The sequence below is a fragment of the Sporosarcina pasadenensis genome (genome assembly GCF_047228845.1).
Lineage (GTDB): Bacteria > Bacillota > Bacilli > Bacillales_A > Planococcaceae > Sporosarcina.
In genome coordinates, this window is record NZ_JBFEGM010000001.1 from 519,042 (window position 1) to 576,712 (window position 57,671).

At 44.9% G+C, this 57,671-nt stretch carries 60 protein-coding genes and 1 other annotated feature (2 of these 61 cut by a window edge); of the genes, 2 read left to right on the forward strand and 58 right to left on the reverse strand.

Annotated elements, in window-relative coordinates; translation table 11 throughout:
- From recG to AB1K89_RS02660, 5 genes are all read right to left on the reverse strand, one after another.
- A protein-coding gene (recG, locus tag AB1K89_RS02640) for an ATP-dependent DNA helicase RecG (protein ID WP_413053230.1) crosses the window boundary here: on the reverse strand, positions 1-684 show its 5' end (the start). 1,365 nt of this gene lie to the left of the window's left edge; the window shows 684 of its 2,049 coding nt (coding positions 1-684); it begins with the start codon at positions 682-684; its stop codon lies off the left edge, out of view.
- Positions 665-1,573: an L-serine ammonia-lyase, iron-sulfur-dependent, subunit alpha gene (gene sdaAA / locus AB1K89_RS02645; protein ID WP_413053231.1), complete on the reverse strand. Its 909-nt coding sequence runs from the start codon at positions 1,571-1,573 to the stop codon at positions 665-667. Before sdaAA ends, recG begins: the two co-directional genes overlap by 20 nt.
- A 14-nt stretch (positions 1,574-1,587) precedes the next feature.
- Positions 1,588-2,250, reverse strand: a complete 663-nt coding sequence (sdaAB, locus tag AB1K89_RS02650) for an L-serine ammonia-lyase, iron-sulfur-dependent subunit beta (protein WP_413053232.1) — start codon at positions 2,248-2,250, stop codon at positions 1,588-1,590.
- Positions 2,251-2,379: 129 nt separating this feature from the next.
- Entirely contained in the window at positions 2,380-4,038 is a 1,659-nt protein-coding gene (locus AB1K89_RS02655; protein WP_413053233.1) for a DAK2 domain-containing protein, read from the reverse strand.
- 21 nt (positions 4,039-4,059) lie between these two features.
- A complete protein-coding gene (locus AB1K89_RS02660; protein WP_252503646.1) occupies positions 4,060-4,419 on the reverse strand; it encodes an Asp23/Gls24 family envelope stress response protein in 360 nt (119 codons plus the stop codon).
- A gap of 221 nt (positions 4,420-4,640) precedes the next feature.
- On the opposite strand from AB1K89_RS02660, the gene rpmB reads away from it, so the two are divergent.
- On the forward strand, positions 4,641-4,829 hold the full coding sequence (gene rpmB / locus AB1K89_RS02665; protein WP_060209036.1) for a 50S ribosomal protein L28: 189 nt from the start codon (positions 4,641-4,643) through the stop codon (positions 4,827-4,829).
- A gap of 60 nt (positions 4,830-4,889) precedes the next feature.
- On the opposite strand, the gene AB1K89_RS02670 is transcribed toward rpmB, so the two are convergent.
- The 13 genes from AB1K89_RS02670 to gmk form a co-directional block, all read right to left on the reverse strand.
- Entirely contained in the window at positions 4,890-5,018 is a 129-nt protein-coding gene (locus tag AB1K89_RS02670) for a stage V sporulation protein SpoVM (RefSeq protein ID WP_371922579.1), read from the reverse strand.
- 34 nt (positions 5,019-5,052) lie between these two features.
- Positions 5,053-5,706, reverse strand: a complete 654-nt coding sequence (locus tag AB1K89_RS02675; RefSeq protein ID WP_413053234.1) for a thiamine diphosphokinase — start codon at positions 5,704-5,706, stop codon at positions 5,053-5,055.
- Positions 5,706-6,371: a ribulose-phosphate 3-epimerase gene (gene rpe / locus AB1K89_RS02680; protein WP_413053235.1), complete on the reverse strand. Its 666-nt coding sequence runs from the start codon at positions 6,369-6,371 to the stop codon at positions 5,706-5,708. The genes AB1K89_RS02675 and rpe overlap by 1 nt, the downstream gene beginning before the upstream one ends.
- Before the next feature lie 2 nt (positions 6,372-6,373).
- Positions 6,374-7,258, reverse strand: a complete 885-nt coding sequence (rsgA, locus tag AB1K89_RS02685) for a ribosome small subunit-dependent GTPase A (RefSeq protein ID WP_413053236.1) — start codon at positions 7,256-7,258, stop codon at positions 6,374-6,376.
- Between the two features lie 24 nt (positions 7,259-7,282).
- A complete protein-coding gene (gene pknB / locus AB1K89_RS02690) occupies positions 7,283-9,244 on the reverse strand; it encodes a Stk1 family PASTA domain-containing Ser/Thr kinase (RefSeq protein WP_413053237.1) in 1,962 nt (653 codons plus the stop codon).
- A complete protein-coding gene (locus AB1K89_RS02695) occupies positions 9,241-9,996 on the reverse strand; it encodes a Stp1/IreP family PP2C-type Ser/Thr phosphatase (RefSeq protein ID WP_413053238.1) in 756 nt (251 codons plus the stop codon). The genes pknB and AB1K89_RS02695 overlap by 4 nt, the downstream gene beginning before the upstream one ends.
- Positions 9,997-10,068: 72 nt before the next feature.
- Positions 10,069-11,424, reverse strand: a complete 1,356-nt coding sequence (rsmB, locus tag AB1K89_RS02700; protein WP_413053239.1) for a 16S rRNA (cytosine(967)-C(5))-methyltransferase RsmB — start codon at positions 11,422-11,424, stop codon at positions 10,069-10,071.
- Positions 11,421-12,362 carry a methionyl-tRNA formyltransferase gene (fmt, locus tag AB1K89_RS02705; protein WP_413053240.1) on the reverse strand — a complete coding sequence of 314 codons (942 nt, stop codon included), beginning with the start codon at positions 12,360-12,362 and terminating at the stop codon, positions 11,421-11,423. Before fmt ends, rsmB begins: the two co-directional genes overlap by 4 nt.
- Positions 12,359-12,856 (reverse strand): peptide deformylase, encoded by a 498-nt coding sequence (gene def / locus AB1K89_RS02710; RefSeq protein WP_413053241.1) that lies wholly within the window; start codon positions 12,854-12,856, stop codon positions 12,359-12,361. The genes fmt and def overlap by 4 nt, the downstream gene beginning before the upstream one ends.
- Before the next feature lie 33 nt (positions 12,857-12,889).
- On the reverse strand, positions 12,890-15,301 hold the full coding sequence (gene priA / locus AB1K89_RS02715; protein ID WP_413053445.1) for a primosomal protein N': 2,412 nt from the start codon (positions 15,299-15,301) through the stop codon (positions 12,890-12,892).
- Positions 15,291-16,556 carry a bifunctional phosphopantothenoylcysteine decarboxylase/phosphopantothenate--cysteine ligase CoaBC gene (gene coaBC, locus AB1K89_RS02720; protein ID WP_413053242.1) on the reverse strand — a complete coding sequence of 422 codons (1,266 nt, stop codon included), beginning with the start codon at positions 16,554-16,556 and terminating at the stop codon, positions 15,291-15,293. The genes priA and coaBC overlap by 11 nt, the downstream gene beginning before the upstream one ends.
- Positions 16,557-16,671: 115 nt before the next feature.
- On the reverse strand, positions 16,672-16,896 hold the full coding sequence (gene rpoZ, locus AB1K89_RS02725; protein WP_413053243.1) for a DNA-directed RNA polymerase subunit omega: 225 nt from the start codon (positions 16,894-16,896) through the stop codon (positions 16,672-16,674).
- Between the two features lie 3 nt (positions 16,897-16,899).
- Positions 16,900-17,517, reverse strand: a complete 618-nt coding sequence (gene gmk / locus AB1K89_RS02730) for a guanylate kinase (RefSeq protein WP_413053244.1) — start codon at positions 17,515-17,517, stop codon at positions 16,900-16,902.
- Between the two features lie 131 nt (positions 17,518-17,648).
- Between gmk and AB1K89_RS02735 the strand changes: the two genes are divergently transcribed.
- A complete protein-coding gene (locus tag AB1K89_RS02735) occupies positions 17,649-19,340 on the forward strand; it encodes an Rqc2 family fibronectin-binding protein (protein WP_413053245.1) in 1,692 nt (563 codons plus the stop codon).
- A gap of 57 nt (positions 19,341-19,397) precedes the next feature.
- On the opposite strand, the gene pyrE is transcribed toward AB1K89_RS02735, so the two are convergent.
- From pyrE to AB1K89_RS02935, 40 genes are all read right to left on the reverse strand, one after another.
- Positions 19,398-20,024, reverse strand: coding sequence for an orotate phosphoribosyltransferase (pyrE, locus tag AB1K89_RS02740; RefSeq protein WP_413053246.1), 627 nt, complete (start codon positions 20,022-20,024; stop codon positions 19,398-19,400).
- Between the two features lies 1 nt (position 20,025).
- A complete protein-coding gene (gene pyrF / locus AB1K89_RS02745) occupies positions 20,026-20,736 on the reverse strand; it encodes an orotidine-5'-phosphate decarboxylase (protein WP_413053247.1) in 711 nt (236 codons plus the stop codon).
- A complete protein-coding gene (locus AB1K89_RS02750) occupies positions 20,733-21,647 on the reverse strand; it encodes a dihydroorotate dehydrogenase (RefSeq protein WP_413053248.1) in 915 nt (304 codons plus the stop codon). The genes pyrF and AB1K89_RS02750 overlap by 4 nt, the downstream gene beginning before the upstream one ends.
- Complete coding sequence (locus AB1K89_RS02755) at positions 21,644-22,420, reverse strand: dihydroorotate dehydrogenase electron transfer subunit (RefSeq protein ID WP_413053249.1); 777 nt, start codon at positions 22,418-22,420, stop codon at positions 21,644-21,646. The genes AB1K89_RS02750 and AB1K89_RS02755 overlap by 4 nt, the downstream gene beginning before the upstream one ends.
- Positions 22,417-23,724, reverse strand: a complete 1,308-nt coding sequence (gene pyrC / locus AB1K89_RS02760) for a dihydroorotase (RefSeq protein ID WP_413053250.1) — start codon at positions 23,722-23,724, stop codon at positions 22,417-22,419. The genes AB1K89_RS02755 and pyrC overlap by 4 nt, the downstream gene beginning before the upstream one ends.
- A complete protein-coding gene (locus AB1K89_RS02765) occupies positions 23,691-24,605 on the reverse strand; it encodes an aspartate carbamoyltransferase catalytic subunit (protein ID WP_413053251.1) in 915 nt (304 codons plus the stop codon). Before AB1K89_RS02765 ends, pyrC begins: the two co-directional genes overlap by 34 nt.
- A 161-nt stretch (positions 24,606-24,766) precedes the next feature.
- Positions 24,767-26,053: a uracil-xanthine permease family protein gene (locus tag AB1K89_RS02770; RefSeq protein WP_413053252.1), complete on the reverse strand. Its 1,287-nt coding sequence runs from the start codon at positions 26,051-26,053 to the stop codon at positions 24,767-24,769.
- 31 nt (positions 26,054-26,084) lie between these two features.
- On the reverse strand, positions 26,085-26,627 hold the full coding sequence (gene pyrR / locus AB1K89_RS02775; RefSeq protein ID WP_413053253.1) for a bifunctional pyr operon transcriptional regulator/uracil phosphoribosyltransferase PyrR: 543 nt from the start codon (positions 26,625-26,627) through the stop codon (positions 26,085-26,087).
- A gap of 206 nt (positions 26,628-26,833) precedes the next feature.
- Positions 26,834-27,739 (reverse strand): RluA family pseudouridine synthase, encoded by a 906-nt coding sequence (locus AB1K89_RS02780; protein WP_413053254.1) that lies wholly within the window; start codon positions 27,737-27,739, stop codon positions 26,834-26,836.
- Complete coding sequence (lspA, locus tag AB1K89_RS02785) at positions 27,739-28,215, reverse strand: signal peptidase II (protein ID WP_413053255.1); 477 nt, start codon at positions 28,213-28,215, stop codon at positions 27,739-27,741. The genes AB1K89_RS02780 and lspA overlap by 1 nt, the downstream gene beginning before the upstream one ends.
- A gap of 287 nt (positions 28,216-28,502) precedes the next feature.
- Complete coding sequence (ileS, locus tag AB1K89_RS02790; protein ID WP_413053256.1) at positions 28,503-31,262, reverse strand: isoleucine--tRNA ligase; 2,760 nt, start codon at positions 31,260-31,262, stop codon at positions 28,503-28,505.
- Between the two features lie 40 nt (positions 31,263-31,302).
- Positions 31,303-31,517: a binding site (T-box leader), on the reverse strand.
- A gap of 56 nt (positions 31,518-31,573) precedes the next feature.
- Positions 31,574-32,080 (reverse strand): DivIVA domain-containing protein, encoded by a 507-nt coding sequence (locus AB1K89_RS02795; protein ID WP_413053257.1) that lies wholly within the window; start codon positions 32,078-32,080, stop codon positions 31,574-31,576.
- A gap of 94 nt (positions 32,081-32,174) precedes the next feature.
- Positions 32,175-32,951: a YlmH family RNA-binding protein gene (locus tag AB1K89_RS02800; RefSeq protein ID WP_413053258.1), complete on the reverse strand. Its 777-nt coding sequence runs from the start codon at positions 32,949-32,951 to the stop codon at positions 32,175-32,177.
- A 55-nt stretch (positions 32,952-33,006) separates the two neighbouring features.
- Positions 33,007-33,297, reverse strand: coding sequence for a YggT family protein (locus AB1K89_RS02805; RefSeq protein WP_413053259.1), 291 nt, complete (start codon positions 33,295-33,297; stop codon positions 33,007-33,009).
- Between the two features lie 25 nt (positions 33,298-33,322).
- Positions 33,323-33,775: a cell division protein SepF gene (locus tag AB1K89_RS02810; protein WP_413053260.1), complete on the reverse strand. Its 453-nt coding sequence runs from the start codon at positions 33,773-33,775 to the stop codon at positions 33,323-33,325.
- A complete protein-coding gene (locus tag AB1K89_RS02815) occupies positions 33,772-34,476 on the reverse strand; it encodes a YggS family pyridoxal phosphate-dependent enzyme (protein ID WP_413053261.1) in 705 nt (234 codons plus the stop codon). Before AB1K89_RS02815 ends, AB1K89_RS02810 begins: the two co-directional genes overlap by 4 nt.
- A gap of 62 nt (positions 34,477-34,538) precedes the next feature.
- The gene (locus tag AB1K89_RS02820) at positions 34,539-34,781 is read right to left on the reverse strand and encodes a PRC-barrel domain-containing protein (RefSeq protein WP_413053262.1); all 243 of its coding nucleotides are present in this window, start codon (positions 34,779-34,781) and stop codon (positions 34,539-34,541) included.
- A 75-nt stretch (positions 34,782-34,856) separates the two neighbouring features.
- The gene (gene sigG / locus AB1K89_RS02825) at positions 34,857-35,636 is read right to left on the reverse strand and encodes an RNA polymerase sporulation sigma factor SigG (RefSeq protein ID WP_413053446.1); all 780 of its coding nucleotides are present in this window, start codon (positions 35,634-35,636) and stop codon (positions 34,857-34,859) included.
- 96 nt (positions 35,637-35,732) lie between these two features.
- Positions 35,733-36,446, reverse strand: coding sequence for an RNA polymerase sporulation sigma factor SigE (gene sigE, locus AB1K89_RS02830; protein ID WP_252503673.1), 714 nt, complete (start codon positions 36,444-36,446; stop codon positions 35,733-35,735).
- Entirely contained in the window at positions 36,430-37,290 is an 861-nt protein-coding gene (locus AB1K89_RS02835) for a sigma-E processing peptidase SpoIIGA (protein ID WP_413053263.1), read from the reverse strand. The genes sigE and AB1K89_RS02835 overlap by 17 nt, the downstream gene beginning before the upstream one ends.
- A 158-nt stretch (positions 37,291-37,448) precedes the next feature.
- Positions 37,449-38,618: a cell division protein FtsZ gene (gene ftsZ / locus AB1K89_RS02840; RefSeq protein WP_413053264.1), complete on the reverse strand. Its 1,170-nt coding sequence runs from the start codon at positions 38,616-38,618 to the stop codon at positions 37,449-37,451.
- A 40-nt stretch (positions 38,619-38,658) separates the two neighbouring features.
- Complete coding sequence (gene ftsA, locus AB1K89_RS02845) at positions 38,659-39,942, reverse strand: cell division protein FtsA (RefSeq protein ID WP_413053265.1); 1,284 nt, start codon at positions 39,940-39,942, stop codon at positions 38,659-38,661.
- A 94-nt stretch (positions 39,943-40,036) separates the two neighbouring features.
- Complete coding sequence (locus AB1K89_RS02850) at positions 40,037-40,408, reverse strand: small basic family protein (RefSeq protein ID WP_252503677.1); 372 nt, start codon at positions 40,406-40,408, stop codon at positions 40,037-40,039.
- A 2-nt stretch (positions 40,409-40,410) separates the two neighbouring features.
- Positions 40,411-41,130, reverse strand: a complete 720-nt coding sequence (locus AB1K89_RS02855; RefSeq protein ID WP_413053266.1) for a DUF881 domain-containing protein — start codon at positions 41,128-41,130, stop codon at positions 40,411-40,413.
- Positions 41,131-41,156: 26 nt separating this feature from the next.
- A complete protein-coding gene (locus AB1K89_RS02860) occupies positions 41,157-41,876 on the reverse strand; it encodes a DUF881 domain-containing protein (RefSeq protein WP_413053267.1) in 720 nt (239 codons plus the stop codon).
- Positions 41,857-42,651, reverse strand: coding sequence for a cell division protein FtsQ/DivIB (locus AB1K89_RS02865; protein WP_413053268.1), 795 nt, complete (start codon positions 42,649-42,651; stop codon positions 41,857-41,859). Before AB1K89_RS02865 ends, AB1K89_RS02860 begins: the two co-directional genes overlap by 20 nt.
- Positions 42,652-42,665: 14 nt before the next feature.
- A complete protein-coding gene (ftsW, locus tag AB1K89_RS02870) occupies positions 42,666-43,757 on the reverse strand; it encodes a putative lipid II flippase FtsW (RefSeq protein WP_413053269.1) in 1,092 nt (363 codons plus the stop codon).
- Positions 43,758-43,792: 35 nt separating this feature from the next.
- The gene (murD, locus tag AB1K89_RS02875; RefSeq protein WP_413053270.1) at positions 43,793-45,142 is read right to left on the reverse strand and encodes a UDP-N-acetylmuramoyl-L-alanine--D-glutamate ligase; all 1,350 of its coding nucleotides are present in this window, start codon (positions 45,140-45,142) and stop codon (positions 43,793-43,795) included.
- Positions 45,143-46,117 carry a phospho-N-acetylmuramoyl-pentapeptide-transferase gene (gene mraY, locus AB1K89_RS02880; RefSeq protein WP_413053271.1) on the reverse strand — a complete coding sequence of 325 codons (975 nt, stop codon included), beginning with the start codon at positions 46,115-46,117 and terminating at the stop codon, positions 45,143-45,145.
- 38 nt (positions 46,118-46,155) lie between these two features.
- Positions 46,156-48,000 carry a penicillin-binding transpeptidase domain-containing protein gene (locus AB1K89_RS02885; protein WP_489686559.1) on the reverse strand — a complete coding sequence of 615 codons (1,845 nt, stop codon included), beginning with the start codon at positions 47,998-48,000 and terminating at the stop codon, positions 46,156-46,158.
- A gap of 131 nt (positions 48,001-48,131) precedes the next feature.
- Entirely contained in the window at positions 48,132-50,354 is a 2,223-nt protein-coding gene (locus AB1K89_RS02890) for a penicillin-binding protein (RefSeq protein ID WP_413053273.1), read from the reverse strand.
- 35 nt (positions 50,355-50,389) lie between these two features.
- Entirely contained in the window at positions 50,390-50,770 is a 381-nt protein-coding gene (ftsL, locus tag AB1K89_RS02895) for a cell division protein FtsL (protein ID WP_413053274.1), read from the reverse strand.
- A gap of 15 nt (positions 50,771-50,785) precedes the next feature.
- On the reverse strand, positions 50,786-51,718 hold the full coding sequence (gene rsmH / locus AB1K89_RS02900) for a 16S rRNA (cytosine(1402)-N(4))-methyltransferase RsmH (RefSeq protein ID WP_413053275.1): 933 nt from the start codon (positions 51,716-51,718) through the stop codon (positions 50,786-50,788).
- A gap of 39 nt (positions 51,719-51,757) precedes the next feature.
- The gene (gene mraZ / locus AB1K89_RS02905) at positions 51,758-52,189 is read right to left on the reverse strand and encodes a division/cell wall cluster transcriptional repressor MraZ (protein WP_060209308.1); all 432 of its coding nucleotides are present in this window, start codon (positions 52,187-52,189) and stop codon (positions 51,758-51,760) included.
- A 223-nt stretch (positions 52,190-52,412) separates the two neighbouring features.
- On the reverse strand, positions 52,413-54,020 hold the full coding sequence (gene bshC / locus AB1K89_RS02910; protein WP_413053276.1) for a bacillithiol biosynthesis cysteine-adding enzyme BshC: 1,608 nt from the start codon (positions 54,018-54,020) through the stop codon (positions 52,413-52,415).
- 94 nt (positions 54,021-54,114) lie between these two features.
- Positions 54,115-54,507 (reverse strand): DUF3397 domain-containing protein, encoded by a 393-nt coding sequence (locus AB1K89_RS02915; RefSeq protein ID WP_413053277.1) that lies wholly within the window; start codon positions 54,505-54,507, stop codon positions 54,115-54,117.
- On the reverse strand, positions 54,504-55,403 hold the full coding sequence (locus AB1K89_RS02920) for a 2-dehydropantoate 2-reductase (protein ID WP_413053278.1): 900 nt from the start codon (positions 55,401-55,403) through the stop codon (positions 54,504-54,506). Before AB1K89_RS02920 ends, AB1K89_RS02915 begins: the two co-directional genes overlap by 4 nt.
- A gap of 65 nt (positions 55,404-55,468) precedes the next feature.
- Positions 55,469-57,010 carry an acyl-CoA carboxylase subunit beta gene (locus tag AB1K89_RS02925; protein ID WP_413053447.1) on the reverse strand — a complete coding sequence of 514 codons (1,542 nt, stop codon included), beginning with the start codon at positions 57,008-57,010 and terminating at the stop codon, positions 55,469-55,471.
- A 69-nt stretch (positions 57,011-57,079) separates the two neighbouring features.
- Positions 57,080-57,295, reverse strand: a complete 216-nt coding sequence (locus tag AB1K89_RS02930; RefSeq protein WP_413053279.1) for a biotin/lipoyl-binding carrier protein — start codon at positions 57,293-57,295, stop codon at positions 57,080-57,082.
- Positions 57,292-57,671, reverse strand: partial view of an acetyl-CoA carboxylase biotin carboxylase subunit gene (locus AB1K89_RS02935; RefSeq protein WP_413053280.1) — the 3' end only. The gene runs 982 nt beyond the window's last position; 380 of the gene's 1,362 nt are visible here — the last part of the coding sequence; its start codon lies beyond the right edge, outside the window — the gene reads right to left on this strand; its stop codon occupies positions 57,292-57,294. The genes AB1K89_RS02930 and AB1K89_RS02935 overlap by 4 nt, the downstream gene beginning before the upstream one ends.

Genomic DNA, 57,671 nt, shown 5'->3' on the forward strand with positions numbered 1-57,671 from the left:
TTTCTTCATCCCGATCATCTTCAACTGAAATTTAAGTAATTCCTCATATACAAAACGGCGTCGTGCCTGTTTCACATCATTCGGCGATTTTGGGAAATGGACCATTTCAAGCGCTTCTCCGATTGATGGCAGCATGTAAGCTTCCCGTAATGAAAGCGGGAGGACTTCGGCAATTTCACTGCCGCATAAATCCAGTGCCTGCCTCATATATTTACGGAATGTCTTCTGGTGCATGACGTTTTTCAAACTATAAACAGGTTCAAAATCGGCTTGATCCGTTTTAGGACCTTCGCTAAAATTGCTTACGTTGATCACTTGCCTGCCACGGTCCCATTTTCCGGTCACCGTTACGATCATTCCGATTGAAAGCCGGTCTTTCAAATAATGCTGATTGAAGAAAACCGCTTTAACGAGATGATTACCGGAAAGCAGCCGGATTTGAAGACGTGATTTATTCCTCCCTAAAAAAAGAACGGAAGGCTCACTTTCGATCCTTCCTTCAATCGTAACTCGTTCATTATGCGGCGTTTCAGCTAAATCCTTCAATCGGAAATCTTCATGCCGGTACGGAAATGTATTGATCAATTCTTCAATCGTTTCAATGCTCAGTTTTTGAAGTTGTTCAGCAGATGCCTTGCCCACACCTTTCAATGTTGTGACAGGATCAAGAATTGACGGTGTCACGTGCCGCTTTATCCTTTCCGAATATCTCTGCTTCCAGCGCCTTTCCAGTAGGTGTGGCAGCTAAGCCCCCTTTTGCGGTTTCCCTTAGGGCAGAAGGCATTGATTGTCCAATTCGGTGCATCGCTTCAATCACTTCATCCGTCGGAATCCTGCTGACGACTCCAGCAAGAGCCATATCCGCTCCTACAAGAGCTTTCGCAGCTCCCATCGCATTTCGCTTCACACATGGCACTTCAACTAGACCCGCTACCGGATCGCATACGAGACCGAGCATGTTTTTCATAACGATCGAGAATGCCTCTGCGCTTTGTTGGGGCGTCCCACCCGCCATCTCTACAATAGCTGCGGCAGCCATCGAAGCGGCTGATCCCGTTTCTGCTTGGCATCCTCCTGCAGCGCCTGAAATCGATGCATTGTTCGCAACTACAAATCCGAATGCACCCGAAGTGAATAAGTAATTCACCATCTGTTCCCTCGTCGGGTTTAATTTGTCTTTCACAGCGAAAAGTGTTCCGGGCACGATTCCGGCAGCCCCCGCTGTTGGAGTGGCACAAATCATTCCCATTGCAGCATTTACCTCATTTGTCGCGACCGCCTTACTGACGGCATCCAAAATGAGCTCTCCTGAAAGAGATTTTCCGGACTTGATATAGTTTTGAAGAAGGACAGCATCTCCGCCTGTTAAACCGGAAGTCGATTTCACTCCTTGAAGACCTTGTTCGACTGCGCTTTCCATCACTGTAAGATTATTATCCATTTGAGCGACAATCTCTTCACGGGAACGTTTTGTAATGAGCATTTCTTGTTCAATCATAATTTCAGAGATTGGTTTATTTTGCGCTTCTGCAATCGCTACCAGTTCCTTCACTGTTCCGAATAGCACTTCCATGTCTATTCCCCTCCTTAGTTCGCCAATGTTGACACTTGTGTAACATTCGGCAAAGATTTCAATTCATTTATGAGTGTTTCATCAAACATCTGGTCAACTTCGATGACCATCAGTGCCATTTTCCCTTTTTCTTTCCTGCCGACTTCCATGTGAGCAATATTCATCCCTTGTGAAGCAATGGCGTTGGAGACATTCGCAATAACACCCGCGCGATCGTCATGCACAACGAGGAGCGCCGGGAAATGTCCGGATAGTCGTAGCGGAAAACCGTTCAACTCAGTGACTTCCATTGTACCACCGCCGATTGAAATGCCGACAAGTTCCATTTCTCCTTGACTGTCACCGATAACAATTTTCGCTGTATTCGGATGATCAGCCTCTTCCTCTTCAGGAATGAACTCAAAAGTCATTCCGAGCGCTGCGGCATCTTCAAAAGCTGTTTTGATTCTTTCATCGAACGTGTCATAATCCAATAATCCCCCGATAATCGCAACGTCCGTCCCATGTCCTTTATATGTTTCTGCAAAAGAACCATAGAGATGAATTCTTGCCCACTCCGGCTGACGCCCAAACAAATCCCGGGCTACTCGGCCAATGCGGGCGGCTCCCGCGGTATGTGAAGATGACGGCCCGATCATTACTGGACCGATAATTTCAAAAACCGATCTGTACTTCATATAAACAACCCCCTTATTAAAAGCCCTTCTAAAAAGACAAACTCTAACTATCATTTTACAGTAGATTACGCATAAAGACAAAATAGAAAAACGGTACCCTTTGAGAGAAGGGTACCGTTGTTTTGTAAATCATTCTACAGATAGGATATATGGATAAAGCGGTTGCTTTCCGTTATACAATTCGACTTCAGTATGATCGTATGTGGACTCGATATAGTCAGCTATCTCGGTCGCTTCTTCTTCTGTTACGTCCTCGCCATAGATGATCGTCACAATTTCATCATCTTCATCAATGAGTGTTGCAAGCAATGTTTTCATCACTTCATCAAGAGAAGGCTTGGAGATTACAATTTTGCTGCCCGCAAGTCCCATGAAATCATCTTTTTTAATGTCGATTCCATCGATGGACGTATCTCGGATAGAATGAGTGACTTGACCGGTCTTCACGCCAGCTGCTGCTTTTGACATAACTTTTTCATTTTCCGCCACTGCTGCTTCCGGATTGAATGCGAGAATCGCAGCCAATCCCTCAGGGACGGATTTCGTCTCAACGACAGCCGCTTCAATGCCAATTACTTCCGCCGCTTGTTTTGCTGCCATGATAATATTTTTATTGTTAGGCAAGATGATAACTCGCTCCGCACCGACGTCTTTAATTGCCTTGACGATATCTTCGGTTGACGGGTTCATTGTTTGTCCGCCTTCAATGACTGCAGAGGCGCCGATACTCTTTAACAGTTCCGCAATTCCTGAGCCCATTGCCACTGTTACAATTGCGTAAGGATGTGAAATCGTTTCCGTTTTTTTAGTCGAATGGCTTTCGCCAACGATATCGATATGCTGTTGACGCATGTTTTCGATTTTAATGTTGATGAGCGAACCATATTGTTGTGCGTAATTCAACGCATCTCCCGGCTCCTCGGTGTGGATATGTACTTTCGCAATTTCCTCATCTGAAATAACAAGCAAGGAATCTCCAAATTTACTGAGATCCAGTCGGAAGCTGCCTTCCTCAAAAGGATGCTTCTTCACTTTCTCGTCCTCAAATTTCACCATGAATTCTGTACAATACCCATATACGATATCTTCTGTATTCATGAATCCTTGAACTCCACGATGGTGCTCTGCATTCACTAAGTCTTCCATCAAGTCCATGTTCATTCGTTCAGGCAGCTCTTCACCTTTCAGACATGCCAAAAAGCCTTCATATACATAGACAAGGCCTTGTCCGCCACTATCAACGACACCGACTTCCTTTAATACCGGAAGTAGATCGGGAGTCCGTTTTAAAGATGCTTTCGATTCTTCAACGATGGCTTCCATCACTTTAATGATATCCTCTGTCGATCTCGCCACTTCAACGCCTTTTTTCGCTGCATCTTTGGCGACAGTCAGAATCGTTCCTTCTACCGGCTTCATGACAGCTTTATACGCTGTCTGCACCCCATATTCCAATGCATCGGCAAACTTAGCCGCGTCAAGCTTCGCTTCCTCTTCCACAGCTTTACCGAAACCGCGGAACAATTGCGATAGGATTACGCCCGAGTTCCCACGGGCACCCATCAATAGCCCTTTAGACAATGCTTGAGCAGTCTTGCCCAAATGTGCGGATGCATGCGCTTCGGTCTCTTTCGCACCAGATGTCATGGATAAATTCATATTTGTCCCTGTGTCCCCGTCAGGCACGGGAAACACGTTTAATGAATCGACATAATCAGCATTAAGATGAAGGTGATGTGCACCCATCCTCACCATGTCGGCAAATTTCACACCATCAATAAAATTCATTGAAATGTTTTCCTCCTTCTATCAGTTCGTCACCCGAACTCCTTGAACAAATATATTCACTGAATCCACTGTTAACGATAATGTCTTTTTCAATGTATACATCACTTTGGATTGCACTTGGTATGCGACTTCAGAGATTTTCGTGCCATAGCCGATGATTACATACATATCAATATGCGTCTCATCTCCAATATTTCTTACTATGACCCCTCTAGCATAGTTCTCTTTCCCGAGGATGTCCGTGAGACCATCCCGGATCTGGTGACGCGAAGCCATGCCGACAATTCCATAGCATTCGATTGCCGCCTCTCCCACCACTTGGGCAATGACGTCGTTCGTAATATCTATCGTACCGTAATCGTTTTTCAGCTCGATTGACATGAAAGCTTCCCCTCCTGCATCCTTATTAACTAACCCCATTGTACTATACACTAAAGCAATAGAAAAGCGTTGACAAATAAACAAGAATTACTTGTAAAGGATTTTCACTTGAAAGCATCAGTAAAAAAGGTTGCATGCCGTTATTTCCTGTGATAAAGTATTATGGTATGCGAATTAGATAGTGAATCGCTTAATCATTATTAGCGAGGAGGTCATAAAAAATGGCTAAAGAATGTGTAATTACTGGCCGCAAAGCACGTACGGGGAATGCTCGTTCACACGCAATGAATGCCAACAGACGTACTTGGGGAGCTAACCTTCAAAAAGTCCGTATTCTTGTAAACGGTAAACCGAAACGTGTTTGGGTATCTGCGAGAGCACTCAAATCGGGTAAAGTGCAACGCGTTTAATTTCGATTATCGCGTTCCGACAATACGACAAAAAGAAATAAAACGCCAGGCCGAAGAAGTTCAGCCTGACGTTTTTTCTTTTTTCCGTTTTCTGTTTCGTTGGCTCGCAGTAGCTTGACTTTTCGCCTTCTCTTCTTTTTGGAAGACTACCATGCATTTTCGAACAAAGCTACTTAGAAACTTCGGCATCGTAAATGTATAAACTCGCAATTCCCTTCTCCTTTCAGGAATCTGAACTTCTTACCATTAAGCATATGCCTTGCCGGAATGAGATAGTACAAACTTCTGAAATTGGTTCGTTGCTTGTAAATCTTGTCATGCCCATATCCATCCTAGCGTTGACCGTCTCATATTTAAATCCGGTCAACGTCAGGCCCTCTACTGTACTGCCGAAAGGGAAAAATGATATATAAGGGAGCTGTTCAATCCTTTTCACCCGACGGACGCCCGGATGGAGTAGAGAAAGTTCATTATGGGCATTGCGAATGAGAAATGAAACATCATTATGTTCATTCTGCATGCGGTATGTTAATTGCAATGCCGATTCGAAATGATCTAATCTACCGCCCGTGACTCCGGTCAAAATAACTTCCTTCGGATGGTAGGAAATTGCACGATTCAGAGCAAGTTCCGTATCGGTCTCATCCTTTTCAGACTGGAAAGAATCGACCCGTTCCACAGTTTCTTTGATTCTGTTAAACTCTTCTTCACTTACCGAATCGAAATCTCCAATTGCTTCATCGGGAACAATACCTTTATCCAATAGATGAATCGCACCACGATCGACACCGATGAAAATCGTCCCTTTCGTCTCATAAACCGACAAATCGGGTAACTCTACGGATGGTCCGCCTGCACAAATAACTACCCTTTCCATCAATTGAGCACGCTTTCTCCAGCAGCTTTGATTCGTTGCAATGCTTCTGAGCGATTTTCTGCACTGTAAATGGCCGATCCAGCGACTAAAATCGTTGCGCCTGCCTCTACACAAGGGATGATTGTTTCCTCGTTGATGCCTCCATCAATTTCAATGTCGATAGATAAACCTTTTTCCTTAATCAGATCTGATAACTGTTTCACTTTCGGAAGTACGGAATGAATAAATTTCTGTCCACCGAATCCTGGATTGACCGTCATGAATAACACTAGATCAACGTCCTCCAAAATGTGTAAGATGTGCTCGACAGGCGTATGTGGATTCAGCACGACACCCGGCTTCACTCCGTAAGAGCGGATTAGTTGAATAGTACGATGTAAATGCCTGCACGCCTCCACATGAACTGTTATATAATCAGCCCCAGCTTTCGCGAACTGTTCAATATATGCATCGGGATTCTCAATCATGAGATGAACATCAAGTGGAAGTTCCGTCACTGGACGCAGCGCCTCCACAACAATCGGTCCCATTGTAATATTCGGAACGAAATGCCCATCCATCACATCTATATGAATCAGTTCCGCTCCCGCTTTCTCCACTTCTTTCACTTCATCTGCCAACTTTGAAAAGTCCGCCGCTAAAATGGACGGTGCTATTTTAATCATTGTCAATACCTCGGCTTTCGGTCAGTAATCTCTTGCAAAAATTGTAAATAATGAGTGTGGCGGGACTGCAATATTTCCCCCGTTTCCACTTTCTCTTTCACTGCACATCCAGGCTCTTTCAAATGCAAACATCCTCTGAATTTGCATTCATGTGCCACATTTTCCATTTCAACAAAATAATCTCGTAGTTCCTCTTTCTCGATATGATCGAAATCAAGAGAGCTGAAGCCTGGTGTATCGGCTACGAGTCCGCCCGCCACTTCCAAAAGCTCCACATGACGGGTCGTATGTTTACCCCTGCCAAGCGCTTCCGAAATCTCGCCGGTCTTTAATGACAGCTCTGGTATCAACGTATTGAGCAATGTCGATTTACCGACGCCGGACTGACCGGCAAGAACCGTTGTCTTGCCTGCCAAATGAGGTTGAAGTAAGGGATAAAGATCCGGGTCTCCGATAAAAGTAGCGATCACATCATAACCGATACTACGGTAGTAAGCAGTTGCAGATTCGGCTTGCCGAAGATCCTTGTCCTTTGCGACGTCTTTCTTTGTCAGACAGATGACCGGCTGAATGCCAGCCGATTCAATGACGGCTAAGAAACGATCCAGCAGATGGAGGCTAAAGTCAGGTTCCACGATTGAAAACACAAGCAAAGCCTGGTCAATATTCGCTATTGGCGGTCTAACTAATTCGTTTTTCCTTTTATGGACTTCGGTAATCGTCGCATCATTATCACCATCCTGGACGATCGTGACAAAATCGCCGACAAGGGGAGTTATTCCTCTGTTTCTGAAAACTCCCCTGCCTTTACATTGGATAAGATTTTCGTTCTCACTCTTCACGTAATAAAAACCGCTAATCGCTTTTCTAATTTGTCCCTCTGGCATCGAATTCCTCCTTCCTATTCAACATCAGTCATAGTTGAACGTTTTTTCAGCAATGACTTCCGAATCTCTACGCACTTCGTATTTGCCACTTTGACCTTCTTCCAATGTGACTGTAATCTCTCTTTTTACGTCTTCCGAAATTTTAAATTCGTCAACCGGAGTTGTCATCGTATGTTTGCTGTCTTGGATGTAAATTTGGATTGTTTGCTGTTCACGTTCCGAGTTTTCATCATCGTCATCGGTATTTGATGGTTCGTACGGAATATTGACCGTTTCCACAAAATATTTTACCGGTTTCTTCTCCTTGCCTTTCGACATGACGACTTCAACTTTCGAACCTTTTTCAAGTTCGGAGTTCGCAGAAGGAACTTGTGAAATGACATGTCCTTCCTTCACACTATCAGATTCTTCTCTTCTTACGATATCGATGTTGAAGCCGGACTTGTACGCGTAATCATCCAATTCTTGCTTAGTATAATTGTATAGATTAGCAAGTTTTTTCATCTCTTTCCCCAAACTGACTGTAAATACGATATCGGTTTCTTCCGGAACGACCTTTTCACCGGCTTTAGGAGTCTGCTCAAGGATTTGCCCTTTCGGTGCATCATTGTGAACCCATTCCGGGCGGATATCCCTAAATCCGAAACCATTCAGGAAATCCGCTATCGTTTCATAATCCTTACCAATGTAATCGGTAAGTTCAGTCGTTTCCTTGCCTATGCTTACGTAAAGGACGACGGAAGACCCGATTTCACGTTTTTTATTTGCTTCTGGATTTGTTTTAATAACTTGCCCGGCTGGATACTCGTCCGAGTAATCTTCCACGACTTCTTCAACGACAAATCCATTTTCCTCCATCTTGGAAACCGCCTCCGCTTCTTCCAATCCGACCACTTCTGGAATCAAGGCGTTTTTAGGTCCGAATAAGGAGGGCCAAAATATGAATAGAAGTACGGCGATTGCTACCAGCAGTGCTAATAGACCAACGACAAGCGGCCATTTTTTCCGCTTCTTCTTCTTTTGTTTAGGACCCGGATCAGGAACGACTGGCTCAATGATTTTCGTCTCTTCCCCATGGTCAAAATTCGACGTATCCGTAATCGCCGGAATGACACGTGTGCGGTCGTCGTCGAACGGGATCGTAAATTTCTCTTCATGCTGTCTTTCGGGAGACAGAACTGTGAGCAAATCCTCATACATTTCATCCGCCGATTGATATCTGTATGTAGCATCCTTCGCTGTCGCTTTCAAAATAACATTTTCGACACTTTGCGGTATATTGGGATACGCCAGTCGCACAGAAGGCGTCTCCTCCTGCAAATGTTTCAATGCGATTGCTACGGCAGTCTCAGCTGAGAACGGTAATTCTCCGGTCAATAATTCGTAGAAGACAATTCCTAGCGAATAAATATCAGATTTCTTAGTCGCCATTCCGCCCCTTGCCTGTTCGGGGGACAAATAATGGACAGTGCCGATTACTGAATTCGTTTTCGTATGTGCGGTGGCGCTTAACGCCATCGCTATTCCGAAATCAGTTATTTTCACGTTGCCTTCCGCGTCCATTAAAATATTTTGAGGCTTAATATCGCGGTGGACAATTCCGTTATGATGAGCATTGGCTATCGCGGAAACTAGTTGCCTCATGATTTTGACAGCTTGATGGATTTGTATCGGGCCATTCGATTGAATATATTTCTTGAGTGTCTGCCCTTCGATATATTCCATGACCAAATAATGAAGCTCTTCATCCTCGCCGACGTCAAAAATATTGACGATATGTGAATGTGTCAAGCTCGTGGCAGAGAGCGCTTCCCTTTGGAATCTTTTTTTCAAATCCTGCTCATTTGCAAAATCATAGTTCAGGACTTTAATGGCAACATCGCGGTCCAAAATGATGTCATGTGCCAAATAGACCTTTGACATGCCTCCCTCACCGATTCCTTTAAGCACTTCATAACGGCCACCGATTCGTTTGCCGATCATCATTGGCTCACCTCCGAACCGTAGGGGCTCGCCAAAATGACGGAAATATTATCTTCTCCGCCCATTTCATTGGCTAACTCGACTAATTTAACTGCCTTTTCATGCAAGTCCCCATCCGATGTAACGATTGCTTTGATCCGTTCATTGTCGACTTTATTACTCAAGCCATCCGTACATATGAGCAAATATGTTTGCTCGTCCAGTTGGATTTGGTAGAAGTCAGGACTGATCGACTTTTCAGAACCAACCGCCCTCATGATCCAATTTCTCTGAGGATGTCTTGCAGCTTCCTCTTCCGTAATTTCTCCGGAATCAAGCAATATATTGACGAAAGAATGATCCTTCGTAATTTGCAGGATTTCATTCCGGTTGATCGTGTATACACGGCTATCCCCGATATGTGTGACGAGAGCTTTATTTTCGTAGATGAGCACTGCATCCAATGTAGTTCCCATCCCTTTGTACTCTACATCTTTTTCGGCAATCTCGAATATTGTACGGTTAACTTGCAATACCGTATCCTGTAGCCAGTCTTTCCAGTCTTCTTCCTCCATACTAGCTAAGTTATCAACTTTCATGAACTGTTCGCCAAGTATCCTGACTGCTGTCGAGCTAGCAAAGTCCCCGCCTCGATGGCCTCCCATGCCATCCGCGACAACTGCGAGCGTCGGTCCGTCTTGAATTTCAAATACTGCCGCGCTATCTTCATTAACTGTCCGTTTCTGACCGATGTCCGTCACTACTTCAAATCGCAACACTCGTCCCCCCTTTATTAAAAACGTTTTTCAATTTTCCCTTATCTATTTCTTTATGCCAACAGCCGAGGATTAGTCCTTCCTTTTGCGGAATGCCGCTACGAAAAATCCGTCGCTTCCAAAATGCTGCGGCAATACTTGCAGCATATCGTCTTTGATTGCCAAAGAATCATTGGCGGCAAGTCCATCGAGCGAAGCCATCTCCATATCGGGGTGTTTTTCAAGGAATCTACGGACCATTCCTTCGTTTTCGTCGTACTCGATCGTACATGTGCTATAAACGATAACTCCATCATCTTTTAGTAATCGATAAGCCGTATTGAGCAATTGCTCCTGTATTTCCGTTAAACTGATCAAGTCCCGTTCCGTCTTATTGTATTTAATTTCAGGCTTGCGACGAATGACTCCGAGACCGCTGCAAGGCGCATCGACGAGGATACGGTCAAAGAATTTAGGTCCGTATACGGATTCCAACTCTCGGCTGTCGCCGCTTTTCGTCGTGATTGATTGTATGCCGAGACGGTTTGCATTCGAATCAATTAACTTTAGTTTATGTTCGTGTAAATCATGTGCATACACTTCGCCTTTGTCGTCCATCTTTTCGGCAATGAATGTCGTTTTTCCGCCCGGAGCGGCACACATGTCCAATACTTTCATATCAGGCTTTACATCAAGGGCAAGAACAGGCAACATGGAACTTTCATCTTGGATTGTCAACAAACCGTTGGTGAAAGCTTCTGTATTTGCCAAGCTCCCGCTTGATGCTTGGATGCTTCCGGGAATGACCTCTCCCTTTGTAGCTTCGATTCCTTCCTTTGCAAGCAGCGTCATAACTTCTTCGACTGTCGCTTTCAATGAATTGACCCTTGCCGTCATGCGGGCGGGATGATTGTTTTCATGCGCCATCGCCAAAGCTTCTTCCTTGCCGAATTGCTTCACCCAACGTTCAATGAGCCATGTTGGATGGCTTGTTTCTACAGACATTCTTTCGATATCGTCCTCGATGTCCTCGATCGGACGGACCCCTTTTCGCAATACGGAACGTAAAATGCCGTTTACGGTTGAAGCGATCCCTTTATGGCCTCTTCTTTTTGCAATCTCCACAGCTTCGTGGACGACTGCATGCGGAGGAATCTTTGTCAAATAGACAATTTGGTAAATGGACAATCTCAGTAACTCTCTAACCCAAGCGTCCAATTTCCCTTTCACGAAAGGATCCAAATAATAATCCAATGTCAAACGATGCTGCAACGTGCCATACGTCAATTCGGTCAATAACCCTCTGTCCTTCGGATCGATATCGTATTTTTTTATTGTCCTGTTAAGCAGGAGATTGCTATAGGCCTGGTTTTGGTTGATCTCCATCAGGATCGTCAGTGCCGCATCGCGGACATTGCCGTTCCAAATCCTCTTTTTGGCGTTTGTCATTCGAATTGGTCCCCTTCACTCCATTTGGCTCCTACGCCATTCAGGAATTCTTCTGCTGACAGCCGTTTTTTCCCGGCAGGCTGCAACTCAGTGATGGCTATTGAAGTTTCATCGCCTGATTTAATGATCAGCTTGTCCTTCAATAGTTTAATAATTGTGCCTGGTGAAGCTTTAGATATTTCCTCCGATTTTTCCGCTTTCCAAATTTTCACGTTCTCTCCTTGGAAAACGGAATAGGCTCCCGGCCAAGGATACAGTCCGCGAATTTGATTGAAAATATCTTTGCCGCTGCGCGACCAGTCGATTCTTTCCTGTTCACGGGTTATATTGCCTGCAAATGATACGAGGCTTTCGTCTTGTGGAATACGCTCATTTGTACCATCAATAATGGATGGCAAGGTCTCTTTCAATAGTTCCGTGCCGGCCACGGATAACTTTTCGAAAAGGATGCCGGTATTATCGTCTTTAGTAATAGGCACCTTTGTCTGCGAAATGATATCGCCTGCATCGAGCTTTTCCACCATATACATGATGGTGACTCCGGTTTCTGTTTCTCCATCGATGACCGCTTGATGGATCGGAGCGCCTCCCCGGTATTTCGGCAACAACGACGCATGGACGTTGATACAACCGAGGCGTGGGGCTTCGAGCAAGTCTTTAGGCAAAATCTGCCCATATGCAGCGGTAACAATCAAATCAGGCTGCATATTAATGAGCTCTACAAGCTCCTCGGATGTTCTTAGCTTTTCAGGCTGCAATACTGGCAAACCAAGTCGAATCGCCTCTTCTTTTACAGGTGGAGGTGTCAATACCCGCTTCCTTCCGACAGGCCGATCAGGCTGGGTGACAACTGCAATGATGTCGAATCCTTCTTCGTGCAACATTGTCAAGACGGGAACTGAAAAGTCCGGAGTGCCCATGAATACGATTTTTGTCATTGCTCTTCATCCTCCCCGTCAACCTCTTCAAATTCCTCCGGATCTACAATCCGTGTTATTTTTGAATCGAATAAAATTCCATCTAAATGATCGATTTCATGCAGAATCGCCCGTGCCTCATAATCTTCCGCTTCTAGCTCGTACAAGGAACCATCACGTTCCTGAGCTTCGACGCGTACGAAAAACGGTCGTTCCACTTCACCGTAAAGGCCCGGGAAGCTTAAGCATCCTTCCACTTCCACGACTGAACCTCCGATTGCTGTGACGACAGGATTGACCATTTCGATAACTTCATTTCCTTCTCCCATATCGACGATGGCGACTCGGACGAGCTCTCCTACTTGAGGAGCCGCAAGCCCTACGCCATCCGCATCGATCATCGTGTCGTACATATCATCTAGCAGCTTAGCCAATTTTCCATCGAACTTCTCTACTTCCTTGCAACGCTTTGTCAATAGTGTTGAAGGGCTTTTTACAATTTCAAGTATTGCCAATTCAATTCCTCTTTTCCAACTAGTCCGTATCGGTCAAAAAATGGAAGTCGGTTCTACATCCACAGTCATGAGCAGACCTTCCTTCATCCAGTTTGTCCGATACATTCTGATCAATTGCTGAAGCGTTTCAATGAGCTTCGGCTCTTTTTTGTATTTTATCAAACATTGGTAACGATATCTATTGTTCACACGACTTATCGCAGCCGCTGCCGGACCGATTATAACGGTGCCTGGTGATAGCGAACTTTTCAAATAGCGTGTCCCCTTTTCCGCAAAATCGGCGACTTTCAATAAATCCTCATGCGAAAACTGTACAAGTGTTATATAAAAGAAAGGTGGATAACCGTATTGTTTGCGTGCTGACATCTCCAAATGATAAAACGTCTCGTAATGCTGGGTCTTTGCGAGTTCGATAGCATAATGTTCAGGTGAGTACGTCTGGATGAATACTTCCCCCGCCAAATCGTGCCTGCCTGCCCTTCCGCTTACTTGCGTCATCAACTGGAATGTCTTTTCCGCAGCACGGAAATCCGCCAAATGCAAAGTCGTATCTGCAGCCAACACCCCGACCAATGTAATATTCGGGAAGTCTAGCCCTTTTGCTATCATCTGGGTGCCAAGCAGGATATCTGCCTTCCCTTCGCTGAATTGCCGAAGAATGCGTTCGTGTGCTCCTTTTTGCCGTGTCGTATCCACATCCATCCGCAACACTCGCGCTTCCGGGAATATTTTCGAAATTTCTTCTTCCGCCTTTTGCGTGCCTGTCCCGAAAAACCGAATATGCTCACTTTCACATTCCGGACAAACGAGCGGCACCGGCTCCTCGTGACCACAATAATGACACTTCAAGCTTTCATTCGCACGGTGATAGGTCAATGAAATATCACAGTTCGGGCATTGGACGACCGTTCCGCAATCCCTGCACAATACGAATGAGGAGAATCCTCTTTTATTCAGAAAAAGGACGGTCTGCTCTTTCCTTTCCAAGCGAAGACGGATAGCATCCGCCAATTCCACGGAAAACATCGAACGGTTTCCTTCCTTTAATTCATCCCTCATATCAACGACCGTGACAGCAGGCAAAGGTTGGTTCTTCGCTCTTTTGGATAGCTCCAATAATGTATAAACGCCTTTTGAAGCCCTGGCGTAGGACTCGAGGGAAGGGGTGGCACTGCCGAGGATGACTGGGCAGCCGTAATGTTCCGAACGCCAGATGGCAACATCCCTAGCATGGTACCGCGGCGTATCCTCCTGTTTGTATGTCGATTCATGCTCTTCATCAAGGATGATAATCCCTACATTTTCAAACGGGGCAAAAATGGCTGATCTTGCTCCGACGACAACTTTCACTTCCCGACGGTGAATTTTACGCCATTCGTCATACTTTTCACCTGCCGACAACCCACTATGCATGACAGCAACTAGTTCACCGAACCGTTCTTGGAATCGGGCAGTCATTTGAGGGGTCAAGGAAATTTCAGGAACGAGGACGATCGCTTCTTTCCCCTTATCCAGTACATGTTTGATTGCTTGCAGATAGACTTCCGTTTTCCCGCTTCCTGTTATGCCGTGCAACAGGAATGTTTCGGCAATATTAGAATCCGCAGCCGCGTTTACTTTATCAAGTGCTGCTTGCTGTTCCTCGTTCAGCCGAAGTGGTACCGGTGAATCAAGGAGCTTTGGAGCATCCGGCTCACGATACGTTTCGACATACGATTCCGTTGCACCGCCCTTTTCAATGATAGCTTTTAGAACCGGATTTTGAATGCCCGATTCATTCAGCAATCTTGCGGCCTCCATCGTCTCCCCTGCATGTTCCATCATCCATTTGATTAATTCCGCTTGCTTCTTTGCATTCGGGTGGATAGTGAGCAGCATGTCGGATAACGTTTGAGAATCACCTATATGAATCGCCCTGACTTTTTTCACTTTTGTCTGTTGGCTAATTGCCGTATCTACGGAGACAACACCTTTTTCTGCATAATCTTTTACCAATCTCAAGATGACCGAATCGGTGACCTGTTTCAGTGGGACACGGGTACGTCCATTCAGAAATTGCAGGAATCGGGCATCGTCAATTTGCTCCGGCTTTTCGATACTGACGAATTTTTCATATTTTGCCCGCATCGCTGCCGGAAGCATCACTTGCAATGCATCGATTTCATATGACAGCGTTTCTCTCGCCATTTTTTTAGCTAAGCCCAACAGCTCTGTTGAAAGAACAGGCTCCAAGTCGATCAGTTCGTCAATCTTCTTCAATTTGTGCTCTTCGATATCACTTTCCTGTTTAAGCCCGGTGACATAGCCGATCACTTTTCTCGGTCCGAAAGGGACTTTTACGCGTGACCCGCATTCGATAACCGTTTCCATATGTCCCGGCACAGCGTAATCAAAGGGACGATCGATTGGATACGCTGACACATCGACAATGACTTCAGCTATCATTCGCAACGTCACTCTCCAATTTCAAAATCGTCCTTAAGAGCACTTTGGCCAATTCCTGTTTTTGCATCGCTTCGAAAGGAAATGCCCTTGACCTCTTTCTTGTTAATAAAGTAACGACATTCGTATCGTTACCAAAGCCGCCATCCGGATCGGTTACATCGTTGACGATAATATAGTCCAAGTTTTTATCGGACAGCTTTTTCATCCCATACTCGATTGCGTCATTCGTTTCCGCCGCAAACCCGACTAGGATTTGTCCCTTTTTTCTCTCGCCAAGCGTTTTGAGAATATCGGTTGTACGTTCAAGCGCAATGGATGAATCGCCTTCTTGTTTCTTCATCTTTTGCGAATGTTGCTCTTTCGGCCTGTAATCAGCTACAGCTGCCGATTTGATGACTACGTCGGCATCGTAGAATTGGCTTAGCACAGCATCAAGCATATCCGCTGCGCTCTCCACCGAGATGAGTTGGACGCCATTCGGCACCGGCAACTCCACCGGACCCGACACCAAAATTGTTTCTGCTCCTAACGATGCAGCAGCTTCCGCGATCGCATATCCCATCTTCCCGCTCGAGAAATTGGAAATATAACGAACAGGATCGATTCTTTCCCGAGTTGGTCCGGCTGTCACAACGACCTTTTTACCTGACAGGGGCCGATCTTCGGCTTGAGAGAACCTTTCCTTAATAAGCTGGACAATTTTCTCAGGTTCCTCGAGCCTGCCTTTACCGACATAGCCGCATGCCAAAAAGCCTTCAGCAGGTTCGATGAATCGGTAACCATCCGCATGTAGCTGTTCAATGTTTCGGATGACCGACTTGTTCTCATACATATGTACATTCATTGCGGGCGCAATCCAAACTTCCGCTGTCGTAGCGAGAAGGGTTGTCGTGACCATATTATCCGCAATGCCGTTCGCAAGCTTGCCGATGATATTTGCGGTTGCAGGCGCGACGATGACAAGGTCAGCCCAATCAGCCAAATCGATATGGGCAATGACACGCGAATCCTTTTCGTCGAACGTATCGAAATAGACATCATTCCGTGACATCACTTGGAAAGATAACGGAGTAACGAACTCCATCGCTGAAGCCGTCATCATCACTTTCACTTCCGCCCCTGCTTGCGTTAGTTTGCTAACAAGCGCAACAGCCTTATAAACGGCGATTCCGCCGGTTACACAGATGAGTATTTTTTTATTCAACAACTGTCCCACCCTTTCTCTACTTAAACGACTTATGTAATGCTTGTCCATAAACCGGACGATCGACTTGTGAAAAATGCTATTAAAAATGACAAACTCCCAAAGAAATTCTGTTTCTAAGGGAGTATGCAATCCTATTCAAATACTTTAACTTAAAGAATGTTCATCATACTTCGTCTTCGTACACAATCGAAGCGTCCTGCACTTGTTTTGACAAAGCGCCAGCAGCAACTTCCTCCAAAGCTTTACCTACATTCTTATACGAATTATAGGATTGAAGCAACAACTTCTTGCTCTCCTGCATTTCACGGGCGCGCATAGCGGCAAGTGTGACGAGTGTGTATTTCGAATCGATTTTTCCCTTTAAAGAGTCAACTGATGGATATAACATGATTTATTCCCCTTCCAACATAAGTAAATATCTTTTTTCCACACGTTCTCGGCGACAATGTTCAGCCGTCACGATGGCATTGATGCGATCGCATGCCTTTGAAACTTCGTCATTTTCTACAACGTAGTCATACAAGTTCATCATTTCCAGCTCTTCACGCGCTTTCAATACTCTGCTTGCAATGACATCCGCCTCCTCTGTCCCTCTGCCGATCAAACGATCTTCAAGTTCGGACAGACTTGGCGGTGCAAGGAAAATGAATAATCCATCAGGAACCTTTTCACGGACTTGAGCCGCACCGACAACTTCAATTTCAAGGAAGACGTCCCTTCCGGCATCAAGCGTCTCGTTCACGTAGTCGAGAGGAGTACCATAATAATTGCCTACATACTCAGCATACTCCAATAATTTTCCTTCTTTTATCAACTGCTCAAACTCATTACGCGATTTAAAGAAATAGTCGACACCGTCTTGCTCGCCTTGACGAGGGCTTCTCGTCGTCATCGATATCGAATACTCATAGTTCGTGTCAGGTTGTTGAAATAGCTCTTTTCTGACCGTTCCTTTTCCAACACCGGATGGCCCGGACAGGACAATCAGCAATCCACGTTGTTTGTACATGCAATCCCTCTTCTTATGTATTCTCAAGCTTCTATTGTTCCATTCATCATAGCAAACAATCTTCTCATATTATAACATATCACACCCAGAGAGTGCTAAAATGGTACAAAACGTTTGAAAGAGGAATTATCATGGCATTTGACGGTTTATTCACTGCAGCGATGGTCGAAGAGCTGCAACAAATTAAAGACGGCCGAATATCAAAAATCCATCAGCCGAACGCACAGGAAGTCGTTTTGATGGTTCGGGCAGGAAGAAGCAATTTTAAACTTCTTATTTCTACTCACCCATCATATTCCCGCGTGCAATTGACTGAAGAAACGATTGTAAATCCTTCGGAACCTCCGATGTTTTGTATGGTGTTGAGGAAACATCTCGAAGGTGGAATGATCCAATCGATCCGGCAATCCGGAAATGATCGGATCATCTCCTTCGATATTCGCGCGAAAAATGAAATCGGGGATGATATCCACCGCCGGTTAATCGTAGAAGTTATGGGAAGGCATAGTAATTTGCTATTGATCGACCCAGAACGCAATATGATCATCGATAGCATGAAGCATCTCCCACCTTCCGTAAACAGTTATCGTACGGTTTTGCCAGGACAACCGTATGTCCCTGCTCCCCCGCAAGACAAATTGGATCCTTTTGAGTTGGATGAAAAGGAGTTCCTAGCATTATTGCCAGAATGGGAGAATGCCAAACAAGTCGTCGGCAAACTTTCAGGGTTCTCTCCGATTCATGGAGAAGAGCTATTACATCGGTTGAAGGAAAATGCAGAAAGTAATGCCTATCATGTCTTCAAGTCATTCCTGTCGTCCTTCAAGGGTGGAACGCATACACCGACAATTGCAGAAGTCGGGAATAAAACCATTTTTTCCGCGACATCGTTAACGTATGCTGACAAAACGGTCGCGACGTTCGATACACTCGGCGAACTGCTCGATAAAGTCTATTTTGCGCGAGCGGAGCGGGAGCGGGTGAAATCTCAGGCGGCCGATTTAGAGCGCTGGCTTGATAACGAGATTGCAAAATTGAAATTGAAGATGGACAAGCTGGACAAAGAGCAGAAAGCGGCAGGAAAACTGGATACGTTCCAATTGTATGGTGAACTGCTAACGGCAAATATTTATGCAATCAATAAAGGTGATCAGGAAGCAGTAGTCGATAATTATTATGAGGAAGGAACGACTGTGACGATTCCACTTGACCCGAGGAAGACGCCAATTGAAAATGCACAGCGTTATTATTCTCGCTATACGAAGGCGAAAAACGCATTGATCATGATTGCGGAACAGTTGGAGAAAGCGAAAGAAGACATCGACTATTTTGAGATGATCAAACAGCAAGTCATGCAAGCATCTCCTGAAGATATCGATGAAATTCGTGAGGAATTGGCGGAATCGGGACTGATGCGGGCAAGAAGGGGCAAGAAAAAACAGAAGCCGAAAAAGCCTTCGCCTGAGTCATATATGTCATCTTCAGGCATTCCGATTTCAGTCGGGAAAAATAATAAGCAAAATGATTATTTGACGTTCAAGATTGCGGCAAGGGATCATGTGTGGCTTCATACGAAGGATATCCCTGGTTCTCATGTTGTTATTCATGATGCGAATCCTGATGAGAAGACAATTGAGGAAGCTGCGATTCTTTCGGCTTATTTCAGTAAGGCGAGAGGTTCTTCATCCGTTCCGGTCGACTTTACGGAGATTCGCCATGTGAAGAAGCCAAATGGGGCGAAACCAGGATTTGTTATTTATTTTGAGCAGAAGACGTTATTTGTGACACCTGATGAGGATGTTGTCAGGAAGTTGAGGAAGTAAAAAAGGATTGCCATCGCGTTTGAGATGGCAATCCTTTTATATTATTTTTATACGGTATTACAATAATCCGGCTTTCAATTTCGTATGCCATTCCAATAAGCCATCCATTGACTCGTTTGAAACCGTTCCGCTTTCAATGGCCGCTTCGGCTAGTGCCCCGAAGTCCGTTAGGCTTTTATAGGACAGATCCGCTTCTCTAAAAGCTTTATCCGCACTTTCGAGCTCATATGTAAAAATGGAGACGACGCCTACAACTTTGATTCCTTCAGATTGCAGCGCTTCAACAGCATTCAGACTGCTGCCCCCCGTGGAAATCAAATCTTCAATGATAACCGCTTTATCCTCAGGCTTCACTTTACCCTCAATTTGCCGGCTTCTGCCGTGTCCCTTCGCTTTTGAACGGATATACACCATCGGTAGACCGAGAATGTCAGCGACCCATGCCGCATGTGGTATGCCGGCTGTTGCGGTCCCCGCAATAAGCGTCGTTTCAGGGTAATATGTTTTAATTAACCCGGCGAGTCCTTCTGCAATTAGTTTGCGGCCGACTGGATCAGACATCGTCAATCGGTTATCACAATAGATTGGCGACTTTATGCCCGAAGCCCATGTGAATGGATCCTCGGGACTTAGTTCCACCGCCCCGACATTCAATAAAATTTCTGCAATTTCCTTTTTACCCAATTCACTCTACCCCTTCCCATCTAGCGTTAATATTTTCATAGGCAGCAAGAGGATCCGAAGCGCCTTTAATTGCCCTGCCGACTACGATATGGGTCGAACCTTTTATCCTAGCTTCTTCGGGTGTTGCAATCCTTTTCTGGTCATGCGTCCCGCTTTTAGGCAAACGGATTCCAGGCGTCACCTTTAGAAAGTCTGGTCCGCAAACCTCTGTAATGATTGCCGCCTCGTGAACAGAACAAACGACTCCGTCCAATCCTGAATCCTTTGTCAGCCTCGCGTAATGCAGGACGGACTCTTGAAGAGAAGATTGAATGAGCTGTTCTTCCCTGACTTGCCGCTCATCAGTGGAAGTCAGCTGGGTCACACCGATGATCGAAGGTCGTTTCATCCCGGCTGGGGTTCCCTTATCAAGCCCTTCCAGCGCAGCCTCCATCATCGTCTTTCCGCCTGCCGCATGAACGTTCACCAAGTTCACTCCTAAACTAGCCAGCACTTCCATTGCTGATTTCACTGTATTCGGAATGTCATGGAGCTTCAAATCCAGGAATATATCGAAACCACGCTCTTTCAATTCAGAAATGATGGCGGGACCTTCCTTGTAATATAGCTGCATGCCGACTTTCACATTGACATCGCTTTCGAATGGTTGTAGAAAGTCAAAAACCTGTTGAGATGAATCAAAATCTAACGCAATGATCGGGGATGTTTTCATAATCGGTGGCTCCTTCCTACAAGCTCTGATATATGAGTAACTCCAAGCTCATCCAATTTTGTCGGGAGCTCCTCAATGATTTTCGGGCATATAAACGGGTCCACAAAATTTGCCGTCCCGACAGCTACCGCACTCGCACCTGCCGATAGGAAATCGATGACATCTGCTGTTTCGGCGACTCCGCCCATGCCGATGATCGGAATTTGCACGACTTGGCTCACTTCATACACCATTTTGATGGCGACCGGCTTGACAGCTGGTCCGGACAAACCGCCTGTTATATTGGCAATGATCGGACGTCCTGTCTTTTGATCGAGCCTCATGCCTACGAGTGTATTGATCATCGTAATGCCGTCCGCTCCGCCGGCCTCGACCGCTTTTGCAATTTCTTTTATGTCTGTAACATTCGGTGACAACTTTACATAAACCGGCACTTTGGACACTTCTTTTACTGCAGCCGTCAAATCATACGCTTGCTGAGGGTCTGTTCCGAACGTGATGCCGCCGCATTTCACATTTGGGCAAGAAATGTTCAATTCCAATGCTTTCACATTCGGAGCAGTCGAAATTGTTTTTGCCACCTCTACATAATCCGCTGTTTCTGTTCCTGCAACGTTCGCAATGATTGGTACATCGTACTGTTCCAGCCAAGGAAGTTCATTGTCCATGACTCCTTGCAAGCCGGGATTTTGTAAACCGATAGCGTTCAACATGCCTGACGCCGTTTCTGCGACTCGAGGAGTCGGATTGCCGAAACGAGTTTCCAATGTCGTTGCTTTTATCATAATCGCGCCCAACTGCGATAAATCGTACAGAGCCCCGTATTCCTTGCCGAATCCGAAACAACCAGATGCCGGCATGATCGGATTTTTCAATTGCAATCCAGGCAATTCCACTGCCAATCTATTCATATCGACACCACCCCTGCTGGAAATACTGGACCATCCGAACAAACTTTGACGTACTCTTTATCCGTATTGTCAGTCGTTTCACAAACGCATGCAAAGCAAGCCCCAATTCCGCACCCCATCCGCTGTTCGAAGGAGAGGAATCCTTTTTTGCCGGTGTATGCTGTTTGCACAGCATTCAGCATCGGCATCGGACCGCAGCTATAGTAAGTTGCAAAGTCGGCTCCGATTGCTTCCATCACATTCGTCACAAAACCCGGGGTCCCTTTTGTACCATCCACAGTTGCAATATATGTCTCGCCCAACCGTGTGAACTCCTCTTCATAAAACGATACATCCGCTGTCTGGAAGCCTAGCACATGGATGCATGTAACTCCCTTCGCAGTCAGCCGCTTCGATAATTCGTACAAAGGCGGCACCCCTATCCCTCCGCCGATGAGAATTGCAGTTTCACCAGGAGACGTTTCTTTTACAGGGAAACCATTTCCTAAAGGACCGAGCACATCGACTTCGTCACCAGCATTTTTCATGGAAAGTAGCGTAGTGCCTCGTCCTTCAGCTCGATAGATAATCGTCATTTCGTTCCTTTCCTCATCAATGGAAGCGATGGATATCGGTCTTCTCAATAACGGTTCGTATGAATCCGATACACGGATATGGACAAACTGGCCAGGGGAATTGATTTCCCCTACCAGCTTGCCTGTCAATTTCATTTCAAAGATGTTCTCTGCAATTTTCTGTTGACCGTTCACTCTCATCCGGTCTTGGATTATCATACGATCACCTGCTGTTTTGGCATATTATCCGGTTGATCCTGCCAGACGATGTTTCCTCCGTAAATTGTCGTTACAGGCCAGCCCGCGCAAATCCAGCCATCGAACGGTGTATTTTTCCCTTTCGACAAAAACGTTTTCCGGTCGATTGTCTGTTCTTTATTCAAGTCCAGCAGGACAAGATCGGCTTGCGCTCCAATTTCAATCTTTCCGTAAGGCAACCCGAATACGTCAGCAGGTTTTTCTGTCATCCAATCAATCAATTGCTTCAACGTCCACTCGCCCTTTTTCACGAAATGGGTGTAAAGAAGGGGGAATGCCGTCTCCAACCCTGTTATGCCGAAAGGTGCCTTTTCAAACCCTGCGTTTTTCTCTTCCGCCGTGTGAGGAGCATGATCTGTTGCAATGAAATCCAATGTTCCGTCAAGCAGCCCTTCCCTTAGCGCATGCAAATCTTCTACTCCGCGTAAAGGTGGGTTCATCTTCCAATCCGCGTCATCACCAGGGATATCATCTTCGAAGAGAATAAGATGATGCGGACTCACTTCAGCCGTTACATGAACCCCCGCCTTCTTCGCATCTCGGATGACCCGCACCGACTCCTTCGTACTGACATGGCATACATGATAATGGGCGCCAGCCGCTTCGGCGAGAAGAATATCTCGTGCGATATGGACCGATTCAGCAATGGACGGAATGCCTGGAAGTCCGAGTTCCTTGTTGCGCTTCCCTTCGTGCATCGCTCCGCCGTATATTAACGTATTATCTTCACAATGAGCTACGATTGGCATACCAATTTCAGCTGCGTCTTGCATTGCCTCATACATCATTCCTGCTTGCTGAATGCCGACACCGTCATCTGTAAAAGCGAAAGCACCGTGTTCCTTCAGCTCTTTCAAATTCGTCCGTTCTTTTCCAGCTTCTCTGATCGTAATGGAAGCGTAAGGAAGCACGCGTATATGTGCATTTTCGGAAATCAAGTTATTGACGAGCGCTAAATTTTCCTTGGTATCTGGAACCGGTCTCGTATTCGGCATTGCACAAATCGTTGTGTAACCGCCTTTAGCCGCCGCGAGCGTCCCCGATTCGATCGTCTCTTTATGCTCACCGCCAGGTTCGCGCAAATGGACGTGTACATCGATGAATCCTGGTGCTAACAAAAGGCCTTCCCCATCAATGACTTCGGAATTCCCAATATTCAAATCAACGCCGATTTCAGTTATCCTCTCTCCCTCGATACGGACATCCGTCAGAACCATTTCACCTTCGTCATTCAATACATAGGCACTCTTAATGATTTTCTCCATGTCAATTCCCTTCCTTTCAATAGTACTTCTAAGATTGCAGCGCGTATGTATACGCCGTTTTCAACTTGCTTGTAAATTCTAGATCGTCTGCCCTCAACTAGACTCCCGGCTATTTCTACATCCCGATTCACTGGCGCAGGATGCATGATAATTGATCCGGGCTTCATCATTTTTTCCCTTTCCACTGTCAGCCCAAATCTTTGATGATATTCCTCTTTCGTAAATCTAGATTCACCATCATGTCTCTCATGCTGGACCCTTAGAAGCATGACGACATCACTCTCTTCGATTACTCCATCCCACTCACATACAGAAGGAAAATCGCCTGCCCACTCGGACGGACATAGGAATGTTACATTTGCACCTAGCATTGTAAGAGCATCCGCATTCGATTTTGCGACCCTGCTATGGGCGATGTCGCCCGCAATTAGCACATTGAGTCCTTTGAATCCGCCAAATGCTTCTTTTATCGTGAAAAGATCTAGTAAGGATTGAGTAGGATGTTGCCCGGATCCGTCTCCGCCGTTAATAATTGCCAAATTCACTTTTCCAACTAGATCTTCGTAATAGCGTTCTTCCGGATGTCTAATAACGACTACATCCATACCGATTTCTTCTAGTGTCCGAAGCGTGTCGTATAAGCTTTCACCTTTAAGGGCACTCGAAGAACCTGCTTCAAAAGGGATTGTTTCAAGACCTAATTTCCGCTCCGCCACTTCAAAGCTCATTTTTGTCCTTGTGCTCGGTTCAAAAAATAGATTGCTAACCATATATTTTTCGGGTAATTCGCGGATGCCATACTGCTTGAGAATTTCTGCTCGATCTAAAATGGTAGTAATTTCATCGATTGATAAGTCCTTCATTGACAACAGGTTTTTCATTTGGAAAATCCCCTTCCGATTGGATATAAAAATGACCTTTCCACTATATGGAAAGGCCAGTTGGGCATGACTGAACAACCGTCATCCATTTTGAATGACTGTTCGTCAACTGAACCTTTCCTTGTCTCTCAGTACAATGTTAAAAGGTCTTCCTATTCTGTTTAACTATCTGCCAAGCTATTATTCGACCTGCCCGGCAAGATGAGGTTTAAGAGTACACCGACTATTGCAGCAAGCGCCATTCCTCCGACCTGGAACGTTTCGCTAATATGGATGGAAGCACCGCCGATACCGATGACGAGAATGACCGAAGCGATGACGAGATTCCGTTGTTGTCCAAAATCGACTTTGTGATCGACGAGCATCCTCAGTCCGGATGAAGCGATAATTCCGAACAGCAATATTGAAATTCCGCCAAGTACCGCTTGAGGGATTGTCGCAATAACCGCCATCAGTTTCCCAATGAAGGAGAACAATATTGCGAATACCGCTGCTCCAATGATGACATAGACACTATAAACACGTGTAATCGCCATGACTCCGATGTTTTCACCGTATGTCGTTTTCGGTGGGCCGCCAAGGATTCCGCTAATGAGTGTTCCAAGTCCATCTCCTAAAAGCGATCGGTTTAAACCAGGGTCTTTAATAAAATTTTTATCGACGACACGGCCGAGTACGAGCTGGTGTCCGATATGCTCTGAAATCGTAACGATTGATATCGGAACCATGATTGCAATTAATGCCGGGGTAATGACAAACTCATAATCTATTCCTGGAAGTAGGAATTCCGGTATTTCAAACCAGGCAGCTTCATGCACTTTTGTGAAGTCTAAAATTCCAATTGACGCAGAGTAAATGTAGCCGACTATTATTCCGATTAGGACCGGCATCAGGCTGACTACTCCTTTAAAGAACATGAGGCAGATGATTGCAGCTGCCAATGTGACAATCGCGGCCGAGAAATGGAGAAGATTGTACTGTGATTCTCCGTCCACTTGGATGGTACTCGCCATGCTCACCGCCGTTGGCGCCAATGCTAATCCGATAACCATAATGACCGGGCCGACGACGACTGGCGGAAGGAATTTCATGATCCATCCGGAGCCCGTCGTCCATATCACCAACGATACAACTGCATATACGAGAGCGACAAACATGCTGCCGATCATCGCGCTTCCAATTCCGCCTGTGCTCGTCGCCACTTGGATCGGCGCAATGAAGGCGAATGATGAACCTAAGTAAGCGGGAACTTTGAACCTTGTGATAAGGACGAAGATGATCGTCGCTATTCCACTTGTCAATAACGCGATGGCAGGGCTTAAGCCGACTAATTGCGGCACGAGGATCGTCGCCCCGAACATTGCAAACATATGCTGCAAACTGAGGGCAAGCCATCTCCCTGGAGCCGGCTTGTCGAGTACGTCTAACACTTTGTTGTCATTCATCATTTCACTCTCAATCCCTATCAGTTTTTATTTATTATTTTTTATGGATTGTCACGCCGTCTGTTCCATCTTGTTCAATGACGTTGACGACTACCCGCTCATCATTCGATGTAGGAATGTTCTTACCGACATAATCAGGGCGGATCGGCAATTCACGATGGCCTCTGTCGACGAGAACGGCTAGTTGTATCGCAGCTGGTCTTCCTAGATCGATGACAGCATCCATCGCCGCTCTCACTGTTCTTCCCGTGAAAAGGACATCATCGACAAGGATTACTTTCTTTTCCGTAACATCGTGTTGGATATCGACTTGGTGAACAAGAGGTTCTTTATTCTCATGTTTCAGTTGAAGGTCATCCCTGTACAACGTAATATCCAGTTCGCCTGTCAAAATCGGTTTTCCTTCAATTTGCTTGATTCTATCCGAAAGCCGTTTCGCAAGTACAGCCCCCCTCGTTTTAATGCCAACGAGGATACATCCGTCGATTCCTTTGTTCTTTTCGATAATTTCGTAGGCGATTCTAGTCACCGCCCGAGATATTGCCTGCTCGTCAAGAATGATAGCTTTTTCCGTCATGAAAATTCCTCCTCTTTGTAAATAAAAACCCTCCTGCCAGGATGGCAGGAGGGCATAGGTGCAGAAAAAAGCGTACTGAAGAATAGCGCGCAGCTATCCTACTGTACTTCCGTGCAACCTTCCCAGCCTCTCTGGACTGACTTTAAAGGTGTCGCTATTCATTTCATTGTTTAGTATAGTTGCCCGTTTTCACTTTGTCAACGATTTTAAGAACGCATTTTTTCAATCAGTGCTCTAAAGTCTTCCGGCAAAGGCTGTGTAAACTCCAAGTACTCCCCAGTGCGAGGGTGTTTGAAGCCGATCGTGCCAGCGTGCAATGCTTGTCCGTTGAAGTCGATTGTCTTTTTCGGACCATATTTCGGATCACCCGCAAGCGGATAGCCGATGTACTTCATATGCACCCGTATTTGGTGGGTCCTTCCGGTTTCAAGACGGCATTCCACCAATGTAAAATCGCCGAAACGGTCCAACACTTTGAAGTGTGTGACAGCATGCTTCCCTTTGTCTATAACTGTCATGCTTTGTCGATCTTTCGGATCCCTTCCGATCGGTGCGTCGATCGTGCCTTGATCATGTGGGATATGGCCGTGGACGAGAGCTGTGTAAATGCGTGTTACCGATTTCTCGACGAGCTGATTGACGAGCGATACATGCGCTTGATCATTTTTGGCTACCATGAGCAAGCCTGAAGTGTCTTTGTCAATCCGATGGACAATCCCTGGACGCATGACGCCGTTTATACCCGAAAGGTCTTTCACTTGATACATTAAACCGTTCACAAGAGTGCCCGTAGCATGTCCAGGCGCTGGGTGGACAACCATTCCGCGAGGTTTGTTCACGACAAGCACATCCGCATCTTCATAGACGATTTCCAGATTGAGATCTTCCGCTACGATGTCGAGCTCCTCGAGTTCAGGCTCCATCACTTGGATGACATCCCCAGGTTTCACTTTATAGTTCGATTTTACGGTTGCTTCATTTACGAGAACTGCCCCATCCTTCATCCATTGCTGGATTTGCGTGCGGGACCAATCTGCATTGATTTCCGATAGTACTTTATCAATTCTGCCGGTTCCATGTTCTTCTGTTATTACAATTTCGTGCGGTTCCATTATGTCACCTTTTTCTTGTTCTTTTTTTCATCTACAATGACGTAAAGTATAATAAGGACGACGCCAACCGTCAATGCTGCGTCCGCCACGTTGAATATTGGAAAGTCATAATTGATGACAGGGATGAGGACATCAATGAAGTCAACAACCTCTTTCCGAAATAATCGGTCGATGAAGTTCCCGATCGCTCCGCCCAATAAAAACATCAGGCTGGCACTCAATAATTTGCTGCCCTTCGCTTCTTTGTGGAAAAAATAGATGATGCCTCCGACAACTACTATTGTGACGATATAAAATAACCACATCTGCCCTTCTAGCATTCCCCATGCCGCTCCTTTATTCCGGTGCGATAAGAGTGCCAAATAAGGTTCAGCGATAGGGATTCGTTCCCCAAGATTCATGTTTTGTACAACAAGCCATTTTGTCAGTTGATCGAGCAATATTAAAAAAATAGCCAATCCATAATATAGTATCAATCCAAAAACCCCCGTCCGACAGTTTCTGTTCCATTTTACCACAAAATGATTCCAATCATGAAATTGGCATGCGCTTCGATGGAAAAGAAAAAGACTGTTGCAACAGGAACAAAGCCACAGTTGCAAACAGCCTTTACCAAAATGCTTATGAATAATAGGATTTCCGCTTCAGGCGGACGCTTTCCGCGGGCACGGCTTCAATCTCCTCGTCACTACGTTCCTGCGGGGCTTTCAGCTCGCGCTTTTCCCGCTGGAGTCGCCGCCTTACGCTCCAATCCAATATTTAATCAATAATACTTCTTTACAACATTTGCACAACGTGAGCATAGAGCTGGGTGGTCTGAATCTGTGCCTACAGTTTCAGAAATCGTCCAGCAGCGATCACATTTTTCACCGTCCGCTTTTTCTACAAGGACAGTTGCGGAGTCGAGTTTTAAGGCTTCTGATGGCAAATTACCTTCTTCGCCTTCCTCGAATTTGGAAACGATGAAGAATTGAGCGTAATCGATATCTTCCGCTGTCAAAATACCAGCCATTTTTTCCGGCAAAGCAACAGTCACTTTCGCTTCGAGCGATTTACCGATCACTTTTGCATTCCTTGCCTCTTCAAGCGCCTTCAAAACATCGTCGCGCACAAGCATCAAACGGCTGAAACGCTCGCGAAGTGCCTCTGCTTGATCTCCAAGGTCTTCCGCTTGCGGCATGTCAGTCAACTGTACGCTTTCCTCTTCGACATGCTCTAGATATGCCCAAAGTTCATCCGTCGTATGCGGGATGACCGGCGTCAATAGCTTCAATAGAGCGACGAGTGAATCGTACATGACGGTCTGCATCGCACGGCGGTGCGGGTGATCTACGCCTTCGATATAAACGACGTCTTTCGCAATATCAAGATAGAACGAGCTCAATTCGCCTGTACAGAAATTGTTCACTGCATGATAGACGCCTGCAAACTCGTATTTCTCGTAAGCTTCAAGGACTTCATTAATTAAATCTTGCAACTTCACATAAACATATTGGTCAATCGGACGCATATCATTGAACTCGATACGGTCAGAAGCCGGATTGAAATCTGCAACGTTTCCATGCAGGAAGCGGAGTGTATTTCGGATCTTGCGGTATACTTCCGATACTTGCTTGAAGTTCGAATCGGAAACCCGTACATCTGCCGTATAATCGACTGACGACACCCATAGACGAAGGATATCGGCACCTAGTTGATTCATCACTTTTGAAGGTACGATGACGTTGCCGAGCGACTTGCTCATTTTGCGCCCTTCCCCATCCAATGTGAATCCGTGGCTTAGTAGCCCTTTGTATGGAGCAATTCCGTTGATGGCGACACTTGTCGTCAAGGATGAGTTGAACCATCCGCGATATTGGTCGGAGCCTTCCAAGTACAAATCGGCCGGATAGACGAGATCGTCCCTTTCCACTAACACGCCTTGATGTGTAGAACCGGAATCGAACCAGACGTCCATAATATCCGTCTCTTTTGAAAACAGGCCGTTCGGACTGCCTTCATGCTTGAAACCTTCCGGAAGCAAGTCTTTCGCGTCCCTTTCAAACCAAATATTCGAACCATGTTCCCTGAACAGTTTTGCAACATGTGCAATCGTTTCATCAGTAAGGATGGCTTCTCCATTTTCCGCGTAAAATACCGGAATCGGAACTCCCCACACACGTTGACGTGAAATACACCAGTCACCACGGTCGCGTACCATATTGTACAAGCGTGTTTCGCCCCATGAAGGAGTGAATTTCGTATTGCGAATCGCTTCTAGCAATTCACTGCGGAATGATTCGATGGATGCGAACCATTGTGCAGTTGCACGGAAAATGACCGGTTTCTTCGTACGCCAATCGTGTGGATACGAGTGAGTGATGAAGGAAAGTTTCAACAAAGCTCCTTCTTCATCCAATTTTTTCGTCACTTCTTTATTTGCATCTTCATAAAATAACCCTTCAAAGCCAGGAGCCTCATCAGTCATGACACCTCGGTCATTGATCGGAGACAATGCGTCGATACCATATTGTTTCGAGACGTAGAAGTCATCTTCACCATGACCTGGCGCTGTATGAACGCAGCCAGTACCAGCTTCTGCCGTAACATGGTCGCCAAGCATGACGAGGGAATCGCGATCATATAGCGGGTGCTTCGCAATTACTCTTTCTAGATCAGAACCTTTTACCTCGCTAACAACTTCATATGATTCCCAGCCGATCTCTTTCGCAACAAACTCAACGAGATCTTTCGCCATGAGGAACTTATTTCCTTCCACATTGACAATAGCGTATACGAATTCCGGGTGGACCGAAATTCCAAGGTTTGCGGGAATTGTCCATGGAGTCGTCGTCCAGATGACGATTCGGACATCCTCGTCAACAACACCAAGACCGTCCTTGATCGGGAATGCCACATAGATGGAAGGTGATTTTTTATCTTTGTACTCAATTTCCGCTTCAGCTAGTGCTGATTCGCTTGAAGGGGACCAGTAGACAGGCTTCAGACCTTTGTAAATATAACCTTTCTTAGCCATCTCGCCGAATACTTGGATTTGCCTTGCTTCAAATTCAGGTTTTAATGTGATATACGGATTTTCCCAGTCACCACGTACGCCGATACGTTTAAATTGTGAACGTTGGCTGTCGATTTGACTGTAAGCATATTCCTCGCACATCTTTCTGAATTCAGCGACGGAGAGCTCTTTACGATTGACGCCTTTGTTGACGAGAGCTTGCTCGATCGGAAGACCGTGTGTATCCCAGCCCGGCACGTAAGGTGCGTGGAAGCCGGTCATCGATTTATGACGAACGATCATGTCTTTCAGCACTTTGTTAAGTGCATGCCCCATGTGCAGATCACCGTTCGCATATGGCGGTCCGTCGTGAAGAACGAAGAATGGGCGTCCTTCGGTACGTTTTTGCACTTTTTCGTAGATGTTCATTTCTTCCCATTTTGCTTGCATATCAGGTTCTTTGTTTGGTAAGTTGCCACGCATTGGAAATTCTGTTTTCGGCATGAGCAATGTGTCTTTGTAATCCATCCTGTTTCCTCCTTTGGAAATAAAAAAACCCCGTCCCTATGTAAGGGACGAGGGATTATTCTCGCGTTACCACCCTAGTTGCAGCATGATAAAATCATACTGCCTCTCAGAACACCATAACGGGGTGCATCCGGGATTGATTTTCGTCAATCCGGCTCTGGAGTGATTTTCGTTTCCGTTTCAGGCCAGGCTCCCACCGCCCCCGGCTCGCTTTGCTTGAATTTCGGAAAGTACTCTCTCTTTCAACGCCTGTTCCTGCTTATATGGTCATTATTATATGTGTGAATGCGTTGGAATGTCAAGCATCCCTGTCATTCTACATCTGCAGCGGACTCAAGATGTTCTGTATCCGGCTCATATTCTAAAAGTTTTTCCCAGTCGTCTGTCTTGATCATATCAAGTTGGGCTTCAATCAACATGCGAAAACGGTTTCTAAACACTTTCGATTGTTTTTTCAAGTCCTCGATTTCCATTGCAATTTTACGAGCGCGGGACAATGCTTCATTCACAATACGGTCCGCATTTTTCTCCGCTTCTTTCACAATTAGCTTCGATTCCTGGACCGAGTTGCGTCTAACATCTTCAGCTGCTTCCTGGGCAATCAAAATGGATTTCTGCAACGTCTCTTCAATCGTATTGAAATGGGAAATCTTTTCTCTCGTTTCCTTCAAACTGTTTTTCAAAGCTTTATTCTCTTCCAGCACGTTTTCATAATCCTTCATGATCTGTTCGAGAAACTCATTCACTTCATCTTCGTCGTAACCGCGGAAACCGCGGCTGAAATCTTTATTATGTATATCGAGTGGTGACAATGCCATCTTCTGTTCCTCCCTTTCGAGTAAATCATCTATTCCCTATTATACATGCCATCCTCATATAAAACAGCAGTTTTTCAGACGGTTGTCTGAAAAATCATTCTAACCTACCAATCAACAACCGTATTTTGTCTTTTCGGGTCCTTCCTTCTATCGACATAATTTTAAAACGGCCTGATCCTCTGATCGAAAGAATGTCTGATTCATTCACCTCGAACGCTTGCTGATTGCGGATGACATGATTCACTTTCACTTTATCATTCTGAATGAGCGCGACAGCTTTTTGTCGTGGACAATTCACTAAAGAAGCGACAAGAGAGTCTAGGCGCAATGAACTGATTGTATGGAGCTCTTCTTTCCACGACTCCGCCATGACGATCAAGTCATCAGAAGAACCGAGCTCTTCGATACGGACTTTCGATTTGCCGATCGACGTTAAATTGGCAGTGAGATAATCTTTCATCTCCTCTGCAGCGGCGAATTGGACGACATCTTCCTCCAAGCGGATATCTCCGAATTTCGAACGGTCGATACCAAGCGCCATAAGTGACCCTAAAATATCCCGATGTTCCAACGTCATAAATTTCGAAGGATACCTAATGGCAAAAACAGAGACTTGGAAATCAGCATCTTCCGGTTCGTAATAATCCGGGTAAATCAAAGCCCGTTGGCGTTCAGGCTCAAGGAATGCGCCATGGACCCCGAATTCAAGACCGGAACTCCTGACGATGGAGCTCAAAATGAATACCTGTCTTGGATCGAGAAATCCGGTGAGTTTTGGAGAATATGTATCCTCCACTTCACGCGTCCACCCGATTACCGTTTCAATGAACGGCTGCTCGTCTTTTCTAAAATGTTGTATGATCGAATCCACTTTTTTACGACTCCTTACGGGACCATTTTCACATGGGTCCCTTATAGAAAAAACCTCACATGAGTGAGGTAATGATTAATCGATATACTTCGTATACACCTCTGGAAATCAAATAATTCAATACAAAGATGGCAACAATCGGTGAAATATCAATCATTCCAAGAGGTGGAATGAACTTGCGGAAAAACCCTAAATACGGCTCAGTAATTTTCCCTAAAAAGATGCCGAACTTCGTTTCCCTTGTGGAAGGTACCCATGACATTAAAATATAAATAATGAGGAGTATCAAGTAAAGATCTATCGCTTTAAAAATAATATCAAAAACTATATTGACTACTGGTATCATATCCGTTTGTACACCTCATCCAATTCTATCTTTCAAAAAAATCCGAAATGGTCCCTGCCACTTCTACGTTCTCAGGCACACATAAGAAAATGTCAGTGCCAATCCGCTGAATATCCCCACCAAGTGCGTAGACAGTTCCGCTCAGGAAATCGACGATGCGGATCCCTTGATCGCGCTCAATCCTTTGTAAATTGACAACTACGGCCCTTTTATTCTTTAAGTGCTCCGAAATATCTTGCGCTTCAGCGTAGACACGCGGTTCAAAAAGAACAACTTTTGAAGATTTCTGAATGCTTTGCAAGCTGACAACTGTTCCCGGCTGTTGCTGTGTTTCCGCAATTTGCGGCTTTCGCGAAACCGCTCTTCTCGGCTGTTGCTGCTCTTGTACCGGATGTTGTTCCCGGACAGGATGCTCTTGCTGCAATTCTTCTTCTTCATCAAGATAGAACCATTTCTCAAATCGTCTTTTTATGCTCATTCGTCTCCCTCGCTCTCCGTTCCGACTAATGCGGTTCCGATTCTAACGTGAGTTGCACCTTCTTCGATTGCGATTGAATAGTCATTTGACATTCCCATAGATAATAGCGTGCACGGCGCATAATCTAAATTTTCAGCTGCGATTTGATCGCGAAGACTACGCAAGGAGCGGAATATTTTTCGAATCCACTCTTCGTCCTGCGTAAAGGGAGCCATCGTCATTAAACCAACAACTCGAATTTTATCATAGTCAGCGAGCTGAAGGATGAACCCCTCCAATTCAGATGGGGTTAACCCTGATTTGGACTCTTCCCCGGATACGTTCACTTGCACGAAGCAATCAACCGAAGATGCTGCCCGTTTTTGAATCTCTTTTGCAATACTTAGGCGGTCCAATGAATGAAGGAAATCGACTTGGTTAATAATGTCCCTCACTTTTCTGCTTTGGACATTCCCGATGAAATGCCAGCAGACATCATCAGATTGAATGTTTTCCTGCTTTGCGAGAAGTCCTTCCGGTCGATTCTCTCCAAGATTTGAAACTCCAATTTCGATGACTTCACGTGCCCTGTCTTCAGAGACTTGCTTTGTCACCGCCACGACCGTCACATCTTGACGATTCCTTCCTGAGCGATCACAAGCTGCTTGAATTTCTTGTTCTATTTTTTGCATACGTTGTTGAAGTGTGTCCAATGAAATCACTACTTTTCTGCTTACTTTGCTTTATTGTATCAATTGGATGGACACATATCAATGATAACTCTTCATTTATCAACCTTTTTGCCGACTAAAACGATGTCTTTGCCTATTGTGAGGACATCATCATACTTGATTTGCTTCAAATCCTTCATTTTCGAATCTGAAAATAAGGATCGTTCTGCTCCTCCAATTTGGAGTACGTCAATTTTGCCGTTTTTCATATCGATCGTCGCATCCTGCACAAATCCTAAGAAAGAGCCCTTTTTCACTTCAATCACTTCTTTTTTCTGTAAGTCCGAAAAACGCATATGCATAGCCTCCTTTCTACAGCGTATGCAAAAGGACAAGAAAAAACGCAATGCCGAAGCACTGCGTTTTTTTATTCATTTATTTTCCATTCCGTCTCTAATAATTTGAATTGCATTTTTCTCCAGCCTTGAAATTTGTGCTTGGGAAATGCCTAGCTCTTTTGCGATTTCAGTTTGTGTCTGTCCTAAATAGAAACGTTTAGAAAGAATTAATTGCTGTCTTTCCGTCATGCCCGATACAGTCTCCTTCACCGAGACATACGTCAACCAACGTTCTTCCGAAACCTTCTTATCCTGCAACTGATCCATAATATAAACAGGATCGCCTCCGTCGCCGTTCATCGGTTCATGAAGTGACATCGGATCTTGAATTGCATCTAAAGCAAATAAAATATCATCCTCAGGAATGCCCGTCACTTCCGCAAGATCGGAAATTCTCGGCTCTTTTTGGTGCTCGTTCACAAATTGTTCCTTTGCTCTGATTGCTTTATAAGCTATATCCCGAAGTGATCTGGATACCCTAATGGCATGATGATCTCTCAAATGTCTTTTGATCTCACCGATGATCATTGGAACGGCATATGTTGAAAATCGGACATTATGACTCAAATCAAAGTTGTCAATGGACTTTAATAAACCGATGCAGCCAACTTGAAATAAATCGTCTGCTTGCTCCCCCCTATAAGCAAACCTTTGAACAAGACTCAAGACTAGCCGCAAGTTACCTATGACAAGTTCTTCCCTTGCCGATTCGTCACCACTTTGAAGCCGGATAAACGTTTCTTTCATCACTTCATTCGTCAGTAATGGCAAATTGGACGTATCGATTCCACAGATTTCAACTCTTGTACGCATCATTCGCTTTTCCTCCGCATTCTGTAGATGACTGTACAAAATAGTTTGTCCTCACATTAGCGGAATATGCGAAATCGGATTCGCCAATTTCAACCATCAAGCGATAGGGTGATTCAATCTGTCCCGTAGTTCGGAGATGATTTTCTTTTCAAGTCGGGAAATATAAGACTGTGAAATCCCTAGTAGTTCTGCGACTTCCTTTTGGGTCATTTCGAGCTGTCCAGTCAGTCCAAAACGACATTCCATTATATATTTCTCCCGTTCGTCCAATGTGCTGATTGCTTCAATCATATGTTGCCTTTCTAATTTTTTCTCAACGTCATCAATGATAATGTGTTCATCCGTTCCTAAAATATCCGAGAGCAGAAGCTCATTTCCATCCGCATCGGAATTTAGTGGTTCGTCGAATGAAATTTCCGACCGCGTCCGATTTGTTTTCCTTAAATGCATAAGGATTTCGTTTTCAATACATCTTGAAGCATATGTCGCCAATTTAATATTGCGATCGCTTTTAAATGTTTCGATCGCCTTTATAAGTCCGATAGTTCCAATGCTGATCAAATCTTCGATATGCGTATTCGTATTATCAAAACGACGGGCAATGTAAACGACAAGTCTGAGGTTCTTTTCAATGAGTGTATCCCTTGCATCCATGTCCCCTTCCATGAAGGCTCTGATTGCCTTTGCCTCTTCCTCCCTGGACAATGGCTTAGGCAATGATTCATGGCCACCGATGTAATAAGTGCCGCTCTTTTTTCTATTGAAGAAGCTCTTAACGATCGATAACCATTTTTTAAGTTCCTGCAACATGACTAGTTCCCCTTTCGTTCGTAATGGATTCCAATGCGGAGGCATGTAAAATGGCGCCTGCCCCTTCCGGATAACGGTTATCCTGCTTCGTGAAGACGATATAGCCCGTTGGCAACTCACTCCCTTCACCTATGATCCACCGGTCGAATTTGAAACCGATCGCCCACGAGGCACCTTGTACTGTTTGTAGCCGGATCAAACGTAATTTTTTTTGATAATGCTTCGGGAAAGTTGAAAGTTGGGGCATATCTTCAGTTTTCCATGTAAGCAGCGGTTCTTTCAACTCTACAGGAATCGAACGTTCTACGGATTTGAATGACACAAAATGCACCGGCTCTCCGGTAAGTGGTTCTGTGCAACGGTTGCCTGTATCAATGAAACATGGAATGGAGATTGCTTCATTCCAAATGGACAATACCGACGCAACTGAATAGGAGGACAGTTGTCGGGCAATTCTAACATCCATCCACTTGGTCTTTAAAAGGTAGAGGAAAACATAAGCTAGAAGTGCACTGACGAAGACCGTGAATTTGGCATCCGTAAACATGAAATTATCCGTGAAAACCGTTAGCGCTCCTCCAGCGAAAAGCGCGCCGATCAGTACGATGACAGCCGGGCTGCCAATCGTTGCAATTGAAAAACCGAATGCGCAGACAATCATTACACCGAAGGCGACGAAGATGGCGATATAGGAGTCTGGGAAAATCGTTACCGGCAACGCACCGACTAATGAAGCCAGCAATAAGCGGAGCATTGTTGCTTGTGCCTTGACCATCCGGTTTGCAAATGACAAAATCGCATAGTTGAAAACCATGTTAATACCAACAATGAGTTCCCCATACATCAGCCCGCCCTCCTTGTACGTAAGAATAACACTCCACAACTGCAATGTTTGTCGGAACAAGGGAAAATGATAACAAAATAATCGACATGAATACGCAAAAAAAGCTCTCCAGCTTGTCCATTTGGACTGCCGGAGAGCTTCGGTCTATATCAGTTCTATTATCTTCTTTGGCGATTGCGCAAGAATGTCGGAATATCCAATGCATCCTCTTGCTGATGGCTTTGCTGTTGTCGAGTCGGCTCAGGCTGTTGGTATTGTGGCTGAGGCTCTTCTCTTCGTGTATGAGACGGCTGTACTACTGTCTGAGACTGAGGCTCACGTTGACGTGTAGCGCCGAACCCTGGATTCCTTGAAGGCTTCGGTTGATTCAATTGATCTTCACTGAATCCTGTCGCAATGACTGTAACGAGGATTTCATCTTTCAGGTCATCATTGATGACAGATCCGAAAATCATATTGACGTCTTCGTCCGAAGCGGAAGCAACGATATCCGCAGCCTCTTGAACTTCAAACAAGCTCAAATTAGAACCGCCTGTAATATTCATTAATACACCTTTGGCACCGTCAATCGACGTTTCCAGTAGCGGGCTCGAAATGGCTTTTTTAGCAGCTTCCGCAGCTCTGTTCTCGCCTGTGGACATACCGATTCCCATCAATGCCGAACCTTTGTTGGACATGATTGTTTTCACGTCCGCAAAGTCCAAGTTGATAAGTCCTGGTACAGCAATCAAGTCCGAGATACCTTGAACCCCTTGGCGCAGTACATTATCGGCTTCACGGAACGCTTCTAGCATCGGCGTGTTCTTATCGACGATTTCCAACAATTTATCATTCGGAATGACGATTAGCGTGTCAACCGATTCTTTCATTGCAGCGATTCCACCGATTGCTTGCGTTTGGCGCTTACGTCCTTCGAAAGTAAATGGACGAGTAACGACACCTACTGTTAACGCTCCAAGATCTTTTGCGACTTGTGCGATGACAGGCGCGGCACCTGTTCCTGTTCCTCCACCCATACCAGCGGTTACGAAAACCATGTCAGCCCCGCGAAGTGCTTCTTCTATTTGCTCTCGGCTTTCTTCAGCCGCTTTTTTTCCAACATCAGGATTTGCACCCGCACCGAGTCCGCGAGTTAGCTTTGCTCCAATCTGCAATTTCACTTCAGCTTCAGATAATTTAAGTGCTTGCGCATCTGTATTTACAGCGATGAACTCCACACCTTGCACTCCATGTTCGATCATGCGGTTAACCGCGTTATTTCCTCCGCCACCGACTCCAATCACCTTAATGACTGCGAGTGCATCGACATTAGTTTCAAAATCTAGCATGCTCTCTCCTCCTAATCCCTATATGACCATATTTAGACAGTCATTCAAAAAATCCATCGAAAAATTTCTTGGTTTTGCTCATTAAGCTTGTCTTTTTCTCTCTTGATTGGACGGCTACCTTCTTTTTACTGGAAGGTGGATAGTCCATCTCACTATTTGTAGCAACTGTTTGAGATTCGGCCGCAATACCAAAATAACTATCTTCCATACTAGCATAACGGATAAGACCCACAGCAGTCGAATACATTGGTTCACGCACACCGATATATTCAGGGGTATGGATCCTGACCCTCGTTCTCAACACATATCTTGCAAGTTGCAAAATCCCATCGAGCTTCGTCGAGCCACCTGTCAATACGACTCCACCCGGTAAATCATGAATACCCATACGATAGAGCTCTTCAAGAACCAAGTCGAACAATTCTTCCAATCGGACACCTATGATTTCCGATATGTATCTTTGACTATATTGATCTTTTGAATCGGCACCGATGACAGGGACTTCAAAAAGCTCGTCATCCGACGCGTCATCGTAAAAAGCATGACCATATTGATGTTTGATTTTTCTAGCCTGCTCTGTAGGTGTCTTCAGGATAATTGACAGGTCTTTCGTAATATGGTCCCCGCCTACCGGGACGACAGCAGTTGAAATGAAGCGGTTATCACCAAAGATGGAGATTGTCGTTGAACCTCCGCCGATATCGATAAATGCCGTTCCATGGCTTATTTCATCCTCCGTCAATGCAAATGTACCCGCTGCTAATGGTTGCAAATAGATTTCACGGATTACAAGACCCGCCCGTTCTACACATCGTAAAATATTATGCACTAACGTTTTTGAAGTCGTGATAAGTGTACCGTCCATTTCAAGACGTACGCCGATCATTCCTCTAGGATCTTTTATTTCATCATAATCATCCACTATAAATTGCTTTGGTATGATGTTGACGATTTCCCGTTCTGGTGGAACCGACATGACTTGCGCCGATTTCATAACCCGATCTAAGTCATCATCGGTAATTTCCCTGTTCTCCGAGTTGACAGCTACGACGCCTTTGACGTCTTGCAAGTGAACGCCATTTGCAGGAATGCCTAGTATGACCTCCCTGATTTGCATGCCTGTCATCCGCTCAGCCTGTTCCACCGCTTTACGGATGGATTGGACAGTCGCATCAATGTCGATAATCGTCCCTTTTCGAATGCCTGCAGACTGGACGTTACCAACCCCGATTACGTGGAGGGATCCGCCATCCACTTCGCCGATCAGCACTTTGACTGACGAAGATCCTATATCAAGTGATACATATATTGTAGATTGACTCAATTTCCGGCACCTCCCATTACAGTCCTTATCATACATTCTATTGTATTAGAGTCGTATTGTCTAAATATTTTCTCCATCCGATGATCAATTCCTTTCATTCCTGAAATTTCGTTTCAGAAACTTTACTTCTATCCGACCATTTCGTCAGCAAAATCCTTCTGATGACAGCGATATTCTGGAATAGCCTAACTCCGAATGCGAAGACGGCGGCCAAATACAAATCCACCCCGAGATGCACTCCAAGGAAAGCTAATCCCGCAGCAAGAACAATATTGAAGAAGAAGCCGGAGATGAACACCTTATCATCATAAATTTGTTGAAGATGCGCACGTATTCCTCCGAAAAGCGTATCCAATGCAGCTAACACGGCGATGGACAAATAGTTGCTGTAGATTTGAGGGATCTGTAAATCTGTTAACAGTCCCAGCGAAACTCCAAGTATTAAACCAAGCAGTGGCAACCACATTGTCATTCCCCTTTCGGAAGTTCTTTCAAATAAAGATTTTCAAATTTGTCGGGATACCCCCGGATGGTCACATCCTTCTCCGGTTGTTTGATTTCAAGCACTAGATTATCTAGATAAAAATCGTCATGGATGGACGATGCCAACAAATAATTGTAAAGCTTCTCGCTATCCGACATTGTAGGAGAAATAATTTTTATCGTAAAGGGGGGAGTAGAGACATTCAATCCATTTACAGTTGTTTCTCCATTGATGACACGTATCGAGCTCATTATCGTAAATCGCTTGCCGTCAATCTCCATATGAATGCCTTTAAATCGATTCACTTCGTTGACGAAACGTGTAAGTAAATCGGATGAAATACTCGTGATTGGTATTCCATACGCTACGCTTTCCACCGAAGGGCGAACTTCGATCGTAAAGCCTGGCCCCGAAATATCCGTCGTTCCCGCTTTTCTGTGCAGCTTGTCCACTGTTTCCTTCAGTGCTTGTCCGGTACTCGCTTCGCTTAACGTTCTGTAGGAGGCGATCGTCCTATCCAAATCGCGGATTTCGGTCAAAAGCTCTGAATGGATTTTCTTCTCTTCTGCCAACTCTTGGCGTATCGCCCAAATATCCCTCGTATCACGTTCCTTAGGATTTTCCAACGTATTGTATTGGACAGCAATCATAAATCCAATAAGCAGGAGGACAATTGTGAATTTCCAATTGATAGCTTTTTTCAACGAACACCCTCCCTCTTAGTGATTAATCATGCCTCGTCCCTTAAAGCGGGAAGTTTGATTTCTTTCAACTGCTCTAATGTGACAACGATATTGTCATGTACCAACCCATCGATCACTCCGCCGCCTAAATTCAGTGAAGCCGCAAGAATGTCAGTATCACCGACAGCTTCGATTACGAACGGAGCTGGGAGCGTTCTTCCGTCAATTGTAATGACAGGGCCTGTACACTTGATATATGAATTGGATGAAATGCGTTGCCCATTTATTGCAATCCCTTGAGCACCGGAAATCTTCAATTCATTTACAACGCGGAGCACATGGCTTTCATGGACGATATAATCATTAGGGTTCTGTTCAACAGGATCATAATCACCGTCTTTCAATGTGACACGCACTCCTGGACCGTTAGCCGGAATAATACCTAAGAGCAATCGAAGATCCTTTGCTTCCTCGACTAACACGGTATGATTTTCTTCATTCTCCGAAAAAGATTTTTCGAATTCCCGGATATCATCTTGCTTAGCTTGGATTTCATCCGCGAGCTCTTTATTCCTTTCCTTTTGAATGATCAATTCTTCCCTGTATTGTTCTTCCTGTTGAAATGTAGGCGATTGGGCTGATTCACCACTGTCCTTCCCTAATGTACGGTAGGAGAACGCGAAGATGAAACCGAGTATGAGAAAGACGAAAGAATATAATATATATCTTCCTCTATTTCTAGAGTCGTCACTCATTTTCTTCGACATCTTCATCACCTTCCCCTTCCTCCACACCACCTTTTCCGTAAACTTCGCTAAAAGGCGTGAAAAATATGCCCACTTCCATATTGACAACCCCTTTTTCAAGACCACCTAATTGGGAGATGATGTCTGGATAATAATCCATCTTCTCTGCAAACGTCTGTATACTCGCGTGTACTTCATATCCGTCATCCATATAGGCAATAATCGTATCAGGATACTCCTCTGACCCAGTATAGATGATTTCGGAAATCATTTGCAGAACATTTTTATCCAATTTCAGCAGTTGCTTTGTAAGCTTTTTCCTAATGTCAGGGTTGTCCACATGATTCATAATCGGAACGCTTGGGTAGTTTCCATCACTTGGTAAAACGGTTCCGTTTTCGAGCAACAGACCGTACTCCCCTCCGCTCTCCATATAAGCGACGGTTGTCCATTCATCTATCGAAATATCAATATCCCTCATCCATTTTCTTGTGACGGCAACACTACTGACGCCATCGAGTTTTAAAAGTTCTCTTTCCACTTCTTTCGTTTCAAATCCCCAAAATGAGGTCCCTACTAAAACCCCACTTTTCTCATAGTAATAGTTGTCATCATGAAGGACATTCCCATGGATCCTCACTTCACCAACCTTGCTAAGAGGAGATTGGAAATATAAAAGCACAAGGAGGGCGATGCAGAATACGGCAATGATGAATAAAAACTTCTTATTCGTCTTCCTTCTCCGTCTTTCCCTCATGGATGGTATCCGCTCTTCGATGTCTATCACTTTATCCATGTGCCGCCCTCCTCTCATCTTCGTTCTCTATAAAAAGCAAAATGTAATATTGTCCCCGCTGCCATCCATGTCGTTAGCAACGAAGAACCGCCATAACTAATAAACGGCAATGTAACCCCTGTAACCGGCAACAATCCAGAAACAACGCCGACATTCAGGAACGTTTGAAAAATAATCATCGATGCCATACCGGCCGTCATTAAGAAAGATTTGTAATCATGCGTACGAATTGCAATTCCGAAAGCGGATAGGAGGAGTATAGAGAAGAGGACAAGAATGAATGTCGCTCCAATAAACCCCGTTTCTTCAGCTATAATCGAAAATATGAAATCATTCTGTGGTTCCGGCAAGTATAAATATTTCTGCCTGCTGTTTCCGTAGCCGTGGCCGAATAATCCGCCTGGCGCTATCGCAAACAATGACTGAATCCCTTGGAATCCAGCTCCTAGCGGGTCATTCCAAGGATCGATATACGACTTTATACGTTCTAGCCGGTAAGGCGCGGCGGCTATGAGAGCAACGAAAGCACCAATGCCAGCAAAGCCGAGTATGCCAAAAAACGTGAGCGGATAACCCGCCAAAAACAAAATGACAAACGCAGAGACGATCATAATTACTGCAGAGCCCAAATCCGGCTGAAGCATAATTAAAGCCGCCGGCAATAAAATAAGCACAAAATGGCTCAGTCTGAATGGACTTTTCCCGGACGATTGCTTCATGTTGCACGCAAGCTTTCCAATAAGCGCCACTTTAACGAACTCAGCAGGCTGAATGCTGAATGGTCCGAGAGCGATCCAGCTCTGGGATCCGTTTCGAACTGCACCGATTCCCGGAATCATAACAGCAATCAACAATAGGATCGTTATGTAATAAAAGGCAGTCCAGAATGACTCATTAGATGTCCATGTCCCTTTCATCAACATAAATGCAACACATACAGAAACCGTCATATAAATACCTTGCTTTATGATGAATGGGGATGAATCCGCATAGTGGACCTGCCCCCAATACGAACCTGCTGAATGGACAAAAGCTAATCCGATCAATGACAACAATACTGCCGAAATGATAAAGGCAGCTTTTAATTTTCGATCCAGTGAACGCATCCTTCCGTGTTATAGGTCGAGGGGTGAGCTGATGCTCAAAGTTGCATTACAGCTTCGATAAATGCATCTCCACGTTCTTCAAAATTAGGGTATTGATCCCAACTGGCGCAAGCCGGCGACAGAAGTATTTGATCTTCTTCTTTGGAAACCGCAAAGGCTTCCTCTACCGCTTCCTTCATCGTCCCCACTTTCACCGCATGCTGAACCCCGCATGAAACAGCAAATTCAACGAGCCTGTCAGCAGTTTCTCCGAGCGCAAGGACAGCTTTCACCCTGCCCATATAAGGTCTAAGCTCCTCGAATGAATGTCCCCTATCCAAGCCACCTGCAATTAATACGACAGGTGATTGGAAAGATGATAAAGCACTCTTTGTGGCCAAGGTGTTCGTTGCTTTCGAATCATTGTAGAACGTCCTGCCTCTCAATTCTTTTACAAATTGCATGCGATGCCGGACTCCCGTGAAAGAACTTAACACGTTTTCTATCGTTTCTTTATCGCAATTCATAAGAATAGCTGAAGCTGTCGCCGCTAAAATATTTTCCAAATTATGCTGACCAAGCAACTTGATCATCGATCTCTTCACAAATGGTTCACCTTGCCAGTAAATCATTTCATCATCCGCAGATATCCCTTCCGATTGTTTCCCTTGTAAGGAAAAAGGAATCTTCCGGGCGGCTGATTGTTCGATATATGGTCTCATTTCGGGTTGATCTGCATTATAAATAAAGAAATCCTCTGCGGTTTGATTACTTGTCACCTTCGCTTTTGCCAAGGCATATTCTTCTGGTGTTCCGTGATAATCGAGATGTGCATCATATAAATTTGTCCATACGGCTATCTTCGGACGGAAATTCTCCGTTCCCGCCAGCTGGAATGATGACACTTCCATAACAATTACTTCATCGGGTTTTGCATTTTGTGCAACTGTGCAAGCGACGGTTCCGATATTTCCGGCTATGAGCGGCTTTTTGCCGCCGATGTTCAAAATATGGTAAAGAAGAGTCGTCGTTGTCGTCTTCCCGTTGGAACCTGTGATGGCGATGATCGGAGCCTCACTTACTAAATAAGAAAGCTCAATTTCTGTCCAAATCGGAATCCCTTTCTGTTTCGCTTGTTGAAGAACCGGATTGTGATATGGGATACCGGGATTTTTTACAATCGTATCAAAGCCTCTATCCAAAATATTTTCAGGATGGCCGCCACAGATGACTAAAATCCCTTTTGTCCGTAAAGCTCGGGCTTCTTCATTGCCTTTTTCAGGCGAAGAATCATTGACAACTACGTCAGCCCCAAGCGAATGAAGCAGCTCTGCCGCGGCAAAGCCGCTTTTTGCAAGACCGAGCACAAGAACCTTTTTTCCCTTGAACTCAATTCGCCTTCCCATTTACATCACCTCCCACAGTACAGGTATCATTGCGGCCAGCAATGCCACTCCCCAAAAAACGATGACGATTTTCCATTCGGACCATCCGGACAATTCAAAATGGTGATGAATCGGACTCATTTTAAATACCCGTTTTCCGGTTAGCTTAAAGCTTGTCACTTGAATCATTACGGATAAAGTTTCAATGACATAAACAATTCCTATGACGAGGAGCAGCAGTTCCTGCTTTACTAAAATCGAAAGCATTGCAATTGTTCCGCCGAGCGCTAAAGAACCTGTATCACCCATAAACACTTTGGCAGGTTTCATATTAAATAATAAGAAGCCTAGCATCGCACCGGCTACGACGAATGCGAAAGTTGCGATATCATATTGCTCATATACAAGACCAAATACACCGAAAGCAGCGAAGCTAATTGTCGAAGTTCCTGCAACGAGCCCGTCAAGCCCATCCGATAAGTTGACTGCATTCGAGAATCCGACGAGCCAAAAAATGAGAAAGGCAACATAGAAAATACCGAGGTCCACTGTGAAATTCGTAAAAGGAATTAGAACTGTTGTTTCAAATGGACCCATTTTCAATAGGAAAAATGCGATAACCGCAATAATGATCTGACCTATTAGTTTCTGGATCGAAGTCAATCCTAAATTTCGCTTCATGACGACAATAATGAAATCATCGAGGAAACCGATTACCCCAAAACCAGCAAGCACAATCATCAATACAATGGACTGCGTAGTCAGTACATCTTCATATATGTATGATAGGACAAGCATCGTAATGATGATGGAGCCCAGGAAAATAAGGCCGCCCATTGTAGGCGTGCCCGCTTTCTTCTTATGGGCTTCGGGACCCTCTTCCCTGATGCTCTGGCCGAATTTCAACCTTCTGAGCAACGGGATGACAGCGGTCCCGATAATTGCTGTTAGTACAAATGCTACGGTAATAACCGTTATTGTAGTGACGAGTGTCATAATATGTTCTCCTTACCTGTTTTGAAACTGTAGTTGTTTTATTCTTCTTCTGTGTATACGTGGATGATATCGTCCACCGTCATCAATGAATCGGGGACCGGCATTTGGTATTTGATAACGTCGCCTTCACCATGCCACTGTATACGATACGTGTGAAGTTGGCGAGCTACCATTCCTTTTGTCATGCCCGTCAAATCTGGAACTCGATGTGTAAGGGAATCTCCCCATCGATATTCTTTTTCAATCTGACCTTCCCTTTTCTCGATGCCTGCAAGTGGTGCAATCTCTTCAATGATTCTGCCGACAATCGGCGCCGCAATGACGCCTCCAAATTGAATCGAGTTTTTCGGACTATCTACTGCTATATAGACAAGTAATTCAGGATCATCCGCTGGAGCGAAACCGATGAAAGATACAATATAATCGCCATCACGATAAGCACCATCAACGACCTTCTGGGCAGTGCCCGTCTTTCCGCCTACACGCAAGCCATCATTGAACGCGTTTCGACCGGAGCCGTTTGCAACAACAGATTCCAACGCCTCTCTCACTTCGGCGGAAGTCTCCTCACTGATGACACGGCGTCTCATTTCAGGTTCAAACGATTTCAACGTTTCTCCCTTATCATTCTTAATTTCCTTCACAATATACGGACGATACAAATAACCACCATTTATGGCAGCGGCCACAGCCTGCACTTGCTGGATTGGCGTGACGGAAATCCCTTGACCGAAAGCAGTTGTAGCCTGTTCAACAGGACCGAATGATTCTTTTGAGAATAGAATCCCTTTCGCTTCGCCTGCAATGCCCGATCCCGTCGTTTCCCCGAATCCGAAATCCCGAATATACTTGTCAAGCTTCTCACTGCCCAACCTCTGGCCGATTTCAATGAAGCCCGGATTGCAGGAATTTTCAACGACTTCTAAGAAAGACTGGTGGCCATGCCCCGACCGTTTCCAACATCTCAACTTCGCATTAGCAACCATCGTGTATCCAGGATCGTTAAAATGATCATGGTGCAGATCAATCACCTTTTCTTCGAGGCCAGCCGCAAGTGTGACGATCTTGAATGTCGAACCCGGTTCAAACGTCATCCATACCGGCAAGTTCCGATTGTAGATCGTCTGATCTGTGTCCTGGTACTTAGCAGGATGGAAAGTCGGCATGGAAACCAACGAAAGAATCTCGCCGGTCTTCGGATTCATAATAATTCCTATCGCTTGAGTGGAATCATATTTTTCCATCGCTTGGATGAGTTCCCGCTCCATGACTTTCTGCATTTCGAGATCGATTGTAAGCTCAACGGTAGCTCCATTTTCTCCCGACTGAAAACCGTCGTCCACATGTGGCAGCGGAATCGCTTTCGCATCTGTATAGAGACGTATTTTGTCTCCGGTGCCTTGCAAAATCTCATCGTATGCATATTCGATGCCAGCAAGGCCTGTTCCATCAAAACCAGTGAAACCGATCAACCTTGATAGCAGTTCCCCATGAGGATAATTCCTGACAAAATCAACGCCTGTATATAAGCCTTCAATTTGTAGCTTTGAAATTTCGGTCGCCTGTTCCTGAGTAATGTTTTTCCCTTCAGGTGCCAACTTGTTCATATACGCTTTTTTCGTCATCTTCTCTAGCAATTTTTGTTCGTCGACTTGTAAAATATTCGCCAACAACGCGGCGGCCTTCTCAGGTTCCTTGTTTTGGGAAGGCATAAAATAAAGCGTTGGAGCAAGCTTGTTGCCAACGATTAGTTGCCCGTTGCGATCTTGAATTTCCCCTCGAATCGCTCCAAAAGGGATTTCCCGATCCCAGTTCTCTTCTGCACGCGCTTTCAACCATTCATGTTTAATGATTTGAACGTGGAAGAGCTTTGCTATAACCATGGAAATAGATATGAGAAAAATGATGAATACTGCCCGCAATCGCTTCTTTGATTGCAAATCGGCATATTTACGCAGAGCCCCACACCTTTCGTTTTTCTATCAACCTATGAATAGGCGGGGACAGCTATACATCATCCACCAATTATCTCTTCCACTTCCTCATCTTCTTCAGCCTCATTATCCTCTTTATCCTTTTCATTCTGTTCAATCGGGGTATGCTGAACTTCCGGTGATTTTAGCTGGAGTACGACGGGATCATCTTTACTGATGACAGCACCCGCTGAAAGACTTTGCTCGGTAACATAGCCATCACCATTCAACCGTATATCTAGCCCAGATAACATTCTAAAGGATAAAGCCATTTTTTTCGACCACCCGGAAAAATTTGGAAGGGTCGTGTCTCCCTCAGTTTCAAGGAGGACTAGAGATCCTTCGCTCAATTTCGTTCCTTTTTCAGGGTATTGGCTCTTCACCTTGCCCCCCTCCCCTATCAACACAGGGGTAAAACCTTCTTGTTTAAGGATGGCAATCGTGGATTCAGCATCCTCTCCAACATGATCCGATAGCGACTTCGTCGAGGATATTTGACTATTTTCAGGAAGTATATTCATATACTTCAAGCTGCTTTCCATTATGGACGTGAAAAGCTCGGCAACCGGATCCGATCCATATTGGCCTAGTTCAAGCTTAGGCTGTTGGACAATTACATATGTCAATAGCTGGGGATCATCGATAGGAGCCATCCCAAGGAAAGAATAGAGATAATTGCCATCACCAGCGAGATACCCTCGGCCATTTTTTTTCGGAATTTCCGCTGTCCCCGTCTTTCCACCGACCGAGTAACCTGAAAGTGCAAATTTCCGGCCAGTTCCAACTTCAGATGTAACTGTAGAAGCTAAAACCTCACGGACCTGCTTGGCCGTTTCCGCTGAAATTGGGGATTTTCGTTCTGCTTTTTTATGATCATCCACCACTTTCCCCGTATTTGGATCGACAATCTGATCGATGACGTACGGCTTCATCATTTTGCCGTCATTCGCAATCGCTGTTGCCGCTTGGATCATTTGTATAGGGGTGACCGTGGATCCTTGTCCATACGAAGTCGTCAAACGTTCACTTGGATTGATGTCCAAAATGATGCCAGGAACTTCATTTGGCAAATCGATTCCGACCTTTTCACCAAAGCCGAATCCACGTAAATATTCGATGAACGTCCGGTCGCCCATCCTTTCCAAAAGATATGCCATCGATACGTTGGATGACCGTTGGAAACCTTCCAAGAAATTGATTCTCCCCCAACCGGTCCTGTTAACGTCACGGATTGTCTTATCGTAAATCGTATATTGCCCTGACTGGTACTCAGCAAAGGGATCCCATTTTTTCTCTTCGATTGCCGCCGCTAATGTAAACATCTTCATAGTAGAGCCTGGCTCAATCGTGTTTTGAATAGCGTCATTCAACCAGTTTTCCGTCAATCCTTCACGTGTGGAAGGATGGAAGGAAGGTCGCTGGCTCATTGCATAGATTTCTCCAGTTTTCGGGTTGGTGACGATGACAAGCATTTTTTCAGGCGAATATTTTGACTCTACTTGATTCATCGCATCTTCTACAAAGTTCTGGATTGTTTTATCAATCGTCAATTGGATTGTCATTCCATCCTTCGCCGCAACGACTTTCTTTTCTGATTTCGGCAAGATGAATCCCCAAATATCAGTTTGATAATCCACTTTTCCATTCGTCCCAGTAAGTTCCTCATTGTATGTCTTTTCAAGGCCCATTTTGCCGACGGTGGAAACTTTCCCATTCTTATCTTCTTCTCGCATAGCAAAGCCAATCAAATACGATGCGAAATCCCCATTTGGATAAAAACGTTTTTTATCTTCGATGAACTGCAGACCAGTAACTCCTTCTTTTTCCGCAGCCTTTTTGATGGCCAGCATCGTTTCATGGCTTATATCGCGACCCGCTTTTCCAAATTCAATTTGATACGTGTCCGCATTCCTTTTTAGCGCCGCGTCCCTGATCCTGATCATCTCCTCTTTTTCCATAGGAATGAACCTGCTCAGTACATCTGCAGCCTTGTCAAAGTCTGTGACATGCCTAGGTTTCTTTGCACCCTTTTCAGTCGCTTTTTCATTCAATACTGCGATTAATCGATAGCTTAACGTATCGGAAGCAATCAATTCACCATTGCGATCAATAATTTTTCCTCGCTCAGCCTTCAAGGTGGCTTCCCTGGCATATTTCGCTTCTGCCATGGCTGCCATTTGTCTTCCTTCAGCCTGTCCTGTAATTTGAATGCTCAGCAATCGCCAGAACAAAAGAAAAAAGAGCCCTCCGAAAAATACGAACATCAGAAAGGCTCCCCATTGAAATCGAAACTTCTTTTTCATCGTCCAGGCACGACCTTTACGTTTTTCTCGTTAAGATTCAAGCCGAGCTCCTTCGCTTTATTCCAGATTACTTCGTATGTAGATTTTTCGCTCACTTGTATGGACAATTCAGTATTTTGTTTTGCAGTTTCATCAATTTCCTTGTTGATCAATTGCACTTCCTTGTTTGTATCATTGATTTGGGCCTGAGTATGCAAAATCATTGTAGAGAATAGTACGAGAACTGCCGCGAACAGCACGAACAGAAATTTTTCCCCTGTCGAGAAAAGTTTTCTTGAACGCCTCGCAGGCTGTTGTGTCTCATTCGTCCTTGGTGATTGAGGTGCATGTACTTCATGTATCGTATTCGTTTGAAAGCTTCTCTGTTCCAATGCCATCTACAAGTTCCCCCTTTATTTTTTCTCTACGATCCGCAGCTTGGCAGATCTGGATCTTTTGTTAACTTCTATTTCATCCTCGCTCGGAAGGATCGGTTTCCTCGACACCAATTTGAATTCCGGATCCATTCCCTCCGGAACGATCGGCAGATTCGGCGGCAATTCCGGCATAGATGACGCTTCTTTAAAAATTGTCTTACATAGTCTGTCTTCAAGTGAATGGAAAGTGATGACGCAAATGCGTCCACCCGGGTTCATGATCGTCAATGCATCGGTCAATGAATCTTCCGCTGCCCCAAGTTCATCGTTCACAGCGATCCGTATTGCTTGGAAAACCCTTTTCGCTGGATGCCCACCGGTTCTGCGAGCAGCTGCTGGTATTCCCTCTTTAATTAATTCGACAAGATCTCCTGTTGTCTTGACCGGAGCGCTTTTTCGTGCCTCTTCAATCTTTCTCGCGATTCCTTTTGAAAACTTTTCTTCGCCATATCTGAAAAAGATACGTACCAAGTCTTCGTACGGCCATTCATTCACTACATCATAGGCAGTCAAATCCGCCTCTGTGTTCATGCGCATATCAAGCATCGCGTCATGATTGTAACTGAATCCACGCTCAGGCGTATCTAACTGGGGCGAGGATACACCGAGATCATAAAGTACGCCGTCCACTGTATGCACATCAATCTGCGCCAGTTCACTTTTCAAATCTCTGAAATTCGAGTGGATGAATGTGACCTGTTCCAAATAATCCTTCAGCTTCACTTTAGCAGCTTCAATTGCTGTCGTATCTTGATCGAAGCAGATCAATCTTCCGCCTGCCGAAAGCTTCTTCACAATTTCCAAACTATGCCCTGCACCGCCTAATGTGCAATCGACATAAATACCATCTGGTTTAATGTTGAGCCCATCGACGGCTTCGTGAAGTAATACTGTTGTGTGATCGAACATAGAAACCGCCTTCTTTCCATTTTTTAATAATTCATCAAGTTAAAAGTCAAAATCGATAATGTTCTCTGCAATTTCGTTAAATGACTGCTCTGACTCGTCGTAATAGGAATCCCAAGAAGATTTCGACCAGATTTCAATGCGGCTCGAAACTCCGATGACGACACAGTCTTTTTCAACTTTCGCATAATCGAGTAATGAGGATGGAATATTGACACGGCCCTGCTTGTCGATTTCAACTTCAGTGGCACCTGAGAAGAAGAATCGGGCAAACGCTCGCGCATCTTTCTTCGTAACCGGCAGCGCCTTCAATTTTTCCTCAAGCCGTTTCCATTCCTCCATAGGGTAACCGAAGAGACAGTTATCCAGTCCACGAGTCAGCACAAATCCGTCCATCAGATATTCCCTGAATTTCGAAGGGACTATCAAACGGCCTTTTGCATCTACAGTGTGCTGATATTCACCCATGAACATACTCTTCACCCCACTATATGTTTTTAATGTACCACATCCCTCCACATTCCTCCACTCATATTCTATTTTCATAGTAAAATGTGTATATAGTACTTGTTTCATTGAGATATTGCTATAATTCGAGCAAAGTTTCGAGATACGCAAAAATACGATAAAAACCTCAGAAATGCACAAAAAACGCCGACGCAGACATTGAATGTCTGCATCGGCGTAGCTTCATTAGTTATAAATAGACGACTTTATGGGTTCCATCCATTTTGATTGGCTGACGAATCAGGTCTTGGACCAATTGAGGGCCGTACTGATTCATAAATAGATAAGGCGTGAAGATTCGCTCCTGCAACGAACCTTCAGGCAACAGTTCATTTTCGAGTATGCTGTATTTTCGGAGAGCTGTTTCGTGTTGGATCAACAGCTCTTCTTCTGCCTTCTTCCGTATATAACCCAATTGTTTTTCATGGAATTTCAAATTCTTATCTAACAACTGACGCATTGACGCGCTCGATTCCTCTGCTAATTCCTCGTATTTCCCTTTCAGCAGCATTTCCGTTTCCGCAAGCAGATTTTCAAACCGTTCATTTTGCAACGAATCAATGAAACGCTCTCGAACTTCATGGACTTTGCCCGATAGCACGTCCTCCAATGCCAATGAAGTTGACTCCATTGCCACCTTTGCCCGCTTGGATACTAAAGTCATCGATACCCGCGGCACGATGATCGGCATCTGGATTCCAAAAAGGCGGAATGCCTCTTTTAATAAGGCCCAGTATGCAATTTCCCCAGGGCCGCCGACGAAAGCAAGAACAGGGAACACGAGATCTTGCATAATCGGACGCGTCGCCACATTATTGCTTAACAGCCAAGGCTCCTCATTGGCAATACGAAGCATTTCATCAAGAGTGAAACGTATGCCGATACTTTCATTCACAAAAGCCCCATCCTTTTTGGATAAGAGGACTCGTCCAGTTTCATGCACATAAAACAGATGTGCAGCTTCCTTTTCAGCTTCAATCGGTTTACCGAATCCCCACTCGGAAAATTGCTTCTCTTTTTCGACGATTAATTTCGCAAGTTCATCGGATTCCGAAATGAAATGAGCAAAATGGCTTTTTTCGATTTCCCGCAACGGCTTGTACGCCGAATCGATGAATAGAAGTCCTTGTTCATGGAACAGTCCGTTCATAAGTCTGACGAAAAATCCGGTAAACGTCTTTTCCATTTCGACTGCAGTCAACACATCCTCCATTAATGCTCGCGTATACTCCGTTTCACCAAATTGTCGGAAAATGCCTTCTATGAAGACTGTCATTTCTTTATGGGAATACGTTGCATCAGAAGCCATCAATTTCAAAATGAATTTCTCCGGATATTTATGTTTCGTTGTTCCTCCAAATGCTTCCGTGTAGACATGATTAATTTCATTCAAATCATGATCTTCGCCCGCTACCCAAAATACAGGAATGACAGGCACGCCAAGCTCTTCCCTTTTTTGCTCCGCAAGAAGGATGACCGTAATCGCTTTGTGGACAGAATAGAGCGGACCTGTCATAATGCCGGCTTGCTGGCCACCGATGACAACAACTCCATTTTCCGAAAGTTCTTCGAGATGCGCCGATGCTTTACTTGAAATGCCGAATGGTTCCATGAAAGAACGTATGACGGAAGAAAGCTCTTCTCTAAGAAACAGACGGCCAGATAATTCCTTCAACCTTTCGGGATAGGACTGGCTTTCATTTCTATAATCAAAGAAATTATGTATGAATTGTTCATCATGATTGTAAGCTTGCATCACTTTGTTTCCACTACCCAAGACAATTGTTTCAATTTCCATCATTGATGCCCCTTTTTACTGATATGAACAGAGTATATCATTCTAATTCATCGGATTGAAAAATATACGCTTGTGGACTGGATTGATTTTCCCGTCATTTCACATATTCAGATATTTTGAAGCTGACACCTATGACTAGAAGAATAACGTAGGCAAAGGACAGCAGTAAAAAATAAAGTCTCCATGTTTTATGCAATACACGGCTAATTTGAAATTCCTTCTCTTTCACCCTCTCAATGACTGCAAAGAGGATTGCAAACAATATGGCGATTGAAGTTATATAAAAACCGGTCCCTTTGCCAAAAATGGTCAACGATGTAATATAAACCGACAAAAATAAAAAAGGGGTCGTGAAGTCTGCCGCCTTCCTGATGACTGCTGCTGGTGCCTTTCCCATTCTTCTCATCCCAATGAGGAATACAATCGTTATGATAAAAGGAAATAATACTATGATTCCTGTAAGAATCGACAGGAGGCCATTTATCATCGCAAGCAGCTCCTATCTAACGCAAGCAGCATTTTTTCGAGTGTTTGCAATAAGGTCAAGCTCGCACCACGCATTTCACCCATTTGAACGACAGACGATACTACCGTTTCAATCTCCATCGGATTCCCGTTCATCCGATCTGTCAACATGGATGATTTGTTTTTTGCTGTTCTCACGCAAATCTCTTCAACAGCGGCTTTGGATAAATCATTTTGCATTTCGGGAAAAGCAGCGATGATTTCTTTGAATAGTTGGTCAAAAAGTATGTTAGCGTATGGATTCGCCACCAATTCTCCATTTTCTACTTGCAAAATTGCTGTTAAAGGATTGATCATGCAATTGATTAACACTTTGCGTAAGACGATTGTGTGCGCATCGCCTACAAATTCAACTGGAAAGGCGGCTGAATCGACAGATCCCATGAAATTGAAACTCGTTTCGTCCCCTCGGTAAGGGGCAATCTTTATAGTTCCGACCCCGTTATGGGAGACCGTACGATCATCTAGCCGTCCAGCTCCGTGTTCGACAGTTGCAAAAAACACGTTCTGCAATGAGGTACCGCTTACGAAATTGAAATGCCCATACCCATTTTGGACGAACATGACAGCATTCCCCAATTTCCTTTCGAGTATGTCTTCAACTATAGGCGCGACTCCTCCATACTTTGTTGCCACTATCCAAGGAGCCTTCTTCGGCAGCTTCCCTGCATCTGTTTGTGCATCCGCTTCCAACACGGTTTCTGAGCCATCACCATTAATTCGCCTGATTCCTTGCTCTCGGATAATAGTCGCCTGCTCGTCCCGTCTTACTAAAAACGCGACTCGCATGCCCGCTTCCGCCAAATAGGAGCCTATGAGCAATCCGATAGAACCCGCCCCAGCGACAACAACTTCCATGCAAATCCTCCTTTTTAAAAAGGGCGACCTCCGGAAAGGCGCCCTTAATTCTTCTCTATATTTAATTATACAGGATAGACAGGATGTTTTTTAGGTGGTAATGGAAGTTCTTTTGTCGAATAAAAACGAAAACGTTCCGCAAGCACATTCCGCAAGTCTGAAGGTGCGATAATTTCATCGATGATCAACTCGGAAGCCATCTTGTAAACATCGATTTCCTCTTTATATTCTTTATGTTTCGCCTGGACGAAAGCAATTTTCTCTTTCGGATCTTCGATCGCTTCGATTTTATTCGAATAAACAGCATTGACCGCAGCTTCCGGACCCATCACTGCAATTTGCGCAGTCGGCAATGCGATGCATACATCGGGCTCGAATGCCGGGCCGGCCATCGCATAGAGTCCAGCACCATATGCCTTCCGGACAACGACAGAAATTTTAGGGACCGTTGCCGAACTCATCGCCATGATCAATTTAGCACCGTGACGAATAATGCCATCGCGTTCGACTTTCGTTCCGATCATAAAGCCTGGGACGTCCGCCAAAAATAGCAACGGAATTGAAAATGCATCGCATAAGTTAATGAATTTGGCCGCCTTATCTGCCGAGTCGACGAAAAGGACGCCACCTTTCACTTTCGGCTGGTTGGCAATGATTCCAACAGGTTGCCCTTCGATCCGCGCAAGTCCGGTAATAAGTTCCGGAGCAAATAATTTCTTAATATCAAAGAAACTGCCTTCATCGATCAACGCATCTATCGCTTCATACATATCGAACGGCGCATTTTGATTCTCCGGGATGATTTCCTCGAGGGACCTTCCCACCTTAGCTGCAACTGCATCTTTTAAGGATGGTTTCTCGGTGTAGTTAGCCGGAAAATATTCGAGATAGCGACGTGCTTCACTGATCGCTTTCTCTTCGCTCTCAACGAGTACATCGCCGCAACCACTGACAGAGCAATGCATTCTCGCGCCGCCCATCTCTTCCAATGTCACTTTCTCGCCAATAACCTTTTCCGCCATCCTCGGGGATCCCAAATACATGGAAGCATTCCCTTCCACCATGATGACGATATCGCAAAATGCAGGGATGTAAGCTCCTCCCGCTGCTGATGGTCCGAACAATAGGCAGATTTGCGGGATGAAGCCCGATAGTCTTACCTGGTTATGAAATATCCTTCCGGCACCCCTACGGTTCGGAAACATTTCTAGCTGATCTGTAATCCGCGCACCTGCAGAATCGACAAGGTAGAGCATAGGCACTCTGTTCTTTTCAGCAATCTCTTGGATGCGAATGATCTTCTCAACCGTCCTTGACCCCCAAGAACCAGCTTTCACTGTCGAATCATTTGCCATGACACAAACGGTTTGCCCATTTACTTTCCCCATGGCAGTGACAACACCGTCTGCAGGCAGATCATCGGCTTCGCAATTTGCGAACCTGCCATCCTCCATATATTTCCCATCATCAAATAGGAGTCTGAGACGATCACGTACGAACAGCTTATTCTGTTCCTTCAATTTTTCGTGATATTTCGGATGCCCTCCAGATAATACCTTGCCGATTTTTGTTTTCAGTTTTTCGTTATAACTAGTTTGTTCTGTCATGTTTGTCATCGTTTTACCCCTTCCGATCACATTCTCCCATCAGTAGCCCGCTACTTGTAAGCAGCTTTCTTATCCTTCTACTACCGCCAATACATCCTCTTCATTTACGAAATCTCCAACTTGGACATTGATCGATGTCACTTTTCCTGAAACTTCTGTTTCTACAGGAATTTCCATTTTCATCGACTCGAGGACAATGATTACTTGACCCGCCTGCACTTCATCCCCTTCGGCAACATTCACTGTAAATACTGTACCTGCCATCGCAGCTTTTAATTGTGTCATTTCTTCACTTCCTCCTTTTTAGTTTTCAGCCAATCCGCCAATACATTCGTATTATAGTTTCCACTCTTGAATTCTTCCGACCTTATGAACTTTTGAAAGAGTGGAATATTTGATTTAACCCCTTCAATCATAAACGATTTGAAGAATTCTTCAGCTTTGTTTATCGCTTCTTGGCGCCCATCCGCATGGACAATCACTTTTGCAATCATTGGGTCATAGAACGGTGTGACACTTCCGCCTTCTTCATAGCCCGAGTCAATGCGCATATGAGTAAAATCATTCCATTGCATTTTCAGGATTGTTCCCGGAGAGGGCATGAAAGTCGTCGGATCCTCCGCATAAATGCGGAATTCGATTGCATGACCACGACTCTTAA

Excerpts from the sequence above, each read along its gene's own strand:
- sdaAA (WP_413053231.1), bottom strand. The coding sequence starts at position 1,573 with ATGGAAGTGCTATTCGGAACAGTGAAGGAACTGGTAGCGATTGCAGAA.
- sdaAB (WP_413053232.1), bottom strand. The coding sequence starts at position 2,250 with ATGAAGTACAGATCGGTTTTTGAAATTATCGGTCCAGTAATGATCGGG.
- AB1K89_RS02655 (WP_413053233.1), bottom strand. The coding sequence starts at position 4,038 with ATGAATTTTATTGATGGTGTGAAATTTGCCGACATGGTGAGGATGGGT.
- AB1K89_RS02660 (WP_252503646.1), bottom strand. The coding sequence starts at position 4,419 with ATGTCAATCGAGCTGAAAAACGATTACGGTACGATAGATATTACGAAC.
- rpmB (WP_060209036.1), top strand. The coding sequence starts at position 4,641 with ATGGCTAAAGAATGTGTAATTACTGGCCGCAAAGCACGTACGGGGAAT.
- AB1K89_RS02670 (WP_371922579.1), bottom strand. The coding sequence starts at position 5,018 with ATGCCGAAGTTTCTAAGTAGCTTTGTTCGAAAATGCATGGTAGTCTTC.
- AB1K89_RS02675 (WP_413053234.1), bottom strand. The coding sequence starts at position 5,706 with ATGGAAAGGGTAGTTATTTGTGCAGGCGGACCATCCGTAGAGTTACCC.
- rpe (WP_413053235.1), bottom strand. The coding sequence starts at position 6,371 with ATGATTAAAATAGCACCGTCCATTTTAGCGGCGGACTTTTCAAAGTTG.
- rsgA (WP_413053236.1), bottom strand. The coding sequence starts at position 7,258 with ATGCCAGAGGGACAAATTAGAAAAGCGATTAGCGGTTTTTATTACGTG.
- pknB (WP_413053237.1), bottom strand. The coding sequence starts at position 9,244 with ATGATGATCGGCAAACGAATCGGTGGCCGTTATGAAGTGCTTAAAGGA.
- rsmB (WP_413053239.1), bottom strand. The coding sequence starts at position 11,424 with ATGACAAACGCCAAAAAGAGGATTTGGAACGGCAATGTCCGCGATGCG.
- fmt (WP_413053240.1), bottom strand. The coding sequence starts at position 12,362 with ATGACAAAAATCGTATTCATGGGCACTCCGGACTTTTCAGTTCCCGTC.
- priA (WP_413053445.1), bottom strand. The coding sequence starts at position 15,301 with ATGATAGCTGAAGTCATTGTCGATGTGTCAGCGTATCCAATCGATCGT.
- coaBC (WP_413053242.1), bottom strand. The coding sequence starts at position 16,556 with ATGGACAAGCATTACATAAGTCGTTTAAGTAGAGAAAGGGTGGGACAG.
- rpoZ (WP_413053243.1), bottom strand. The coding sequence starts at position 16,896 with ATGTTATATCCATCAGTTGACTCTTTAAAGGGAAAAATCGATTCGAAA.
- gmk (WP_413053244.1), bottom strand. The coding sequence starts at position 17,517 with ATGTACAAACAACGTGGATTGCTGATTGTCCTGTCCGGGCCATCCGGT.
- AB1K89_RS02735 (WP_413053245.1), top strand. The coding sequence starts at position 17,649 with ATGGCATTTGACGGTTTATTCACTGCAGCGATGGTCGAAGAGCTGCAA.
- pyrF (WP_413053247.1), bottom strand. The coding sequence starts at position 20,736 with ATGAAAACATCCCCGATCATTGCGTTAGATTTTGATTCATCTCAACAG.
- AB1K89_RS02750 (WP_413053248.1), bottom strand. The coding sequence starts at position 21,647 with ATGAATAGATTGGCAGTGGAATTGCCTGGATTGCAATTGAAAAATCCG.
- AB1K89_RS02755 (WP_413053249.1), bottom strand. The coding sequence starts at position 22,420 with ATGATAATCCAAGACCGGATGAGAGTGAACGGTCAACAGAAAATTGCA.
- pyrC (WP_413053250.1), bottom strand. The coding sequence starts at position 23,724 with ATGGAGAAAATCATTAAGAGTGCCTATGTATTGAATGACGAAGGTGAA.
- AB1K89_RS02765 (WP_413053251.1), bottom strand. The coding sequence starts at position 24,605 with ATGAAAAACCTGTTGTCAATGAAGGACTTATCAATCGATGAAATTACT.
- AB1K89_RS02770 (WP_413053252.1), bottom strand. The coding sequence starts at position 26,053 with ATGATGAATGACAACAAAGTGTTAGACGTACTCGACAAGCCGGCTCCA.
- pyrR (WP_413053253.1), bottom strand. The coding sequence starts at position 26,627 with ATGACGGAAAAAGCTATCATTCTTGACGAGCAGGCAATATCTCGGGCG.
- AB1K89_RS02780 (WP_413053254.1), bottom strand. The coding sequence starts at position 27,739 with ATGGAACCGCACGAAATTGTAATAACAGAAGAACATGGAACCGGCAGA.
- ileS (WP_413053256.1), bottom strand. The coding sequence starts at position 31,262 with ATGGATTACAAAGACACATTGCTCATGCCGAAAACAGAATTTCCAATG.
- AB1K89_RS02795 (WP_413053257.1), bottom strand. The coding sequence starts at position 32,080 with ATGGCATTGTCACCACTCGATATACATAATAAAGATTTCAGCCGCGGT.
- AB1K89_RS02805 (WP_413053259.1), bottom strand. The coding sequence starts at position 33,297 with ATGATACCAGTAGTCAATATAGTTTTTGATATTATTTTTAAAGCGATA.
- AB1K89_RS02810 (WP_413053260.1), bottom strand. The coding sequence starts at position 33,775 with ATGAGCATAAAAAGACGATTTGAGAAATGGTTCTATCTTGATGAAGAA.
- AB1K89_RS02820 (WP_413053262.1), bottom strand. The coding sequence starts at position 34,781 with ATGCGTTTTTCGGACTTACAGAAAAAAGAAGTGATTGAAGTGAAAAAG.
- sigG (WP_413053446.1), bottom strand. The coding sequence starts at position 35,636 with ATGCGTACAAGAGTTGAAATCTGTGGAATCGATACGTCCAATTTGCCA.
- sigE (WP_252503673.1), bottom strand. The coding sequence starts at position 36,446 with ATGTTGCAGGAACTTAAAAAATGGTTATCGATCGTTAAGAGCTTCTTC.
- AB1K89_RS02835 (WP_413053263.1), bottom strand. The coding sequence starts at position 37,290 with ATGTATGGGGAACTCATTGTTGGTATTAACATGGTTTTCAACTATGCG.
- ftsZ (WP_413053264.1), bottom strand. The coding sequence starts at position 38,618 with ATGCTAGATTTTGAAACTAATGTCGATGCACTCGCAGTCATTAAGGTG.
- AB1K89_RS02850 (WP_252503677.1), bottom strand. The coding sequence starts at position 40,408 with ATGTGGTTGCCACTGCTTGGTTTAATACTTGGAGTTTCGCTGGGACTG.
- AB1K89_RS02860 (WP_413053267.1), bottom strand. The coding sequence starts at position 41,876 with ATGTCGAAGAAAATGAGTGACGACTCTAGAAATAGAGGAAGATATATA.
- AB1K89_RS02865 (WP_413053268.1), bottom strand. The coding sequence starts at position 42,651 with ATGGATAAAGTGATAGACATCGAAGAGCGGATACCATCCATGAGGGAA.
- ftsW (WP_413053269.1), bottom strand. The coding sequence starts at position 43,757 with ATGCGTTCACTGGATCGAAAATTAAAAGCTGCCTTTATCATTTCGGCA.
- murD (WP_413053270.1), bottom strand. The coding sequence starts at position 45,142 with ATGGGAAGGCGAATTGAGTTCAAGGGAAAAAAGGTTCTTGTGCTCGGT.
- mraY (WP_413053271.1), bottom strand. The coding sequence starts at position 46,117 with ATGACACTCGTCACTACAATAACGGTTATTACCGTAGCATTTGTACTA.
- AB1K89_RS02885 (WP_489686559.1), bottom strand. The coding sequence starts at position 48,000 with ATGGTTATAGCAAAGCTCTTCCACGTTCAAATCATTAAACATGAATGG.
- AB1K89_RS02890 (WP_413053273.1), bottom strand. The coding sequence starts at position 50,354 with ATGTTCGTATTTTTCGGAGGGCTCTTTTTTCTTTTGTTCTGGCGATTG.
- ftsL (WP_413053274.1), bottom strand. The coding sequence starts at position 50,770 with ATGGCATTGGAACAGAGAAGCTTTCAAACGAATACGATACATGAAGTA.
- rsmH (WP_413053275.1), bottom strand. The coding sequence starts at position 51,718 with ATGTTCGATCACACAACAGTATTACTTCACGAAGCCGTCGATGGGCTC.
- mraZ (WP_060209308.1), bottom strand. The coding sequence starts at position 52,189 with ATGTTCATGGGTGAATATCAGCACACTGTAGATGCAAAAGGCCGTTTG.
- bshC (WP_413053276.1), bottom strand. The coding sequence starts at position 54,020 with ATGGAAATTGAAACAATTGTCTTGGGTAGTGGAAACAAAGTGATGCAA.
- AB1K89_RS02915 (WP_413053277.1), bottom strand. The coding sequence starts at position 54,507 with ATGATAAATGGCCTCCTGTCGATTCTTACAGGAATCATAGTATTATTT.
- AB1K89_RS02920 (WP_413053278.1), bottom strand. The coding sequence starts at position 55,403 with ATGGAAGTTGTTGTCGCTGGGGCGGGTTCTATCGGATTGCTCATAGGC.
- AB1K89_RS02925 (WP_413053447.1), bottom strand. The coding sequence starts at position 57,010 with ATGACAGAACAAACTAGTTATAACGAAAAACTGAAAACAAAAATCGGC.
- AB1K89_RS02930 (WP_413053279.1), bottom strand. The coding sequence starts at position 57,295 with ATGACACAATTAAAAGCTGCGATGGCAGGTACAGTATTTACAGTGAAT.